The 56,472-nt window shown below is 66.3% G+C and carries 49 protein-coding genes, 3 tRNA genes and 10 pseudogenes (2 of these 62 running past the window's edge); 26 read left to right on the top strand and 36 right to left on the bottom strand.

The window, feature by feature from the left end:
• A protein-coding gene (gene dusB / locus V8F63_RS12330) for a tRNA dihydrouridine synthase DusB (RefSeq protein ID WP_134580722.1) crosses the window boundary here: on the bottom strand, positions 1–18 show its beginning. The gene continues 1,032 nt to the left of window position 1, outside the view; 18 of the gene's 1,050 nt are visible here — the first part of the coding sequence; the start codon lies at positions 16–18; its stop codon lies beyond the left edge, outside the window.
• Between the two features lie 65 nt (positions 19–83).
• Between dusB and V8F63_RS12325 the strand changes: the two are divergent.
• Positions 84–1,225 (top strand): annotated as a pseudogene (locus V8F63_RS12325) (bifunctional 2-C-methyl-D-erythritol 4-phosphate cytidylyltransferase/2-C-methyl-D-erythritol 2,4-cyclodiphosphate synthase).
• Here V8F63_RS12325 and V8F63_RS12320 read toward each other — a convergent pair.
• Positions 1,222–2,379, bottom strand: coding sequence for a diguanylate cyclase (locus V8F63_RS12320; RefSeq protein WP_392353419.1), 1,158 nt, complete (start codon positions 2,377–2,379; stop codon positions 1,222–1,224). The pseudogene V8F63_RS12325 and the gene V8F63_RS12320 overlap by 4 nt on opposite strands.
• A gap of 337 nt (positions 2,380–2,716) precedes the next feature.
• Between V8F63_RS12320 and V8F63_RS12315 the strand changes: the two genes are divergently transcribed.
• Positions 2,717–3,646 carry a YihY/virulence factor BrkB family protein gene (locus V8F63_RS12315; RefSeq protein ID WP_253121604.1) on the top strand — a complete coding sequence of 310 codons (930 nt, stop codon included), beginning with the start codon at positions 2,717–2,719 and terminating at the stop codon, positions 3,644–3,646.
• Here the strand turns inward: V8F63_RS12315 and V8F63_RS12310 are convergent.
• From V8F63_RS12310 to V8F63_RS12300, 3 genes are read right to left on the bottom strand one after another with little or no spacing between them, the layout of a single operon-like run.
• Positions 3,612–3,854 carry a sulfurtransferase TusA family protein gene (locus V8F63_RS12310; RefSeq protein ID WP_392353416.1) on the bottom strand — a complete coding sequence of 81 codons (243 nt, stop codon included), beginning with the start codon at positions 3,852–3,854 and terminating at the stop codon, positions 3,612–3,614. The two genes, V8F63_RS12315 and V8F63_RS12310, sit on opposite strands and share 35 nt — an antisense overlap.
• Positions 3,851–4,345, bottom strand: coding sequence for a CinA family protein (locus V8F63_RS12305; RefSeq protein ID WP_392353414.1), 495 nt, complete (start codon positions 4,343–4,345; stop codon positions 3,851–3,853). The genes V8F63_RS12310 and V8F63_RS12305 overlap by 4 nt, the downstream gene beginning before the upstream one ends.
• 46 nt (positions 4,346–4,391) lie before the next feature.
• Positions 4,392–4,817 (bottom strand): hypothetical protein, encoded by a 426-nt coding sequence (locus V8F63_RS12300; protein WP_392353413.1) that lies wholly within the window; start codon positions 4,815–4,817, stop codon positions 4,392–4,394.
• Here V8F63_RS12300 and V8F63_RS12295 point away from each other — a divergent pair.
• Both V8F63_RS12295 and V8F63_RS12290 read left to right on the top strand, forming a co-directional pair.
• A complete protein-coding gene (locus V8F63_RS12295) occupies positions 4,789–6,147 on the top strand; it encodes a hypothetical protein (protein WP_392353412.1) in 1,359 nt (452 codons plus the stop codon). The genes V8F63_RS12300 and V8F63_RS12295 overlap by 29 nt on opposite strands.
• Positions 6,114–6,365, top strand: a pseudogene (locus V8F63_RS12290) (fused MFS/spermidine synthase); the annotation flags it as partial. The gene V8F63_RS12295 and the pseudogene V8F63_RS12290, both read left to right, overlap by 34 nt.
• On the opposite strand, the gene V8F63_RS12285 reads toward V8F63_RS12290, so the two are convergent.
• The 4 genes from V8F63_RS12285 to V8F63_RS12270 form a co-directional block, all read right to left on the bottom strand.
• Positions 6,318–6,503: a hypothetical protein gene (locus V8F63_RS12285; protein ID WP_392353410.1), complete on the bottom strand. Its 186-nt coding sequence runs from the start codon at positions 6,501–6,503 to the stop codon at positions 6,318–6,320. The pseudogene V8F63_RS12290 and the gene V8F63_RS12285 sit on opposite strands and share 48 nt — an antisense overlap.
• A 186-nt stretch (positions 6,504–6,689) precedes the next feature.
• Entirely contained in the window at positions 6,690–8,834 is a 2,145-nt protein-coding gene (mfd, locus tag V8F63_RS12280) for a transcription-repair coupling factor (RefSeq protein ID WP_392355090.1), read from the bottom strand.
• A complete protein-coding gene (locus V8F63_RS12275; protein WP_392353409.1) occupies positions 8,746–10,137 on the bottom strand; it encodes a hypothetical protein in 1,392 nt (463 codons plus the stop codon). Before V8F63_RS12275 ends, mfd begins: the two co-directional genes overlap by 89 nt.
• Positions 10,137–10,466 (bottom strand): succinate dehydrogenase assembly factor 2, encoded by a 330-nt coding sequence (locus tag V8F63_RS12270; protein WP_392353407.1) that lies wholly within the window; start codon positions 10,464–10,466, stop codon positions 10,137–10,139. The genes V8F63_RS12275 and V8F63_RS12270 overlap by 1 nt, the downstream gene beginning before the upstream one ends.
• A gap of 74 nt (positions 10,467–10,540) precedes the next feature.
• Here V8F63_RS12270 and recG point away from each other — a divergent pair.
• A pseudogene (gene recG / locus V8F63_RS12265) lies at positions 10,541–12,641 on the top strand (ATP-dependent DNA helicase RecG).
• A gap of 33 nt (positions 12,642–12,674) precedes the next feature.
• On the opposite strand, the gene V8F63_RS12260 reads toward recG, so the two are convergent.
• The 3 genes from V8F63_RS12260 to V8F63_RS12250 form a co-directional block, all read right to left on the bottom strand.
• Complete coding sequence (locus tag V8F63_RS12260; protein WP_392353405.1) at positions 12,675–13,238, bottom strand: DUF2497 domain-containing protein; 564 nt, start codon at positions 13,236–13,238, stop codon at positions 12,675–12,677.
• 169 nt (positions 13,239–13,407) lie between these two features.
• Entirely contained in the window at positions 13,408–14,982 is a 1,575-nt protein-coding gene (locus V8F63_RS12255; RefSeq protein ID WP_392353403.1) for a TolC family outer membrane protein, read from the bottom strand.
• 135 nt (positions 14,983–15,117) lie between these two features.
• Complete coding sequence (locus V8F63_RS12250) at positions 15,118–15,747, bottom strand: protein-L-isoaspartate O-methyltransferase (RefSeq protein WP_278068905.1); 630 nt, start codon at positions 15,745–15,747, stop codon at positions 15,118–15,120.
• A 131-nt stretch (positions 15,748–15,878) separates the two neighbouring features.
• Here V8F63_RS12250 and V8F63_RS12245 point away from each other — a divergent pair.
• Positions 15,879–15,952, top strand: a tRNA-Cys gene (locus V8F63_RS12245).
• A 49-nt stretch (positions 15,953–16,001) separates the two neighbouring features.
• Here the strand turns inward: V8F63_RS12245 and V8F63_RS12240 are convergent.
• A pseudogene (locus V8F63_RS12240) lies at positions 16,002–16,815 on the bottom strand (RNA methyltransferase).
• A 110-nt stretch (positions 16,816–16,925) separates the two neighbouring features.
• Between V8F63_RS12240 and V8F63_RS12235 the strand changes: the two are divergent.
• Positions 16,926–17,000, top strand: a tRNA-Asn gene (locus tag V8F63_RS12235).
• 451 nt (positions 17,001–17,451) lie between these two features.
• On the opposite strand, the gene V8F63_RS12230 is transcribed toward V8F63_RS12235, so the two are convergent.
• From V8F63_RS12230 to V8F63_RS12185, 10 genes and pseudogenes are all read right to left on the bottom strand, one after another.
• Positions 17,452–18,138 carry a DUF1698 domain-containing protein gene (locus tag V8F63_RS12230; protein WP_392353401.1) on the bottom strand — a complete coding sequence of 229 codons (687 nt, stop codon included), beginning with the start codon at positions 18,136–18,138 and terminating at the stop codon, positions 17,452–17,454.
• Between the two features lie 790 nt (positions 18,139–18,928).
• On the bottom strand, positions 18,929–20,101 hold the full coding sequence (locus V8F63_RS12225) for an acetyl-CoA C-acyltransferase (RefSeq protein ID WP_392353400.1): 1,173 nt from the start codon (positions 20,099–20,101) through the stop codon (positions 18,929–18,931).
• Positions 20,102–20,110: 9 nt separating this feature from the next.
• Positions 20,111–20,635 (bottom strand): carboxylesterase family protein, encoded by a 525-nt coding sequence (locus V8F63_RS12220; RefSeq protein ID WP_392353399.1) that lies wholly within the window; start codon positions 20,633–20,635, stop codon positions 20,111–20,113.
• A gap of 13 nt (positions 20,636–20,648) precedes the next feature.
• Positions 20,649–21,722 carry a carboxylesterase family protein gene (locus V8F63_RS12215; RefSeq protein ID WP_392353397.1) on the bottom strand — a complete coding sequence of 358 codons (1,074 nt, stop codon included), beginning with the start codon at positions 21,720–21,722 and terminating at the stop codon, positions 20,649–20,651.
• A gap of 44 nt (positions 21,723–21,766) precedes the next feature.
• Complete coding sequence (locus V8F63_RS12210; protein ID WP_392355089.1) at positions 21,767–22,645, bottom strand: SDR family NAD(P)-dependent oxidoreductase; 879 nt, start codon at positions 22,643–22,645, stop codon at positions 21,767–21,769.
• A 61-nt stretch (positions 22,646–22,706) separates the two neighbouring features.
• The gene (locus V8F63_RS12205) at positions 22,707–24,167 is read right to left on the bottom strand and encodes an MFS transporter (protein ID WP_392353396.1); all 1,461 of its coding nucleotides are present in this window, start codon (positions 24,165–24,167) and stop codon (positions 22,707–22,709) included.
• A gap of 41 nt (positions 24,168–24,208) precedes the next feature.
• Positions 24,209–25,165, bottom strand: a complete 957-nt coding sequence (locus V8F63_RS12200) for a serine hydrolase (protein WP_392355088.1) — start codon at positions 25,163–25,165, stop codon at positions 24,209–24,211.
• A complete protein-coding gene (locus V8F63_RS12195) occupies positions 25,075–25,476 on the bottom strand; it encodes a serine hydrolase domain-containing protein (protein ID WP_392353394.1) in 402 nt (133 codons plus the stop codon). Before V8F63_RS12195 ends, V8F63_RS12200 begins: the two co-directional genes overlap by 91 nt.
• Before the next feature lie 21 nt (positions 25,477–25,497).
• Positions 25,498–26,646 (bottom strand): annotated as a pseudogene (locus tag V8F63_RS12190) (TonB-dependent receptor); the annotation flags it as partial.
• Positions 26,646–28,088 (bottom strand): TonB-dependent receptor plug domain-containing protein, encoded by a 1,443-nt coding sequence (locus tag V8F63_RS12185; protein ID WP_392353392.1) that lies wholly within the window; start codon positions 28,086–28,088, stop codon positions 26,646–26,648. The pseudogene V8F63_RS12190 and the gene V8F63_RS12185, both read right to left, overlap by 1 nt.
• Positions 28,089–28,415: 327 nt before the next feature.
• On the opposite strand from V8F63_RS12185, the gene V8F63_RS12180 reads away from it, so the two are divergent.
• The gene (locus tag V8F63_RS12180) at positions 28,416–29,054 is read left to right on the top strand and encodes a TetR/AcrR family transcriptional regulator (RefSeq protein ID WP_392355087.1); all 639 of its coding nucleotides are present in this window, start codon (positions 28,416–28,418) and stop codon (positions 29,052–29,054) included.
• A gap of 25 nt (positions 29,055–29,079) precedes the next feature.
• Here the strand turns inward: V8F63_RS12180 and V8F63_RS12175 are convergent, their stop codons facing one another.
• The gene (locus V8F63_RS12175) at positions 29,080–30,069 is read right to left on the bottom strand and encodes an AMP-binding protein (RefSeq protein WP_392353391.1); all 990 of its coding nucleotides are present in this window, start codon (positions 30,067–30,069) and stop codon (positions 29,080–29,082) included.
• Positions 30,066–30,533, bottom strand: coding sequence for an AMP-binding protein (locus tag V8F63_RS12170; protein WP_392353389.1), 468 nt, complete (start codon positions 30,531–30,533; stop codon positions 30,066–30,068). The genes V8F63_RS12175 and V8F63_RS12170 overlap by 4 nt, the downstream gene beginning before the upstream one ends.
• 493 nt (positions 30,534–31,026) lie before the next feature.
• Here V8F63_RS12170 and V8F63_RS12165 point away from each other — a divergent pair, with 493 nt between their 5' ends.
• The 4 genes and pseudogenes from V8F63_RS12165 to metC all read left to right on the top strand — a co-directional run bounded on the left by V8F63_RS12165 (position 31,027) and on the right by metC (position 37,844).
• Positions 31,027–31,674: a hypothetical protein gene (locus V8F63_RS12165; protein ID WP_392353387.1), complete on the top strand. Its 648-nt coding sequence runs from the start codon at positions 31,027–31,029 to the stop codon at positions 31,672–31,674.
• Positions 31,565–33,121 carry a DNA polymerase Y family protein gene (locus V8F63_RS12160; RefSeq protein ID WP_392353385.1) on the top strand — a complete coding sequence of 519 codons (1,557 nt, stop codon included), beginning with the start codon at positions 31,565–31,567 and terminating at the stop codon, positions 33,119–33,121. The genes V8F63_RS12165 and V8F63_RS12160 overlap by 110 nt, the downstream gene beginning before the upstream one ends.
• Complete coding sequence (locus tag V8F63_RS12155) at positions 33,118–36,507, top strand: error-prone DNA polymerase (protein ID WP_392353383.1); 3,390 nt, start codon at positions 33,118–33,120, stop codon at positions 36,505–36,507. The genes V8F63_RS12160 and V8F63_RS12155 overlap by 4 nt, the downstream gene beginning before the upstream one ends.
• A gap of 147 nt (positions 36,508–36,654) precedes the next feature.
• A pseudogene (metC, locus tag V8F63_RS12150) lies at positions 36,655–37,844 on the top strand (cystathionine beta-lyase).
• On the opposite strand, the gene V8F63_RS12145 reads toward metC, so the two are convergent.
• The 4 genes from V8F63_RS12145 to V8F63_RS12130 all read right to left on the bottom strand — a co-directional run bounded on the left by V8F63_RS12145 (position 37,803) and on the right by V8F63_RS12130 (position 40,359).
• Positions 37,803–37,879: transfer RNA gene (locus V8F63_RS12145), tRNA-Arg, on the bottom strand. The pseudogene metC and the gene V8F63_RS12145 overlap by 42 nt on opposite strands.
• Positions 37,880–38,349: 470 nt before the next feature.
• Entirely contained in the window at positions 38,350–39,117 is a 768-nt protein-coding gene (locus V8F63_RS12140; protein WP_303706141.1) for a DUF4214 domain-containing protein, read from the bottom strand.
• Positions 39,118–39,658: 541 nt separating this feature from the next.
• On the bottom strand, positions 39,659–39,964 hold the full coding sequence (locus tag V8F63_RS12135; RefSeq protein WP_024352890.1) for an ETC complex I subunit: 306 nt from the start codon (positions 39,962–39,964) through the stop codon (positions 39,659–39,661).
• 92 nt (positions 39,965–40,056) lie between these two features.
• Entirely contained in the window at positions 40,057–40,359 is a 303-nt protein-coding gene (locus V8F63_RS12130) for a sel1 repeat family protein (protein ID WP_278070933.1), read from the bottom strand.
• A 192-nt stretch (positions 40,360–40,551) separates the two neighbouring features.
• Between V8F63_RS12130 and V8F63_RS12125 the strand changes: the two genes are divergently transcribed.
• The 3 genes from V8F63_RS12125 (at position 40,552) to V8F63_RS12115 (ending at position 42,587) form a co-directional block, all read left to right on the top strand.
• Positions 40,552–41,097, top strand: a complete 546-nt coding sequence (locus tag V8F63_RS12125) for an RcnB family protein (RefSeq protein WP_392353381.1) — start codon at positions 40,552–40,554, stop codon at positions 41,095–41,097.
• A 317-nt stretch (positions 41,098–41,414) separates the two neighbouring features.
• Complete coding sequence (locus tag V8F63_RS12120) at positions 41,415–42,230, top strand: RcnB family protein (RefSeq protein ID WP_392353380.1); 816 nt, start codon at positions 41,415–41,417, stop codon at positions 42,228–42,230.
• 66 nt (positions 42,231–42,296) lie between these two features.
• Complete coding sequence (locus tag V8F63_RS12115; protein WP_392353378.1) at positions 42,297–42,587, top strand: hypothetical protein; 291 nt, start codon at positions 42,297–42,299, stop codon at positions 42,585–42,587.
• 4 nt (positions 42,588–42,591) lie between these two features.
• Here V8F63_RS12115 and queE read toward each other — a convergent pair.
• Both queE and queC read right to left on the bottom strand, forming a co-directional pair.
• Positions 42,592–43,224, bottom strand: a pseudogene (gene queE, locus V8F63_RS12110) (7-carboxy-7-deazaguanine synthase).
• Entirely contained in the window at positions 43,221–43,937 is a 717-nt protein-coding gene (queC, locus tag V8F63_RS12105; RefSeq protein WP_392353377.1) for a 7-cyano-7-deazaguanine synthase QueC, read from the bottom strand. The pseudogene queE and the gene queC overlap by 4 nt, the downstream one beginning before the upstream one ends.
• Positions 43,938–44,135: 198 nt before the next feature.
• Between queC and V8F63_RS12100 the strand changes: the two genes are divergently transcribed.
• Positions 44,136–45,722, top strand: a complete 1,587-nt coding sequence (locus tag V8F63_RS12100; protein WP_134580677.1) for a response regulator — start codon at positions 44,136–44,138, stop codon at positions 45,720–45,722.
• A gap of 7 nt (positions 45,723–45,729) precedes the next feature.
• Here V8F63_RS12100 and V8F63_RS12095 read toward each other — a convergent pair.
• A pseudogene (locus V8F63_RS12095) lies at positions 45,730–46,765 on the bottom strand (ligase-associated DNA damage response exonuclease).
• Between the two features lie 72 nt (positions 46,766–46,837).
• Between V8F63_RS12095 and V8F63_RS12090 the strand changes: the two are divergent.
• From V8F63_RS12090 to V8F63_RS12070, 5 genes are all read left to right on the top strand, one after another.
• Positions 46,838–47,317 carry a PaaI family thioesterase gene (locus V8F63_RS12090; RefSeq protein WP_134580673.1) on the top strand — a complete coding sequence of 160 codons (480 nt, stop codon included), beginning with the start codon at positions 46,838–46,840 and terminating at the stop codon, positions 47,315–47,317.
• A 55-nt stretch (positions 47,318–47,372) separates the two neighbouring features.
• A complete protein-coding gene (locus V8F63_RS12085) occupies positions 47,373–47,717 on the top strand; it encodes a PaaI family thioesterase (RefSeq protein ID WP_392353375.1) in 345 nt (114 codons plus the stop codon).
• 116 nt (positions 47,718–47,833) lie between these two features.
• Positions 47,834–48,169 (top strand): hypothetical protein, encoded by a 336-nt coding sequence (locus tag V8F63_RS12080; protein WP_003168195.1) that lies wholly within the window; start codon positions 47,834–47,836, stop codon positions 48,167–48,169.
• A 28-nt stretch (positions 48,170–48,197) separates the two neighbouring features.
• Complete coding sequence (locus tag V8F63_RS12075; protein ID WP_392353374.1) at positions 48,198–48,692, top strand: hypothetical protein; 495 nt, start codon at positions 48,198–48,200, stop codon at positions 48,690–48,692.
• Between the two features lie 468 nt (positions 48,693–49,160).
• Entirely contained in the window at positions 49,161–49,367 is a 207-nt protein-coding gene (locus tag V8F63_RS12070; RefSeq protein ID WP_392353372.1) for a S24 family peptidase, read from the top strand.
• A gap of 61 nt (positions 49,368–49,428) precedes the next feature.
• Here the strand turns inward: V8F63_RS12070 and V8F63_RS12065 are convergent, their stop codons facing one another.
• From V8F63_RS12065 to V8F63_RS12055, 3 genes are all read right to left on the bottom strand, one after another.
• The gene (locus V8F63_RS12065; RefSeq protein WP_025976833.1) at positions 49,429–49,908 is read right to left on the bottom strand and encodes an SH3 domain-containing protein; all 480 of its coding nucleotides are present in this window, start codon (positions 49,906–49,908) and stop codon (positions 49,429–49,431) included.
• 329 nt (positions 49,909–50,237) lie between these two features.
• Entirely contained in the window at positions 50,238–51,908 is a 1,671-nt protein-coding gene (locus V8F63_RS12060; RefSeq protein WP_253121681.1) for a lysine--tRNA ligase, read from the bottom strand.
• A gap of 49 nt (positions 51,909–51,957) precedes the next feature.
• On the bottom strand, positions 51,958–52,416 hold the full coding sequence (locus tag V8F63_RS12055) for a MaoC family dehydratase (RefSeq protein ID WP_134580667.1): 459 nt from the start codon (positions 52,414–52,416) through the stop codon (positions 51,958–51,960).
• Between the two features lie 115 nt (positions 52,417–52,531).
• On the opposite strand from V8F63_RS12055, the pseudogene queA reads away from it, so the two are divergent.
• The 4 genes and pseudogenes from queA (at position 52,532) to tgt (ending at position 55,566) form a co-directional block, all read left to right on the top strand.
• A pseudogene (gene queA, locus V8F63_RS12050) lies at positions 52,532–53,616 on the top strand (tRNA preQ1(34) S-adenosylmethionine ribosyltransferase-isomerase QueA).
• 18 nt (positions 53,617–53,634) lie between these two features.
• The gene (locus V8F63_RS12045) at positions 53,635–53,919 is read left to right on the top strand and encodes a hypothetical protein (protein ID WP_392353370.1); all 285 of its coding nucleotides are present in this window, start codon (positions 53,635–53,637) and stop codon (positions 53,917–53,919) included.
• Positions 53,920–53,928: 9 nt separating this feature from the next.
• The gene (locus V8F63_RS12040; protein WP_278070924.1) at positions 53,929–54,399 is read left to right on the top strand and encodes a hypothetical protein; all 471 of its coding nucleotides are present in this window, start codon (positions 53,929–53,931) and stop codon (positions 54,397–54,399) included.
• A gap of 55 nt (positions 54,400–54,454) precedes the next feature.
• A pseudogene (gene tgt, locus V8F63_RS12035) lies at positions 54,455–55,566 on the top strand (tRNA guanosine(34) transglycosylase Tgt).
• On the opposite strand, the gene V8F63_RS12030 reads toward tgt, so the two are convergent.
• Positions 55,563–56,111: a hypothetical protein gene (locus V8F63_RS12030; protein ID WP_025976827.1), complete on the bottom strand. Its 549-nt coding sequence runs from the start codon at positions 56,109–56,111 to the stop codon at positions 55,563–55,565. The pseudogene tgt and the gene V8F63_RS12030 sit on opposite strands and share 4 nt — an antisense overlap.
• 228 nt (positions 56,112–56,339) lie before the next feature.
• Between V8F63_RS12030 and V8F63_RS12025 the strand changes: the two genes are divergently transcribed.
• On the top strand, positions 56,340–56,472 hold the beginning of the coding sequence (locus V8F63_RS12025; RefSeq protein ID WP_392353368.1) for a CHASE3 domain-containing protein. The gene runs 1,052 nt beyond the window's last position; the window shows 133 of its 1,185 coding nt (coding positions 1–133); the start codon lies at positions 56,340–56,342; its stop codon lies beyond the right edge, outside the window.

The raw sequence follows: 56,472 nt of genomic DNA, 5'->3' as shown, positions 1-56,472 counted from the left end.
TTGCAGGCCAGTCTTCATACGGCTCCCTTAGCACCGAAGGCGCCCCTCTCGTCAAGCGGAACCGGGACGCCTAGAAGGCCGTCATGGGATTCTCAGCGATTGTCGTCGCCGCCGGTTCGGGTTCGCGGGCCGGAGGCGCCAAGCAGTGGCGCGTCGTCGCCGGACGCCCGGTCGTGGCCTGGTCGGTCGAGGCTTTGCTGAAGGCCGGCGCGCGTGAGGTCGTGGTGGTGATCGCCGCCGACGCCGCGCCGATGGCCCAGACGGCTCTGGCAGCGCTATCCGGCTGGCGCGCCGTGCCCGGCGGCGCGACCCGTGCCGCCTCGGTTCAGGCCGGCCTGGCGGCGCTGACGGCGGACGACGCCGAGCCCGTGCTGATCCACGACGCCGCCAGGCCGTTCCTGAGCGCCGACATCATAAAGGCGCTGCTGCAGGGCCTTAAGGACGCCGACGGCGTCCTGCCCGCCCTTGCCGTCGCCGACAGCCTGCGTCGCGCCGAGGATGATTTCATTGTCGGCGGCGTCGATCGCGACAACCTCTGGCGCGCCCAGACGCCTCAGGCCTTCCGCCTGAAGACCATCCGCGACGCCTATGCCGCATGGCCGAACAATGAGACGGCGACCGACGAAGCCGCCGTGGTCGAGCGCGCCGGCGGCCGCGTCCGCTTGATCCCCGGCGATCCCCGCCTTTTGAAACTGACCTACCCTGAGGATTTCGCCATGGCCGAGGCGCTCGCCGCCCCCGCACCGTCGTTCGCATCGGACAGGGGTTCGATGTCCATCGCTGGGGACCGGGATCATCGGTCTGGCTGTGCGGGGTCGAGATACCACACGACCAGACCCTGATCGGCCATTCGGACGCCGATGCGGGCCTGCACGCCCTGACCGACGCTATTCTGGGCTCCATCGCCGACGGCGACATCGGCGACCATTTCCCGCCCAGCGACCCGCAATGGAAGGGCGCCGCCTCGGACCGTTTCCTGGTCTATGCGGCCGAGCGGGTGGCGGCGCGCGGAGGGCGCATCGTCAACGTGGACATCACCCTGATCTGCGAGCAGCCCAAGGTGAAGCCTCATCGACAGGCGATGCGCGAGCGCCTGGCGGATCTGCTGAACTTGCCGCTGGACGCCGTCAGCGTGAAAGCGACCACCAGCGAGGGCCTTGGTTTCACAGGACGCGGCGAAGGTCTGGCGGCCCAGGCCGCCGTCTCGGTCGAACTGCCCGGCTAAGGCTTGACGCGCGCCAGTCCGGCGGCGGCTCGCTCAAGCAGGGTCAGCGCCGTGTCGTCGGACCTCAACTGGGCCACCCCTACGTCCAGTTCCACGACGAATGGAGGGCGATCCTTGCCGGCGTCGAAGGCGGTGCAGGCGATGACGGCCGCGATCCGCTCAGCCGTGACGCGGGCCGAGGCTTCGTCGGCGGCGGGCAAGGCCAGTGCGAACGTCTCGCTCGACAGGCGCGCAGCGGTGTCCTCGACCCTCACCAGGCGCGACACCATGGCGCCGACCTGGGGCATGGCCTTCTCCAGCCAGCCGCCCGTCCGTAATTCGCCCAACTGCTGACTTCCCGCCACGCGCAGAACGCCCACAGACAAATGCCGCGAGCGCAGTCGGGCGCCGTCCGCCAATCGGCCCAGATGCGAGGCGAAGAGGTCGCGGCTGAACAGCCCCGTCGCCGCGTCCATAAGTTCGCTGCTACGCACCGCATCCAGCGCCCGGCGCAGTCCCTGCTGGCGGCGATGGTTGCGCGCCAGGGCGACAATGCGGGCTGCGGCGTCCTCTTCCGGCGTGGTCGGATCGGCGACGTCGGCGAACCCTCGCCGGTAAAGGTCGCCCAAGGCCTCGCCCGCCTCCTCGTCCCGCAGGTAGAGGGTCAGCGGGATATGATAGAGACGCGTGTTGCGGCGCATTCCCGCAGCGATCGCCAAGGCCGGCGCGTGAGAGCGATCGCCCCACAGCACGGCGCCGTCGAACTCGCGCTCATGCAGATAGTCAAACGCAGTATATGGCGTCGGCGCCGCCACCACCTCAGCCCCCAACGCCACCAGGGCGTTAGAAAGCGCCAGGAAGCGACGATCTGCAGCGCCGGCCGTCAGGATGTTCAGCGGCGCCGATTCCATGTCGGGCGCCGCCAGGTTGACGCCGTGCTGGCTGAACGTGGCCTGGCGCAGAACGAATTCTTCCTCCGCCACCGCCGCACGGGTCATCTGCTCCAGACGCATGGCCGCCTGAGCGGGGTGCGGAGCCTTGGACAGCGTCAGATCGCAGCCATTGAGACCGGCCCCGCTCGGCGCGCCCACGCCTAGAATGGTCAGATAGCGCGCGTCGGTCGCGGATCGCAGCCGCGCGATCGCCGAGGCGTCCAGCAGCGACGTATCCACCACGGCGGCGTCAATCGTCAGGTCGTCCAGCGCCAGGACAGCCGCATCGAGATCGCGCGCGGTGAGGGTTCGCCAACCCAGTTGATCCAGGCTTTCGCACAGAGGATCCAGGAGTCGTCAGCGCCGGCGACGACCAGCACGCGCGGATTGGGATGCAAGCAAGGATCTCCTGGCTTCGACCGGCCGCCCCCGCCGCCGTATCCGAGCCTTGGGGCATGATACCGGCGCAGCGGCCGCCCGCAATGGGCAAGGCGACATATCGCCGGGCGACGGATCAGGGGTTCCAACTTCATGCCGAATGGGGTTAATCCCCCCGCTTGTTCGACGACGAGGCCTTGGATTGACCCAGCCCTTACCGCTCGCGGACCTGCCCATGCACATGGCGCGCCTTGCAGGCCGCGCCTTCGCCAGAAGCTGGGGCCGGGACGTCATGCTCTATACCGGCGGGGTTTCCTTTTTCGCCCTGCTGGCCCTGTTCCCGGCCATCGCCATCCTGATCGGCTTCTACAAGGCCGTTCTGACGATAGGACAGGTGAGCGAGCAGGCGGCGGCGCTGGCGGATGTCATCCCCTCGGCCGCGCGCACCCTGTTCCTGAACGAGATCGACCGCCTGGCCAATACTTCGGCGCGGACCGTGTCGCTGCAGAGCGCGATCGCCCTGGTGATCGGCGCCTACGCCGCGCATCGGGGCTTCAAGGCCTTGCTGGCGGGGCTGAACCTGATCCACGACGAGACCAAGCCGCTGGGCTTTTTCAAGTTCAACCTGCTGGCCTTCCTGGTCGCGCTTGCGGCCTTCGTGCTGTTCACCGTGGTGTCGGGCGCCGTCGTCACCTCGCGCCTGATGGAGCACGCCTATGTCGACCAACCAGGCGGCTGGATGACCCTGCCGCTCGATGGCTTGTGGCCCGCTCTCGGGCTGTGGCTGGGGCTGACCATGCTCTATCGATACGCCATGGCGCACGCCAAGCGCGTCGCCTGGAAGGCCGCCGTCATCGGCGGCCTGGTCGCCACGGTCATGTCCAGCTTCTTCTCGTGGCTGTGCACCATCTACGTCGAGCAGATCGTGCATCTGGGCGCGACCTACGGCTCGGTCGGCGCCGTGGTGGTGCTGCTGATCTGGCTATCGTGGAACGTGAACGCCGTCTTCTATGGCGGCGCCTTCGCCACGGAACTGGAGATCGACTGGGAAAAACGCACCGCCCTGCCCCCGTCCGAGACCTATCCCGATACGGTTGTCAGCCTGTCCGAGCGTCGCCGCTCTCGACAGTGATCTGAAGCACGCCATCCGAATCTTCGATCCCAATGACCTGACCGCCCATTTCCTGCATCAGGAAGGGCACGTCGATCCGCGCCATAGGATCGGTCGCCAGCAACGTCCATTGCGCGCCCGCGCGGCCGCCTTCCATCGCCTTGCGTAGCCTCAGGCTGGGCACGGGACACTTGTGACCCCGCGCGTCGATGACGACCGGGTCGCTCATCGCGTCACGGCGTCCTGCAACAGGCCCAATGCCACGCGCACGCTTTCCAACCGCACCTGGTCGCGCCCAATGGCGCCGAAGCGCTTTTCAACATGGGCGACCGACCCGTCCGCCCGCGCTACGGCGAAGTGAACCAGACCGACCGGCTTGTCGTCCGAGCCCCCGCCTGGCCCGGCGATGCCAGTGACCGACACCGCGACCTGGGCCCGCGAGCGCGCCTTGGCTCCCTCGGCCATGGCCCGCGCCGTCGGTTCCGACACCGCCCCGAAACGCGCCAGCACGTCCTGCGGCACGCCCAGCATCTCCGTCTTGGCCTCGTTGCTGTAGGTGATGAAGCCCCGATCCACGACGGCCGAAGACCCAGCGATCGCCGTCAGGGCGCCCGTCACCAGCCCGCCGGTGCAGCTTTCGGCCGTAGAGATCATCAGACCGGCCTTGATCGCATGGCGGATCACGCCTTCAGCGGTCGCCTCGATATCCTGCGGCAACATGGGAATTCGCTCCATCCTCGAGTCGTCCTAGCCTCGACCTGCGGAATCACCCGCCCAAGGTCGAAAGCAGCGCATGACCGAACACGTCCTGTCCCCGGCGCATCGCAGGATCGACGCGATAACACCTGCCGCCTTCGCCGTCGCCATCTTCACCTCGGCCAGCCTGGTTTTCCTGGTTCAGCCGATGGCGACAAAGCTGGTGCTGCCGTTGCTGGGCGGATCGCCGTCGGTGTGGAACACCGCCATGGTCTTCTTCCAGGCGGCGCTGCTGGCGGGCTATCTCTACGCCCACCTGCTGCAACGGATACCGTCGGTCCGGTGGCAGGCCGTGACGCATCTGGCGCTGTTGACGGCGGCGGCCGTTTTCCTGCCGCTGAGCATTACTGAGGCGTTGGGGGATCCTGATCCAGCCGCCCCGATCGGCTGGCTGCTGGGAGGCTCTGTTGCTATCGGTCGGCGCGCCCTTCGCCATACTGTCAGCCACCGCGCCGCTGCTGCAGGCCTGGTATGCGCGCGCTCGCGTCAGTCGCCCCGACGGAGCCAACCCCTATGTGCTGTACGCCGCCTCCAACCTCGGCAGCTTTCTGGCGCTTCTGGCCTATCCGGTCCTGATCGAGCCGCTGGCGTCCCTGTCCGGGCAAAGGATCGGCTGGACGGTGGGATACGGCGTCTTCGCCGCCATGATCGTGGTGCTGGCGGTCCTCCTGCCGCGCGGTCTGGGCGCCGCGCGCACCGCCGCCTCGGACGAGCGTAGCCCGCCAATCCCCTGGACGCGCAAGATTATCCTGATCCTGCTGGCCGCTGCGCCCTCCAGCCTGATGCTGGGGGTGACTGCGCACCTTTCGACAGACGTGGCTTCGGCCCCCTTCCTGTGGGTCGCGCCGCTGGCGCTCTACCTGCTGACCTTCGTCATCGCCTTCCAGACGCGGCCGTGGATTCCTCTGTCCGTCAGCCTGATCCTGCAGGCGACCTTCACCGTGATGATCGGCGCCATGGTCGGCATGACGACAGGGCATTGGCTGATGCTGCTGGGGGCGCACCTGGCCGCCTTCTTCTTCACGACCCTGATGTGCCACCAGCAGTTGGCCGCCCGACGCCCGGCGCCGGACCGGCTGACCGAGTTCTACCTGTTGATGTCGCTGGGCGGGGTGCTGGGCGGGGCATTCACAGCCTTGCTGGCGCCGACGCTGTTCGAGACCGTGCTCGAATATCCGCTGGTCATGGTGCTGGTCTGTCTGGCGCGGCCGTGGCTGGGAGGACGTCCCGCCAAACATGAAGTCTGGCTGATGACGGCGGGCCTGACGATCGCCGTATCTGTACCGCTGCTGTTCGAGATGATGCGCTATGATGCATCGTTGCGCACAGTGTTCAGCGACTTCGGCCTGACTGCAACGGCGCAGATCATCCTCGGCGGCGCCGCCATCTGCGCCTTCCTGATCCGCGATCGCGTGCTGATGTTCACGGCTGTCGTCGCCGCCATGACGCTGTCGGCCCACTACATCGGCCGCGGTTACGACTGGAGCCTGTCCGAGCGCAGCTTCTTCGGCGTCATGCGTGTGGCGGTCACGCCGGACCCCAAGATGGGCGGCGACGTTCATGTGCTGATGCACGGCACGACCCTGCACGGAGCCCAGGCGCGCAACCCCGACTTCGCCTGCGCCCCGACCATGTACTATGCCGAGACCACGCCTCTCGGGCAGGCGGCCGAACTGATCCAGGCCCGCGGCCCGGCGCCGTTATCGGCGTGGTGGGTCAGGGCTCTGGCGCAATGGCGGCCTATAAGCGCGCCTCGGATCAGATGACCTTCTTCGAGATCGATCCGATGGTCGACCGGCTGTCGCGCGATCCGAAGTGGTTCACCTTCATCTCGAACTGCGCTCAAGGCCCGGTCCGCACCGTCCTGGGCGATGCGCGGTTGACGCTGAACAAGGAAGCTCGCCGCTCCTACGACCTGCTGGTCATCGACGCCTTCTCATCCGACGCGGTGCCGACCCATCTGCTGACGCGCGAGGCGATCGAGGGCTATCTCAAGCTGCTGAAGCCGACGGGCGTCGTGGTGCTGCACCTGTCCAATCGCAACCTGGAGATCACCCTGCCCGCCGTCGCCGCCGCGCGCGAACTCGGCGCCGCCGAACTGCACCAGATCTACATCGAGCACCCCGACGCCGCCCTGATGGCCGAAGCCTCGACCGAGGCCCTGGTCATCTCGCCTACGCCCGAAGGTCTGGCCGACTTCAAGGCCGACGGCCGCTGGCGCAAGCTGGAGCCGACCGAAGTGCGCCCCTGGACCGACGACTACGTCAATCTGTTCGGCGCCCTTGTGCGCAGCATGAGGGCGCGCCGGCTAGGCCGCGCCCGCCACCCGCGCCAGATCGGCGGTGATGCGCTCGGCGACCTTCAGACGGTCGTCGGGCGTGGGCCATTCGCCCTTCACCACGATCTTCTGGTCCGGCCGGATCTTCCAGAAGGCGTGGTTCTTCTGGATCAGACCCACCAAGCCCATCGGATTGGGGAAGGTGTTGTTGCGCAGCGTCAGCACCGCGCCCTTGGGCCCGATGTCGATCTTCTCGATGCAGGCCGTCCGGCAGTTGGCCTTGACGCCGACGATCCGCAGGAGTTGCTGCGCCTCGTCCGGCAGCGGGCCGAACCGGTCGATCAGCTCGGCCGCGAGCGCCTCGCGATCCTCCATATTCTCGGCGTCCGACAGGCGACGATAAAGGCTGAGGCGAAGGTTCAGGTCCGGGACGTAATCCTCTGGAATCAATACAGCCGCGCCGACATTGATCGAGGGCGACCAGCCGCGATCCGGCGCCGCCTCGCCCTGCTCGCGCAGTTCGGCGACGGCGTCTTCCAACATCTGCTGATACAGTTCGACGCCCACCTCGCGGATGTGGCCCGACTGTTCGTCGCCCAGCAGATTGCCGCCGCCGCGCTGGTCCAGATCGTGGCTGGCCAGTTGGAAGCCCGCGCCTAGGTTGTCCAGAGACTGCAGCACCTGCAGCCGCCGCTCGGCCGACAGGCTCAGCGGCTTGGTCGGATCGGTCGTCAGATAGGCGAAGGCCCGCGCCTTGGAACGGCCGATGCGGCCCCGGATCTGATGCAGTTGGGCCAGACCGAACATGTCAGCACGGTGCACGATCAGGGTGTTGGCCGTCGGAATGTCGATGCCGCTCTCGACGATGGTGGTCGAGACCAGCACGTCATACTCCCCGTCATAGAAGGCGCTCATCACCTCCTCCAGTTGGGTCGGGCTCATCTGGCCGTGGCCGACGACGAACTTCACCTCTGGCACCTGTTCGCGCAGGAATCGCTCGATGTCCGGCAGGTCCTTCAGGCGCGGCGCGACGTAATAGGCCTGGCCGCCGCGATACTTCTCGCGCAGCAGGGCCTCGCGCACCAGCACCGGATCCCATGGCGTGACATAGGTCCGCACCGCCAGACGGTCGACCGGCGGGGTGGCGATGATCGACATCTCGCGGATGCCCGACAGCGCCATCTGCAGGGTGCGTGGGATAGGTGTCGCCGTCAGGGTCAGCAGGTGAACATCGGCCCGCAAGGACTTCAGCTTCTCCTTGTGCTTCACGCCGAAGTGCTGCTCCTCGTCGACGATGACGAGGCCCAGATCCTTGAAGCCGACCTGATCGGCCAGCACCGCGTGGGTGCCGACGACGATCTCGAAGCTGCCGTCCTTCAGGCCCGCGCGCGTCTCATTCGCGTCCTTGGCCGTGACCATGCGCGACAGGTGGCGCACCTTGATCGGCCAACCGGCGAAGCGTTCGCTGAAGGTCTTGAAGTGCTGACGCGCCAGCAGCGTCGTCGGGCAGACGATAGCGACCTGTTGGCCCGTCATGGCCACGACGAAGGCGGCGCGAAGGGCGACCTCCGTCTTGCCGAAGCCGACGTCGCCGCAGATCAGACGATCCATCGGCGTGCCCTTGCCCAGGTCTTCCAGCACGTCGCCGATGGCGTTCAACTGGTCGTCCGTCTCTTCATAGGGGAAGCGGGCGCAGAACTCGTCGAACAAGCCGGCCGGCGGCGTGATGGCGTCGGATACGCGCAGCGCCCGCTTGGCGGCCAGGGCGATCAGCCCCTCGGCCATGGCGCGCAGGCGCTCCTTGGCCTTGGCCTTGCGCGCCTGCCAGCCCGCGCCGCCCAGACGGTCCAGCTGAACCCCTTCGGCGTCTGTGCCGTAGCGCGTCAGAAGGTCAATGTTTTCAACCGGCAGATAGAGCTTGCTCTCACCGGCGTAGAGGAGTTCCAGGCAATCGCGCGGCGCCTCTTGGATCTCCAGCGTGCGAAGGCCCTCGTAGCGGCCGATGCCGTGATCCAGGTGAACCACCAGATCGCCCGCCGTCAGGGCCGAGGCCTCGGCCAGGAAGTTCGACGCCCGCCGCTTGCGCTTAGGCCGCGCCAGGCGGTCGCCCAGAATGTCGGTCTCGGAGATGACGGCCAGGTCGTCGGTGACGAAGCCGTGCTCGACCGGCAGCACCGCGCGCAGATAGACGCCATCGGGCCACTTGCACATCGTCCCAGTCGCGCACCGCCACGACGTGCGTCAGGCCGTGATCGCCCAGCATGGCGGCCAGACGCTCGGCCGAGCCTTCGGACCACGAGGCGAACAGCACGCGCTTGCCCTGCCCCTTCAGCACCTCGGCGTGCTGGGCCACGGCGGCGAACAGGTTGACGCTGTCCTGCGACCGTTCGGCGGCGAAGCTGCGGCCCAGACGGCCGCCGGCGTCCTCGCCCGAACCGGCGGCCAGCGGCGACAGACGGCGCACGGCGCGACCGGCCAAGGCGCTGTTCCAGTCGCCTTCATCCAGATAAAGCCGCGCGGGCGGCAGGGCGCGATAGGCGGCCCCGCCCTTGCCGCGCGCCGCCTCCTTGCGCGCCTCATAGGCGTCGACGGTCAGGTTCCAGCGCTCTGCGCGCGCCTGTTCCGTCTGGCTGTCGAGGAAGACCGGCGCCGTGTCCGGCAGATAGTCGAACAGGGTATCCAGTCGGTCGTAGAACAGCGGCAACCAGTGCTCGACGCCCTGACGGCGCGCGCCCTCGCTGACGGCGGCGTACATCGGCTCGTCGCCCGGCGCGCCGAACAGGTTCAGATAGCCGCTGCGGAAACGCGAGATGGCGTCCGCGTCCAGCAGCACCTCGGACACCGGCGAGAGAGAAACCGCCTTCAACTGGCGCGTCGAGCGTTGGGTTTCGGGATCGAAGGCGCGGATCGATTCCAGCTCCGAGCCGAACATGTCGAGGCGCACCGGCTCCTCGAATCCCGGCGGGAAGACGTCGATCACCCCGCCGCGCACGGCATATTCGCCGCGCTCTGACACCGTGGAGGCGCGCACATAGCCGTTGGCCGAAACGTAGCGCTCCAGGGCGTCCGTATCGAGGTCGGCGCCGACCCTGGCCGCGAACCCGGCGCCGGTCACGGCGCTGCGCGGCGGCGTGCGCTGGGCGGCGGCGGCGACAGTGGCGACCACCAGCAGCGGCGTCCTGTCCGCCGGATCGCGCGTGGCCAGCCGGGTCAGCGTCGCCATCCGCTGAGCGGCGACCGAAGCCGTTGGGCTCAGCCGGTCGTACGGCAGGCAGTCCCACGACGGATATTCAAGAACTTCAACATCCTTGGCGAAAAAACGAAACGCCTGAATGAAGTTTCCCGTACGTTGATAATCGCGCGCCACGAACAAGGCGGTCCCGCCCTGCGCCTTGATGCGATCAGCGACGATCAGGGCGTCCAGTCCCTCAGGCGCGCCGCCCAGCTCCATATCGGCCCGCGCCGGCGCGCCGTCCATCAGCCGATGCCCTTGGCGACTTCGGCCGCGACGTGCTCGCGCATGAAGGCGCGGATGCGGGTGATCATCGGCCCGTCGAACTCAGGCGGGGTCGGTTCGCGCTCGATGATCCAGGCGTAGAGGTATTGATCCTCTTCATCCAGCAGGGTCTCGAGTTCGGTCAATTCGTCGTCGTTCAGCGTCGGCGCGACCTGATCGGTGAACGGCCCCAGCACCATGTCGGCCTCACGAAAGCCCCGGCGCCAGGCGCGGAAGGACAGGCGCCCCAGGCGCGTCTTGCGGTCGTCGGTGTTCTGGGCGTCCTCGGGACGTGCGTCGATATCGGCCACGCTGTTTCCTTGCCTGTCCGTTCACTTCGGTAAGAGGCGGATCAGATAGCGTTCCAGACGCCGCTGCGCCAGCTATGCTGCATCATCATGAGGCCCGAGATCTCTTTCCCCTGTTCGCGGACGTCACCACGCTGAAAGGCGTGGGCCGCGCAGCGCGCCCCTGGTGCAGAAGGTGGCGGGTCCGCTGGTGCGCGACGTGCTGTTCCTGTCGCCCAGCGGCGTGATCCAGCGGCGCCCCACCACGGCGATGGAGGCCGTCGACGGCGAGATCGGCGTCTTCGAGGTCGTGATCGATCGCCTGATTCCACCGCACAAGCCCGGCGCGCCGATAAGGGTGCGCGCCATCGACGAGACGGGCTTCATCCACCTGATCTGGTTCGCCGGGTCGCCGCGCCATATTGAGAGCCTCGCTCCGCGCGGGTCCCGGCGTCTCGTGACGGGCAAGGTCGAGCGCTTCAACAGCGAAGTTCAAATCGCCCACCCCGACTACATCCTGCCGGTCGAGAAGGCGGACGAGATTCCGCTGTCCGAACCCGTCTATCCGGCGACGCAAGGCCTGACCTCGCGCCAGATCGCAAGCTGGCGCAGGGCGCGCTCGCGCTCGCTCCTGAGTTGCCGGAATGGCAGGAGCCGAACTGGCTTGCGGCGCGGCGTTGGGTCGGCTGGCGCGCGGCGCTGGAGACCCTGCACGCCCCGACGAACGAGGCCGATCTGGCACCGGACGCCCCGGTGCGTCAGCGCCTGGCCTATGACGAACTGTTCGCGCACCAGTTGGCCTTGGCGCGCCGTCGTCGCGCCCGCCAGATCACGCCCGCCGCCCGCATCACGCCGGGCGAAGTCTCCGCCCGCCTGCTGGCCGCCCTGCCCTTCGCCCTGACCAGCGCACAGGAACAGGCCGTCACGGAAATTCGCGCCGATCTGGCTTCCGGCGAGCAGATGGGGCGGCTGCTGCAGGGCGATGTGGGTTCCGGCAAGACAGCCGTCGCTGCCCTGGCCCTGGCCGATGCGGCCTCCAGCGGCTTTCAGGCCGCCCTGATGGCGCCGACCGAGATTCTAGCGCGCCAGCACTACGACAAGCTGTCGCCGATGCTGGATCAGGCGGGCGTGTCCAGCCTGTTGCTGACCGGGCGCGACACCCCGGCCGAACGGCGCGGCAAGCTGGCCGCGCTCGCCTCCGGCGAGGCTCAGGTCGCCATCGGCACCCACGCCCTGTTCCAGGATGCGGTGCAGTTCCACCGGCTGGCGCTGGCCGTCATCGATGAACAGCACCGCTTCGGCGTGCGCGAGCGTCAGCGTTTGCAGGCCAAGGGCGACCCGCGCCTGGGCGGCGTCCACCTGCTGACCATGTCGGCGACGCCCATTCCCCGCACGCTGGAGCTGACGCAGTACGGCGAGCTGGAGGTAAGCCGCCTGATGGAGAAGCCGCCCGGCCGCACGCCTGTCACCACGGCCGTCCTGCCGCTCGCGCGTATCGGCGAGGTGGCCAAACGGCTGAAGTCGGCGGTCAAAGCCGGCGCTCAGGCCTACTGGATCTGTCCTCTGGTGGCCGAATCCGAAGCCATCGACCTAGCCGCCGCCGAGGATCGGGCCGAAGACCTGCGCAAACTGCTGGGAACGGAGGTCGGCCTGGCCCACGGCCAGATGCCGGGTGCCGAGCGCGAGGCGGTGATGGCGCAGTTCGCGGCGGGCCGCCTGCCCGTCCTCGTCGCCACGACCGTGGTCGAGGTCGGCGTCGACGTGCCCAACGCCTCCATCATGGTGATCGAACACGCCGACCGCTTCGGCTTGGCCCAGCTTCACCAGTTGCGCGGGCGCGTGGGGCGCGGCGCCAAGGCCAGTTCCTGCATCCTGCTCTATGGCGGCGAGGACGGCGCGCTGGGCGAAACGGCGAAGGAACGGCTGGAGACCCTGCGCCGCACCGAGGACGGCTTCGTCATCGCCGAGGAGGACTTCCGTCTGCGCGGCGGCGGCGACCCGCTGGGCCTGAAGCAGAGCGGCTTCCCGGCCTATCGCTTCGCCGATCCGATCCGGCACCGCTCCCTGCTGCTGGCGGCGGCCGATGACGCGCGCCTGCTGCTAGGCCGCGACCCCGAGCTGGCAAGCGAGCGCGGCCAGGCCGTGCGCCTGCTGGAAGCCCTGTTCGACTGGAAAAACGAACGCCCCTCAGCGGACTGAGGGGCGTCGAAAAACTCGGCGAAGCTCGAGCGATCAGCCCGCGCTGCGGGCGATGCGCTCGACTTCCTTGCGCACCTGGGCCTCGACGATGGCCGGCAAGTTGGCGTCCAGCCAGTCCTTCAACATCGGGCGCAACATCTCGCGGACCATGGCCTCGACCGTGTTGCCGCTCATGAAGGGCATGTCGCCCGTGGCGGCGACAGGCGCCGGTTCCGGCTTCTGGAAGCTGGCGGCCAGGCCGGCGAAGGCCGAGGCGGCGCTGGCGGCGGCGCTTTCGCCGACCAGGGCGTCCGTCTCAGGCGCGACGGCGGGCGCAGGCTCAGGTGCCACGACAGGGGCCTCGACCGGGAAAGGTGCTGCGTCCGCGACTACCAGATCGCCGATGGCCTCGGCGGCCGGTGCCTCATAAGGCTCCGTCAGCTCAAGAACGTCTTCCTCGGCGGCCGCGATCGGAGCGGGCTCGGGTTCGGGCGCAGGGGCAGGTTCCGGCTCGGGCGCAGCGGCGGTTTCCGCCGGGGCGTCGTCTTCAGAGATAATCCGGCGAATCGACGCCAGGATTTCTTCCATCGTGGGTTCCTGAGCGGAGTGGTCGGTCATGTCGGAGCCTTAAACCTCGGTGCTCGATCTCGGTGATCACCCGCTGAGCCGGAAAGGGCGCAGGGCGAACGGGCGCGGCCGATACAGACTCGCCTCGCCCCTGCCCTGTCGTCGCATCAACCTCGGCCGGAATCAACGGACGTTTTCGTCCGTCCGCGCGGGCGAGGCCTCAGCCTTGCGGCGCCGTGCGAACGACCTCGCCCTTCAACTGGCGGTCGACTGGCGCGTCTTCGGCGTCAGCAGCGGGCGTCACAGCCGGCGCAGCGACCCGGTCCAGCGTCTCCAGCAGGCCGTCCCACGGCAGAGCGCCGCGATTGCGGATGGCGTTGTAGTTGTCAGCCGGATCATAGGCGTCGATGGCCGGATCCAGATTGGGGCCGCCCAACCGCCCCATCGCCGCCAGCAACTGAGCCTGAGCCACATATTCATTGCGGCGCGCGCTGGCCAGGGCGACCTCGGCGCTACGCAGTTCCAGTTCGGCGTTCAGCACGTCCAGAGTGGTGCGCAGGCCGACCTGCGCTTCCTGGCGCACGCCCTCAGCGGCGACCGACGCGGCGCGGACGGCCTCCTGACCGGCGGCGACGCTGGACCTCGCCGAGGCGCTTTGAGCATAGGCCGAGCTGACCGCTTGCAGCACGGTGCGGCGCTGGCCCTCGACGTTGATCTGGGCGGCGTTGGCGCGCTCAAGAGCCTGCGCGACGCGCGACCGGTTCAGCCCGCCCGTGAACAGCGGCACCGAGACCGAAGCCCCGGCGGTGAAGCTGGTGCGGTCCGTCAGGTCAAAGCCGGACAGGTCGTTGGCCGCACCGCCGTAGGAGGCCGTCAGGCGCGCCGAAGGCAGATATTCCGATCGCGCGGCGGCCACGTTCGCCTCAGCCGCCTGCTGGGCGTAGAGGGCGGCCAGAACGCCGGGGTTTTCAGCCAGGCCCACATCCATCGCCGCATCGAAATCCGACGGCAGACCCGGCAGGATCGGCAAGGCCTGAAGGTTGGACGGCGCTTGCCCCACCACAGCGGCGTAGGCCGCGCGCGAGACGGATAACTGCGCCTGAGCGCCGGCCAGGTCGGATTCGGATTGCGCCAGACGGGCTTCTGACTGAGCCACGTCGGTGCGGGTGATCTCGCCCACTTCAAAACGGGCGTTCGATTCGTCTAGCTGGCGACGCAGGACCTGCAGGTTCTCCTGGCGGATACGCAGGATCTCCAGATCGCGCACGACATCGGCATAGGCCTGGACGACCGAAGTCATCACCTGCTGCTCGACCTGACGCAGGTTTTCGCGGCCCGCCATGACGTTGGCCTCCGCAGCCGAAATGCCGTGCGACACCCGGCCCGCCGTCCAGATGTTCTGGCTCAGACTGACGCTGGCGCTGGCGCCGTCGCTTTCGATCGTGCCGCCGCTGGTGGTGGTGCTGCCCGGCAGCGTGCCCGTGGCGTCCGGCACGCCGTCGCCGTTAGTATCGATCGGGATGGTCTGGCCGGGAATGGTCGTCGTCACGCGATCCGTGCGGGTGCGGCTGTAATCCACGCCCGCAGAGGCGTTGATGGTCGGCCGCAGCCCGGCGCGCGCCTGAACAATGGATTCGTCCAGGGCGCGTTGATTGGCGCGTTGGGCCAGCAGGGACGGATTGGTCCGATAGGCCAGACCGATCGCTTCCTGAAGCGACTCGGCCAGAACCGGCGTCGCCCCCATCGTCAATGCGACCAGAGCGACCGAAGCGAGCGCGCGCGAGCGTTTCAACATGAACCTGTCCCTGCCTGACGCCCCCCGTTCGGCGCGCCTGTAGTGCCTTCTAACGGCGTAGTTGGCGGCTAGCCTCGCCCGACGCCAGTTAAGTTTTTCACGCAGCGCGATGCCTGTTCCGTCGCGAAGCAGGCGTTAAAGCGCAAACGCCGGCGCCGGCGTCATTTCCGGCAGCAGGTCAGGCGCCGCATCGAACAGTTCGCGGCGTGACACGCCTTCACGGCCGCGCACATAAAGAACCGCCGCGCCGCTGGCGCCGTCGCGCTCCACCACGGCCAGACGGCCGCCAGGACGCAGGGCCGCGATCCAGGAATCGGGACGCTCGATCACCGCGCCTTCGCTGACGATCAGGTCATAACCTTCACCCTGCGGCTGGCTCAGCGGCGCGACCGCCGTCTCGACGCCGGCCTCGGCCAGGGCCGCGCCGACCACGTCGAACACGGCCGCATCTGATTCCTGAGCCGTCACCTGCAGGCCCATCTGCGCCAGCACGGCGGCGGCATAGGGGGCGGCGATGGCCAGCGCCTTCTCGCCCGAACGGGCGTCCAGCCCCTGCAGCAGCTTGGCCACATCGCGGGGCAGCATCAGGCGGCGACCGTTCACGATCTCCGGCTCGACGTCGGCATAGGCCGAGAAGGCGCGGTCAGGGGCGCAGAATCGCTCGCGCTGCACAGCGCCGATGGCGGCGTGCAGTTGGCGGTCGGTGACGTCGTTCACGCGGACTTGCGAGTCCAGCATCACCTTGCGGGCGGCGGCGAAATCCATAATCCGAAGTCCTTCAGGTCGGCTTAGGCGAAGAAATGTGACGCGCTTATAGGTCCGTGCGTTGCAGCGGACAATCCGATCTGATAGCTGACGGCCCTCGCGATGGCGGGGCCTCTGGAAACGGGGGCCACGGCCTGATGGCGGAGTGGTGACGCAGAGGACTGCAAATCCTTGCACCCGGGTTCGATTCCCGGTCAGGCCTCCATCGCGATGAAACATCGAGAAAGCCGTCCCTCGGGGCGGCTTTCTTGTTTTCAGCCTTCAGCCAACTTCGCCGTCGTGATGTGATGCAAGGCCACGGCGCTGGTGGCCGCCACGTTCAGCGAATCGAATCCTCCCGCCATGCGGATGCCGACGGGGCGGCAGCGCGCGATGATCTCCCCGGCAAGCCCGGCCCCTCGCTGCCCAACAGAATCGCAGTGCGTGGCGCGGGCGCCAGCTCGGCCAGCGCCTGATCCGCCGACGGCGTCAGAGCCAGAACCTCAAATCCTCTACCCTGCAGCAGATCGACCATGGCCTCAGCGTCCAGTCCCGTCGCCATGGGCGTGCGCAGGACCGCGCCGACCGAAACCCGGATCGCCTTGCGGTAAAACGGATCGCAACAGGTCGGGTCCAGCAGCACCGCCCCGGCTCCGAAGGCGGCGGCGTTACGAAACAGCCCGCCCATATTGTCGTGATTGCCGATTCCGCACGCCATCACGACCACGGCCCGCTCCGGCAGTCGATCCAGTAGAGCGCCCGGCTCGACCGGGTCCGGCTTGCGGCCTAGGGCGAGGACGCCCCGGTGCAGATCAAACCCCGCCACCGCGTTCAGAACCGCTTGAGGCGCCACATGGACGGGCACGTCGGACGGAAGACGCTCCAGCACCTCTCTCAGCCCCCCAGCCGCTTCTCGGCGATCAGCACTGACACAGGCGCGCACAGCGACGCCCTGGACGCCAGGACGCGCAGAACCACCTCTCCCTCGGCGACGAACAGCCCCTGCCGCCCGGTCAGGTCGCGCTCTTTCACATCGCGAAAGGCGGCGACGCGGGGATCATCAGGATCGAAAACAGTGATCGGAGTCATGCCGTCCCTTGTAGCGCAGGGCTCTGCGAAAAATTTGGCGATTTCTGCGTTTTACCCGTTGCATGAATCGAAAAGGCGCTGCTATACGCCGGCCTCCCCCGAGGGGATGTTCCGCGGTAGCTCAGTGGTAGAGCAGCCGACTGTTAATCGGCTGGTCGTAGGTTCGAATCCTACCCGCGGAGCCACTCGGGGATTGAAATCCCTAGAGAAACTACCCTAGTGCCGTTGATCCGTCGGACTCTCAATCGGCTAGCCGTCAGACGTTCGCACACGATGCAGTCCGCTGCATGCGCCCTCGGTTCTCTTGAGCGTCCTGGCCACGGTGCTGTCGCACGGCAGATACTTCGACAAAATTTGCCCCACTCTGGCGATCTTGTGCCCCCTTTATGCTCGCGATTAAACCGGCACTACGGCTGGGGGCGCACTCGCCGTCGAGTTCCGCTAGAATAGCGGCGCCCTTGACGCCTACCGCTGGCAGACCTTCGAGCAGGGGCACGCCGGGATCGTCCTGAACGGGATTTCTAGGACGATCGGCCTGGCCGCTGGCGACGCCCTTTCCTTCTATGCTTACACCGATGCTGGGGGCAGGGTTGCGAGCGGAAGAGCGGGCCTGCGCATCAGGCCCGCCTGATCTCGTCAGCGCGTAGCGAAGAAATAGGCCCGCGCGTTCTCGCGAGGAACGAGGTGGTTGTCGGGGTGATCGGCCGTCATGACGGTCTTGAAGCCGCAATATTTCAGCATGGCTACGACCGCCGCTCGGTTCGGGATGTAGTAGTTCGTCGGATCCTTATTGAACGCCATGCCATTCACAAACAGCATCGCCGGATCAGGCTCGTCGAACAGTGCCAGACAGGTCTCGATAATGAGGCATTCCTTGGCCACTCGCCCGGCGTTCTCGATGACCGTCAGCGGATCACGGACGTGATAGATGACGCCCGAGAGCAGCACGACATCGAACTCACCCACCGTTTCGGGTGAGATTTGCGTGGGGTCGATGTCCATGTCTTCGACTTTGGACCCGGTAACGTCGCGCACCCAGTTGAAGCCGTCCTGGGTGCCCCAGCCCGGTCCGCTCCAGCAGTAGTGGTCGGTGGCCAGGACGCGCGCCGCACCTCGCCGCTCAGCCTCGAAAGAGAAGAAGCCGTCCCAGGCGCCGATGTCCAGAAACGTCTTTCCCTTCACCGGATAGCCGAAGATCGTGTTGGCTTCGTCGTTGCACATCTGGTTCGACTTGAAGCCAGGAGTGACGACGCCCCCGCCTAGGTCGATCGAATGAAACCAGGTGATGTTAGCGGGAACTTCGCGGTGTGCGGCGTGCTGCATAATGAACCTTGTTAGAAGAACTTTGTTCATTTCTGACGCTCGATCGGGCGAAAAACAAGGGGCGGCTTCTCCACGAAAGCCGGTGCAGTCTTGAGCAACCTTCCCTGCTGAATGGTGCGGCATCTTCGAAGCCCATCCGCAGAGGCTGGATCTGATCGCTGACGCCGCCGCCGCGATTGAGCACTCGCCCTGCGCGAACCGACTGGACTACCTCGCTGCCCTGACCGTTCTGGTCGTGATCCTTGGGCTGGCGATCTGCTTCGGCCAGCCGGTTTTCGTCGTCTCGACGCTGGCCTGGATAATCGTGTTTGCAGCGACGCTCATAGTTGTCACGCCATCGGGCAAACAGATGACGAAGGTGCTGGCCCAGGTCGCGGCGATCCGCGCAGGACCAAGGCGGATGCGGCATGACCAAGGCGCTGTTCGACATCATTCGCGACCTCAAGGCCACGGGTCGCCCAGGGAGCCAATACAAGCGTCATCGACGATTTCTTGATTCCGCGCGATAGGACTGGCGAGCGCGCGTCGGTCGACCCTGCCTCCACCTGCCTCCAATTGCCGTGAACCGCTTATCGATATCAGCGCTTCTTGGATCATGATGAGATCATGATCGGCGCGCCGAGGCGGCCTCGATCATGGAGGCCGCCGCTATCGATACGCTCGACGCCGAAAGAAGCCGCTAAAAGGCTCAAGGACGCGCGCTGTAGTCCGCGCGCGCGTCATGACGCTCAGTCCGCCTGGCTGACTTCGACCATGTGGCGCTTTATTTTATCCACGCGGGAGCCGAAGCTCAGAGAACTTCGAACAATCCCGCCGCGCCCATGCCGCCGCCGACGCACATGGTGACGACGGCATAACGTTCGCCCCGCCGCTTGGCTTCGATCAGGGCGTGGCCGACCATGCGGGCGCCCGACATGCCGTAGGGATGGCCGATCGAAATGGCGCCGCCGTTGACGTTCAGCCTATCATCCGGAATGCCCAAACGGTCGCGGCAATACAGCACCTGGACCGCAAAAGCTTCGTTCAGTTCCCATAGGCCGATGTCGGAGACCTTGAGGCCGAAGCGTTCCAGAAGACGCGGCACGGCGAAGACGGGGCCTATGCCCATTTCGTCCGGTTCGGTGCCCGCCACGGCCATGCCGACATAGCGACCCAGCGGTTGCAGGCCGCGACGCGCCGCCTCCCCTGCCTCCATAAGAACACAGGCCGAGGCGCCGTCTGACAGCTGGCTGGCGTTGCCCGCCGTGATGATGCCGCCCTCGATCACTGTGCGCAGGCCCTGCAGGCCCTCCAGCGTGGTGTCAGCGCGATTGCCCTCGTCCTTCTCGAGCGTGACGTCGCGATAGGAGACCTCGCCCGTGGCCTTGTCCACGACCTTCATGCGGCTGGTCAGGGGCACGATCTCGTCGTCGAACTTGCCCGCGGCCTGGGCCGCCGCCGTGCGCTGCTGGGATTGCAGGCCATAAGCGTCGCACGCCTCGCGCCCGATGCCATAGCGCTGACCCACCACCTCGGCGGTTTGCAGCATCGGCATATAGGCATCCGGCGCATGGGTCAGAACCGACGGGTCAGTGCTGACCCGCAGGGCCGCATCCTGAACCATGGAAATGCTTTCCACCCCGCCCGCCACGACGATGGGCATCTGGTCGATGATGATCTGCTTGGCCGCCGTGGCTATGGCCATGAGACCGGACGCGCACTGCCGATCGATGGTCATGCCGGCCACGCCGACGGAGAATCCCGCCGCCAGCGCCGCAGTGCGGCCGATGGTGTGCTGCACGCCCTGGGGCAGCGCCGAGCCGATGATGCAGTCGTCAATCTCGGACGGATCGATGCCGGCGCGGGTGACGGCGGCCTTCAGCGCATGGGCCATCAGGGTCGGCGACGGGGTGTCGTTGAAGGCCCCACGATAGGCCCGGCCGATCGGGGTGCGGGCGGTCGAGACGATTACGGCTTCACGCATGGCGGGTCCTTAATGGGCAGTGGTGTTGAAGGCGGGCGAACAGGTTTCAGTCTGCGGCACGGATGGAGCAATCAACCCGATATTCCAGAACCACGCCAGATCTCCGGCGGCCCGGAGGCGACAGACCACCTCCTCATGAAGGTCGTAACCGTTCCGGGTTTTGACGCGAGCCAATGGCCTGTCTTCGAGGGCCAGATAGGCGCGTGTGTCGCCATAGGCGGGCCAGTCGCTCTCTCCCTCAGCCAGAGGGCGGCCCGTCTTGACGAAGCTGGCCCAGTAGCGGGTCATGGCCCGGGACAGTCCCTCTTCTTCGGGGGTCGCGGGCGGCCGCGGCCAATAGGCGGGCAGGCGATCAGCTGTGCCGAAGATGTAGGGTATTTCTGAAGCGTGGAAGGCCCGCAGATTATGCGCCTCCTGAGCCGGGTAGCCGTGATCCCAATAGTAGAGATAGCTGTTCAGCCCGGCCTTCTGCTGGTCCTCGACCAGCCGCTCGGCGCTCCAGCCATACAGACCGTCGCGCGTGGCCGCCAACATGGAGGCGTCGAGGTTATCCCCCGAATAGAGGCTCAAGGAAGGGACCGGCCAGATCGCCATAGCGGGTCCGGATCTCGCGGACCCAGTCGCCCTGGGTCTCGGGCTTGGGCGGCAGGAGAATCCGCAAGGAGCGGATTTCACCCTCATTGAAGCCCGCCAGAACCGGCGTCTTGGCCTGTTCGCCCGCGTCGATGGCGTCGATCACCTGCTTAGGCAGGATGTGGCCGTCCACGGTCCCCATGGGGAAATAGCCGGTTGCCGGCAGCTTGGCCAAAATCTCGTCGGCAGAGAGGGCGCGAAGCTCGTCAGCTGTCTGGGCCCCAAGCGCCGTGGCCACGGTCGTCCCCGCCAGTTCCGAGTCCGGCCAGCCGACATAGGGCGTGTCGCGCAACACAGGCGAGGTGATCATATAGGGGCTCTGAGCGATGGCGCCGTGGAACAGGCCCGCCGCCCTGGGCGAGGTCATAAGGTACATGACGCTGAGCGCGCCCGCGCTCTCGCCCGCGATGGTGACGCGACCGGCGTCCCCGCCAAAGGCGGCGATGTTGTCCCTCACCCACTCCAGGGCCGCGATCTGGTCCAACAGGCCATAGTTGCCCGAGATGTTCTCAGGCGTCTCGGCGCTCAGAGCCGGATGGGCCAGCCAGCCGAACAGGCCGAGGCGATAGTTGATGGTAACGACGACCAGCCCCTCGCGAGCCAAGGCGGCGCCGTCGTAAAAGGGCTCGTGCCCCGCCCCCATGCTCAGCGACCCGCCATGGATCCAGACCATGACCGGCAGGTCCTTGGCGCCCTCGGGCGCCCACACATTGAGGTAAAGGCAGTCCTCGCTGATGGCTTCATAGTCCGCGACCGGCGTCTTGGCCTGCATGCACGCCGCGCCGAAGCGCGTGGCGTCCTGCACCCCGCTCCACGCCTCCACCGGCTGAGGCGCGCGCCATCGCAAGTCGCCGACGGGCGGCTTTGCGAAGGGAACGCCCTTGAACACGGCTAGGCCGCCTTCGACCTGACCCCTGACCTGACCGGCCATGGTCATCGCCACGGGCGCACCGGCCAGGGCCGTCGTCGGCAGCAGCGCCAGGGACATCACGCCCGCGACAAGGAAAGATCGAAGACTGCTCATCTGCACCCTCAGATACCGGGGCCGAAACCGGCCTTGCCCAGTTCCAGCTTCGATTGGTCAAAGGCCTGATGCGGGACGATATCGTCGGTCGGGTCGATCAACTCATCAAACCGTTCGACCAGGATCTCGGCGATATCCTCGGCATCGGCCGGCACGTGGATGCCACGCGTCATGGAGATACGTGCGGCCTCAAAGCTCTTGGCTCCGGCGCAGATGATGGTGCGGTTGGGCGCATCGGCATGCACAAGCGCCAGCACGGCCGGCGAAACGAACTCTGGCCGGATCAGGTCCACCGTCTCCTGAGGCATCAGGCCTTCCATCATCTGCGTAGCGGCGGTCGGCGCCAGCGCATTGACGCGGATGTTGTAGCGCTCGCCCTCCAGGCCCAGCGTCTGCATGAGTCCGACCACGGCCATCTTGGCGGCGCTGTAGTTGGCCTGGCCGAAATTGCCGAAAATGCCGGATGACGAGCTGGTCATGACGATCCGGCCATAGTTCTGGGCCCGCATGATCTCCCAGACCGCCTTGGTCGGAATAACCGAACCCATGACATGGACGTCCAGGATCAGGCGGAAGGCGTCGAGGTCCATCTTGCCGAAGCTCTTGTCGCGCAGGATGCCGGCGTTGTTCACCAGAATATCGATCCGCCCCCACTGCTCATGGGCCGACTTGACCATGGCGTTGATGAAGGCCTCGTCCGTGACGGAGCCGATGGCGGCCATCGCCTCGCCGCCCGCAGCCTTGATCTCGGCCACGACCGCGTCTGCGCCGGCGCCCATGTCGTTGACGACCACCTTGGCCCCGCGCTTGGCCAACAGCAGGGCGTGGGAGCGACCCAGGCCGCCGCCGGCGCCGGTCACAATGGCTACCTGGCCGTCAAGTCTGATCATGAGCGTTCTCCATTGTCGTAAAGCGGCCAGCCAGCCCCCGTCCCGGCTGGGCGCGCCGTCACTCGGCGCCGGCCTTGCGGGCGTCCAGAGCGCCGATGATTTCCCCGTGGCGCTTGCGTGTCAGGCGATAGCCAAACAGGAACAGCGGCGCGAGGAAGGCGATCAGGGCAGGCAGCGGGCCGGACGCCAGCGCCAGCTTGGTTAGGACCTCGCTGGGGATCACCAGATCCGGACGCGAAGCGACGTCCGTGGGGAAGCGGATCAAGTCCAGCGCCACGCCGGCGATCAGGCCCCCGACGCCCGACGCCGCCTTGAACGCCAGCGTCAGACCCGAGAAGAACAGCCCTTCGCGGCGCACGCCGAACAGATACTCATGCTCGTCCGCGGTGTCGGCCATCATCGACTGGAAGCCGACGCCGCCGACCATGATGGCCGTGCCCATGAGCATGCCGTTGATCAGCAGCACGATAGCCGCCGCGTCCGGCGTCAGTTTCACCGGCGACAGGACTTGGTAAAGCGGCGGCCAGAACAGCAGCACCGCAATGGCGAAATAGGCGATCAGCGACAGGGTGCGCTTTTCCATGCGGCGCAGGATCAGCGTGCTGAGCGGCGCCCCCAGCACCGGCCCCAGACAGGCGCTCAGCAGGATGATCTGGATAGCCGTCGTATCCAGCCCCCAGAAGTAGCGGCTTGAATGCAGGGCCAGCGACGAATGGGTCGAATAGGCCAGAAAATACAGCAGCACCGTTCCGAACAGCAGCATGAAGGAGCGGTTGCGCTTCAACTCCTTCATCTCGCGGAAGAAGCCCAGCAGCAGGTTTTCCTTGCTCTCCTCCGGCCCATGCAGGCGGGGCTGAACTGACCAGACCGAACGAATGGCGATCATGCCCGCCAGGAACATGGCGAAGGCGCATGTCCAGCCGAACGGAACATAGTTTTCGCGCTCCAACATCCCCGTGGCGCCGGACATGAAGACGCCCAGACCCAGGACCACGCCGAGCAGGATGCCGGCGTTCTGGAACGACAGGCGATAGGCCACGATGCTGGCCCGCTCTGTATGGTTGTCGGTCACCTCGGCGCCGACAGCCGTATAGGGCAGCACGAAACCGGACAGCGAGACCCGCAGCACCACCAGACAGACGGTGGCGTAGATGAACTGCGCTGCTCCGGTCAGGCTTTCGGGCATGGAGAACAGCAGGCCGAACGACAGGACGAAGGGGATCAGGCCCAGCGCCATGAAGGGGACCCGGCGGCCATGGCGGGATTTCAGCCGGTCGCTGGCCAGGCCGATGGCCGGATCGGCGACCCCGTCCACCAGCAGGGCGATCATCTTGGCCAGCCCGGCCATGGTGCCGCTCATGCCGCAGACGGCCGTGAGGAAGAACAGCAGGAAGAAGCCGAAACCGGCGACGACAATGCCGTCGGCCAGGGCTCCCGAGCCGTAGGTGAGTTTGAAAATGCGCGAGAGGGGCTGGCTACGCAGGGCCGCCCCCGTCGCTGGATTACTGGTGTGACTCATGCCGCTCCCCACATGCTTTCGCCCCGAACTCCACGGCCAGATCACGCCGAGCGCCCGGCCCCGTTGAGTGCGCCATAGATGCCTTGCTGGAACACCGGCAGGGCCTTGCGCCCGGCGGCGCCGCGCCCCGTGGCGATCGTCGAGCCGCTGTTGGCGGAAACCGGCACCTGGTGCTGGATCAGGAAGATCATCACCATGTCGTTGGCCGGATCGGCCTGCCACCACGTGCCGAACACGCCCGGCCAGGTGAAGCTGCCGACTTCGCCGTAGCCATAGGGGTTGTCGGTCAGGTCCTCGGTGATCGCCAGACCCAGGCCGAAGCCGGACTTGGTCCACAGGTCCATGCCCGCGAACGGATACGCCCGCTGTTCCGGCGTCAGGCGGTTGGTCAGCATCAGCTTGACCGTCTCAGGCTTGAGCAGACGAACGCCGTCCAGCTCGCCGCTGTTCAGCAGCATGCGAGCGAAGCGGTGATAATCCGGTGCGGTCGTCACCAGTCCGCCGCCCGCAGGCGTATATTCGGGCGGGGCGTCGAAGACCGGGATGTCCACCCGGCCTAGCCCACCCACGCCCTCCCGATAGGCATAGAGGCTGGCCAGACGATCCAACTTGTCTTTCGGCAGCCAGAAATCGGTGTCCATCATCCCCAGCGGATGCAGCACCTTCTCCAGCATGGCCTCGCGCACCGAGACGCCGAGGACGCGGCCGATCAGGAAGCCGAGAACCTCGGTCGAATGCCCATAGTGGAAATGATGCCCCGGCTGGCACGACAGCGGCAACGTCCCCAGCCCCGCCAGCCATTCATCGACCGACTTTTCATTGATGCCGGGATCCCCCAGCGCCGCGTTGTAGGCCGCCTGGATGGGCCCTTCAGAGAAGGGCGCATAGGCCAGTCCCGACTGGTGGGTCAGAAGGTCCTCGACCGTGATGTCGCGATGAGCCGGCTCGGTCTGGTCCAGCGGCCCGGCGGGGTCGAGCAGAACCTGACGATTGGCCAGCTCGGGGATCCAGCGCGTGACCGGATCCTCGAGCGCCATCCCCCTTCCTCGACCAGCATCATGGCCAGGACCGAGGTCACCGGCTTGCTCATCGAGGCGATGCGGAACTGGCTGTCCGGACGCATCGGCTTCTCAGCCTCGCGGTCCTGCCAGCCGATCTGCTCCTCATAGAAGACCTGCCCGTTACGCGAGGCCAGCGCCACCATCCCGGCCAGTTCGTCGCGATCGACGAAGGCCTGCAGTTTCGGGCGAATGGCCTTCAGGGCTTCCGGATCAAAGCCCAGCGAACGGGCCAGTGCTTCATGACTCATCACGCCACCACAGGTCGCTGCTTAGAACTTCTTGCGCAGGTTCAGCGCAACGAAACGGCCAATAGGGTTGTAAGCCCCGCCGATGCCGTCGGTGGCCGGGAAGTAAGGCGGGGTCTCGTCCAGCAGGTCATTGACCTGGAGCGAAGCCGTCATGCCTTGCGACCAGCCGGCGTCGGGCAGGGTCCAGGACACGCGCAGGTCGACAGTCACGTACGGCGAGGACGTGTACTGGGCCACGCCGGTCGGGGTGGCGTAGTTGTTGGTGTATTCGCCGCGGAAGTTGACGAAGCTCGCCACGCTCCAGGCGCCCACGTCGGCGCCGAGGGTGAAGCGGGCCGTCGTTTGCGGAATGCCAAGGTCCAGGCTGTCGGCCACCGCTGAGTTCGGCGTCTGTTTGACGTCGTAGTTCAGGATGTAGTTGGCCGACAGGTCCGCATAGACCAGACCGAAATCGGTCGGCCAGTTGTAGCGGAAGAACATGTCCAGACCGTCGGTGCTGCGCATCCCGAAGTTGTTGAGGCGCAGGTCGAGGAAGTTCACGGCCGCCGGGATCGCCGACGGAACGTTGACATTCACATGGCCGGCCAGCAGGGCCTGAAGCTCGCTCGGGGTCGGGTCGCGATGGATGACCTTGGAGAAGGTCGGGTCGGTGAAGACCATGGCGGCCGAGGGCACGCCGATCGTGTTGATATATTCAATGTTGTAGTAGGTAAGGCTGGCCTTGAAGTTGGGTGCGAACGAAGGCGTCCAATCCGCGCCCAGCGACCAGGTTTCGGCCTCTTCCGGCTGCAGGTTCTTGTTCCCGCCCAGCAGATAGATGGTGGCGACCTGATTGGGTCCGCGGGTCGGGTCATTGGCGCCGACCACTGAAGTCGCCGCATCCAGATAATAGGCCCCGACCGTCGCGCCGATCTGGCGCATGCCCGGCGCACGGAACGACTGGCCGTAAGAGGCGCGCAGGTCCAGACCGTTTGCCGGGGTCCAGTTTACGCCGATCTTCGGGTTCGAGGTTTCGCCGAAGTCGCTGTATTTGTCGTAGCGGCCCGACAGCGACAGCGACAGCTTCTGCACCAGCGGCAGCGCATTGGCTTCGCTGACGAGCGGGGCGAAGATTTCGCCGTAGAATGAACCGATATCGCGGTCGAGCTTCTCGGGCACCGGAGAGGCCCCTACGACCCCGCGCTGCTCAAAGGTTTCCTTGCGGTATTCGGCGCCCCTTGAGCGATTTTCATCGTGCCGCCGGGCAGCTCGAACAGCGGACCGCTCAAACGGGCCGAAGCCATGTCCATGGTCTGAGTGATGCCCACAGCCGTAGCCGCATTGGAGAGGATGGCCTGTTTGACCGCTTCCGAAGTGCCATCGCCGAACGGATCCAGCGCCGTCGCCGCCGTGGTTCCGAAACCCGCCGCCGTGATCGCCGCAGTGTTGATGGCCGGAATATAGGCGTCGTTGTCCGTCCGGCCGAACGTGCCGCCCAGCGTCAGTTCAAACTCGCGCGGCAGCTGGAAATCAACCCCCGCCGAGCCGTTGAAGACCTGCTTGTCGTCCCGGTTGATGAAGTGGTCGGCGCCGACGATGTTGTCCGGGCGGAACAGCACATAGGCCACATTGGCCGCGCCACCCGCCGGGCCTCTGAAGAAGGGATTGGCGGCGCTCATCGCCACCGATTGAACCGGCAGCCCCACGCGCATTTCGTCATGGCGATCAGCATAGAGGGCCTCGCCCCACAGTCGGATCTTGTCCGACACGAGATACTCGCCCGACGCGAACAGGCTGTGCAGCTCGGTCGAGGGGTAGAGATCGACCACGGCGCCGTTGTCGCAATAGTTCTTGGTGCCGGCGACCAGACCCGGCGCCGCATGATACACGGCGTAGAAGCTCGTATCGTACAGCACGTTCGGCGTCGGGCAGTTGACCGCCCGCGCATCTAGACCGCCCTGCTTGGTGAAGTCCTGCGTACGATAGTCGCGGTCGCCGCCGGTGATGCTGTCGTTCTGCGTGTACTGATAAGCGATCAGCGCCGAGCCGCGCTCGAACGTCTTGCCGGCCAGCACGCCGAAGTGACCCTGATAATAGGCGTCGCCCACGCCGTAGTTGGCGCTCGCCTCGACACCGTCCACGCGGCGGCGGGTGATGAAGTTGACCACGCCCGTCACAGCGTCGGAGCCATAGATCGAAGAGGCGCCGTCGGCCACGACCTCCACACGCTCGATGGCCAGAGCCGGGATCAACGGATAGTCGGGCGCGGTGTCATTGGCCGCGGCCGCCACCAGGCGGTGACCGTTCATCAGCGGCAGGGTGGCGCTGGACGGCAGGCCGCGCATGCCCGGCGCAAAGGTGCCGAAACCGCCGCTGGCGGCCACAGGCGCGGTGTTGAAGCTGTTCAGCTGGGGCACGGACGCCAGAATGTCCGGCGTATTGGCCGCACCGAGACGCTCGACATCCGCGCGGCTCACGCCGATGAGGTTGGAGCCCACGGGGGGCACGCCGCGGATGCTCGTACCCGTGACGATGATCTCGTCGACGGCGACAGCCTCTTCGTCCGGCCCGGCCTCTTGGGCCTGAACCTGGCCGGCCGCCAGCATGAGGGTGAGCAGAGAAGCGCCGCACACGGCTGCGCGCTTCGTCGAATGACGAACGACTTTCAAATTGACCTCCCGATGGCGACTTTGGCCGCTCTAGTTCGTGGCCGCCGCCTCGGCCAGCCACCCATTCATTCACTTAGCACTAAATGAAACTTTCCCGTCAAGTTCATTTTGTCGCAGCTAAATGAAATGCGTGTTATTCATGACGGAGCATCGCGCCAGCCGCTCGGATGGGTACCATTTCATCCAGATCGTCACGTCAGAGCGCCTACTGGAGAGTCCCGCCCCAATGGCCACCACGCCTGAGAAAAAGTCCGCCGCTCGCGCGCTGAACAACGCGCAGCGACCGAAAAACTGATTCTCGACACGGCGGAGGATCTATTCTCTCAACGCGGCTACTTCGGCGTCACGATCAAGGATGTCGCAGACGCCATGGGCATCCACCCCGCCCTGATCTACTACTACCACGACGGCAAGCAGTCATTGTTCGAGGCTGTGTGGGAGCGGCGGGTTGAACTGGCCGTATCGGCGCGTATCGCCGGGCTGGACGACTACGCCAATGCCGTCGGCGACAACGTGACCATCGAGGGGGCCCTGCGCGCTTTCTACGACAACGCCTTTGACGCCTATATCCATGGCGAAGAAGGCTGGCGCAGCTTTGGCCGCATCTTCGCCCAGGTCAACAATGCGCCCGGCTACGGCACGGAGCTGATGGACGAGTATTTCGATCCCCTGGTGCTGCGCCTGATCGAACTGCTGAAGAAGGCCGTCCCTGATGCGAGCGACGAAGACCTCTTTTGGTGTTTCCAACTGACGTCCGGCGCCTACACCCTCATCCTGTCGCGCACGGGCCGGATTGACCGTCTATCGAACGGCGCTTGCAGTTCTGACGACTTTCAAGCCGTGCGGGAGCGTTTCGTCACCTTCATGGCCGCGGGCTTCGCCGCCGTCTTCGCCGCCAGCAAGAAAAAGGACGCGCCCCAGTCTAGCTGACGCGCGTCCCGACCGGCCGCAGTCCTTATTGAGGCAGGCGCGCCTGCCTCAAAGCGGCGCGCCGGACCTTGCCGGCTTCGTCACGTAAGGCCTCGTTGGTGAACTCAATGCGTTTCGGCATCTTGTAACGGCTCAGCGTCGCGCTGATGAACTTCAGCAAAACCTCTTCGCTGAGGGTCGAGCCGTCCATCGGCTGCACGATGGCATGCACCACTGAACCCCATTCATCGTGCGGCAACCCGATCACGGCGCTGCCGCGCACGTCCGGATGAGCTTCCAGCGCCGCCTCGACTTCGGCCGGATAGATATTGGCGCCGCCCGAGATGATCAGGTCGTTGCGACGGTCCGACAGATACAGATAGCCATCCGCATCCACGCTGCCGAGGTCGCCCATGGTCTCGTATTCGCCGACCAGGCGCGAGTCGCTGCCCAGATAATGGTAGGTCGACGACGGTCCGGTTTCTGGTCGGAAAAAGACCTCGCCCACCTCGCCCACCGCGCATTCACGGCCATCGGCGTCGAGGATTTTGAGGTCATAACCCGGCCGGACCTTGCCCACCGAACCCTTGCGTTTCAACCAGTCGGTTCCGGAAATAATGGTCGAGCCTGTCGCCTCTGTGGTGCCGTAATATTCCCAGACGCGATCGCTACCCAACCAGTCGATCCAGGCTTCCTTGAGCCAGGGCGCGCAGGGCGCCGCCATGTGCAGCATCATGCGCAGGGTCGGAAGCTTGTAGCGGCCCAGGACCTCCGGCCCCAGCTGCAAGATCCGATGCATCATGGTTGGGACCATCGTCACCCAGTTTACGCCATGCTCTTCGATCAGATCGAGGGCCCGCTGGGCGTCGAACTTCTGCATCTCAACAATGGTGTTGCCGGTGAACATGGCCATGGTGATGCAGTGGAACGGCGCGTTGTGATACAGCGGCCCTGGGTTCAGGACGACCTCGCCGGGTTGCTGGTGCAGGAAACCCTCGGTGGTGTTCCACTGCGCCGGCATGGCGTCGACGATCACCTTGGGCCGCCCTGTGGACCCCCGCTCGTCATGGCCTTCCAGTTTTTGGCGATAGCCGGCGGCAGAGGTTCGGCCGAAAGCGCCTGATAGCCCTCAAAAGCGCCATCTACCGTGGGGATGTCCTCACGCGGGCATTGGCCGACGAACAGGCGCGGCCCAACCAGGCCGAGGATGTGCTCCAACTCGACCGGCGCCAGGCGAGCGGACACCACGTTCGGGGTCGCCCCCAGCTTCCAGATACCAAAGATCGTTTCGTAGAAGTCCAGCCCGTTCGGCAGCGCCACGGTGACGTAGTCGTCCTGCCCCACCCCACGGGCCTGCATGAAGCGCGCGCGCTTCGTCGAGCGCGCGTCCAACTCCGCATAGGTCAGACGCAGGTCGTCCATGATGAGCGCAAGGCGTCCAGGCCTCCTCGCCGCGTGATGAGCGAGGATCGAGCACAGCGGCACAGTGTTATCAGTCACGTTTTTGAAGCCTCCCATACGCCGGGCTGGCCTCTAGAACCCTCTCCGGCCCTCATTCATTAACTTAGCACTAAATGAATGAAAAGCGGCATGACCCATCCGAGCACCAAAATACCTTAGGGCCGCCGCCCCGTTGCGTTGCACCAGCACGACCAAGCGCGCTCCGTCTTAGGCCCAGGAGTCGTAAGCGTGTGGCGACATGCCGCCCGTCACCCAAACATCATCTCAAAGCGGCGCCGCCGTCTTATCATTGCAGGGCGCTAAACGGAGATCGCCGGGCCCTAAGCTCACGGCTGGATAATCTTTCTGCCTCGCTTGACTCCTCCCATGGGCAGGAGCGCATATAGAACAAATGAGGAACATTTGTTCACAACCAGAAGCGCTGACTGCGCTGAAGGCGCGGCTGGAGGCGCTTGAGCGATGTGGCGCACGACGCGTCGCTACACCTGAACGTCATGCGGGTGAGGATGTCTTCGCCCCTCTGGCGACCGGCGTGGTTCACGATCTCTACGCCGCTGCGCCCGCCGACGCGGTGGCGGTCAACGCCTTCGGACTGGGCATGGCGCTGCGGGCGGCGGCGGAGCGGCCCATCGTCTGGGGCCTGCATGAGATGATGGCCCAGGAGGCGGGGCGGCCGCACGGTCCGGGCCTGCATGAGATGGGGCTGTCGCCGCGCGACTTGCTGCTGGTGCGGGTGCGCGACGTGCAGACCCTGCTGACCGTGGGCGAAGAGGCCCTCCGCAGTCCCGCCGTGGGCGCCGTGCTGTTGAGCGCCTGGGGCGAGGCCAAGGCCTTCAGCCTGACGGCCAGCCGGCGACTGGCTCTGGCGGCCGAGGCAGGCGGCGCGACCCTGTTCCTGGCGCGGGCGGGCGCCCTGCCCTGCCCCAGCGCGGCCGAGACCCGCTGGTCAGTGGCGTCCTGCGCTTCAGAACCCTTGGAAGGCGAGGCGCCGGGGCGGCCGTCTTTTTCGGCGACCCTGCTGCGGCGGCGCGGCGGCGGGGCGACCGGAACCTGGATCATGGAGTGGGATCGTGAACAGCGAACCTTCCGCCCGCCCGCGCCGCTATATGGCGGTCTGGTTCCCCTGGCTGCCCAGCGACCGGCTGCGGCGTCAGGAGCAGCGCGAAGACGCGCCGCCTGAGGATACGCCCGTCGTCCTGTCCGAGAAGATCAAGGGCGCCCTGCGGCTAGCGGCGGTCGATCCGACGGCCGCGCGAGCGGGACTGACCCCCGGCATCGCCCTGGCCGATGCGCGGGCGCGGACCCCAGCCTTGCGCGTCGTCGCCCATCGACCGGACCTGGACGACGCCCTGCTGGGACGGGTGTTGGAGGACTTCGGCCGCTTCACCCCCATGATCGCGCTCGACCCGCCGCACGGCCTGATGTTGGACGTGACCGGCTGCGCCCACCTGTTCGGCGGCGAAGCGGACCTGATGCGGACGGTTCAGACGCGTGCCGAACGCGCCGGGCTTCAAACGCGATGCGCCCTGGCCGCAACGCCTCAGGTCGCTCGCGCCCTGGCGCGTTTCGGATCCGGCGGGCGGTTCGAGCCCGGGGAGGAGCGCGCCGCCGCACGCCGCCTGCCCGTCGCCGCTCTGGAGTTGCCGCAAAAGGAGGAGCAGGCCCTGCGCCGCGCAGGGCTGAAACGTCTGGCTGACCTGGACGACCGGCCCCGCGCGCCTTTGGCCGCCCGTTTCGGCGCCGATTTTCCCGCCCGGCTAGCGCGGGTTCTGGGCGACGAGGACGTGCGCATCACCCCGCATCGTGCGGCCGCACCCGTCGTGGTCGACCGCGTCTTCTTCGAGCCGATCTCGGCGCCTGAAGACATCGAGCGGGTTCTGTCCGACCTGCTGATCGAGACCATGGACCGACTGGATCAGACGGGCCTGGGCGGCCGCGCCTTCGAGGCCGGCTTCTATCGCGTGGACGGCGAGACGCGTCGGATCGCCGTCCGCACCGGCCGTCCGACCCGCGACGCGCCCGCGACCCTGCGGCTGTTCCGCGAGCGGATGGCGGCCCTGGCCGTCCCGCTGGACCCCGGCTTCGGCTTCGACCAGATGCGGATGTCCGTGCCCTGGACCCAGATCCTGGCGCCGACCCAGCAAGGCCTGGAGCGCGAAACGCCCGGCGAGGAAGCCTTCAGTCGTCTGGTCGACCGGCTGACCGCGCGCCTGGGGCCAGAGGCGGTGCTGCGTTTCGAGCCCTTCGCCTCGCACATTCCCGAACGGGCGGCGCGGCTGGTTCCGGCCTCGGCCCGCCATGGCGCCGAGACCTGGCCCGACCTCGATCCCGACGATCCGCCCTTGCGGCCCTTGCAGATGTTCGATCCGCCCCAGCCGGTCGAGACCCTGGCCGAAGTCCCTGACGGCTATCCTCTGAAGTTCCGCTGGCGCCGCGTCCTGCACGAGGTGACGCGCGCCGAAGGGCCTGAGCGGATCAGCGGCGAATGGTGGCGCGCCCCGAACCAGCGCACCCGCGACTATTACCGGGTCGAGGACCGGGACGGCCGTCGCTTTTGGCTGTTCCGCCAGGGTTTCTATGGCGAGACGCCCGAGCCGCGCTGGTTCATCCACGGCCTGTTCGCATGAGCAGGCTCGACCCTGGCGGCGCCTATGCGGAACTGGCGACGGCCAGCAACTTTTCCTTCCTGCGCGGCGCCTCGCATCCCAAGGATCTGGTGCTGACGGCGATCCTGCGCGGCCATGCCGGACTGGGGCTGGCTGATCGCAACACCGTAGCGGGCGTGGTGCGGGCCTGGAGCGCGCTGAAGGAACTGCGGGCCGAAGGCCTGGCCCCGCCGGACAAGGTGCGCGAGGGCGGCAGTCCGGGCGAGATCGCCTTCATCGAGAATCCGCTGAACGATCCGGCCCTGTCCGAAGAGGTAAAGCGGCGTGCGGCGGACTTCCGCCTGCTGACAGGCGCGCGGCTGGTCTTCAACGACGGGACGCCGGACGTCATCGCCTATCCCGAAACGCGCGCGGGCTGGGGCCGCCTGACGCGCCTGCTGACCCTGGGCAATCGCCGGGCGAAAAAGGGCGAGTGCGAGATCGGCCTGCGCGACCTGCTGGCCGATCCTGAAGACCTGCTGCTGATCCTCGTCCCGCCCGATCGGCTGACAGGGCTGGAAGAGGTGCTGGCTCGCATGACCGAGGCGGCGCCGGGCGCGGTCTGGCTGGGCGCCGCTCTGCACAGGCGCGGCGACGACCGGCGCCGGTTGGCCCGACTGAAGGCCATGGCGGCGCGGACGGACGTTCCGCTGCTGGCGCTGAACGATGTCCTCTACGCCGCGCCCGATGACCGCGACCTGCAGGACGTCCTGACCTGCATCCGCGAAGGCGTGAGCATCGAGACTGCCGGCCGCCGGCTGGAAGCCAATGCCGAACGCTGGCTGAAGCCCGTGGACGAAATGGTCCGCCTGTTCAAAGACGCGCCCGAGGCGGCAGCCGAGACGACGGCCTTCCTGTCGCGCGCGACCTTCGATCTGTCCGAACTCAGCTATCAATACCCGGAAGAGCCGGTCCCGCCCGATTGGACCCCACAGGCCTGGCTGGAAGAGCTTACGGGGCGTCACGCCGCAATGCGCTATCCCGACGGCGTTCCCGACAAGGTCCAGGCCCTGCTGGACAAGGAACTGGCCTTTATCGCCCGCAAGGACATCGCCCCCTATTTCCTGACCATCTTCGACATCGTCCGCGTGGCGCGTGACAAACGCATCCTGTGTCAGGGGCGCGGCTCGGCCGCCAACTCGGCGGTCTGCTACGTCCTGGGCATCACCTCGGTGGATCCGATGGACTCCGATCTGCTGTTCGAGCGCTTCTTGTCCGAAGACCGTAACGAACCGCCCGACATCGATGTCGATTTCGAGCATGAGCGGCGCGAAGAGATCATCCAGCACATCTACGAACGCTATGGCCGCCACCGCGCCGGCATTGCCGCCACCGTCATCCACTTCCGCCCCCGCAGCGCCATCCGCGAAGTGGGCAAGGTCCTGGGTCTGACCGAAGACATCACCGCCCGTCTGGCCGCCAGCCACTGGGGCAGTTGGGGAACCGAGATCGACGATCGCCACGTCGTTCAGGCGGGACTGGACGCCGCCAACCCCACGATCGCCCGCGCGGTCGAGATGGCGTCTCGCCTGCTGAACTTTCCCCGTCATCTCAGCCAGCACGTGGGAGGCTTCGTCCTGACCCAGGACCGGCTGGACGAGATGGTCCCCATCGGCAACGCCGCCATGCCGAACCGGACTTTCATCGAATGGGACAAGGACGACATCGACGCCCTGCGCCTGATGAAGGTCGATGTTCTGGCGCTCGGCATGCTGACCTGCATCCGCAAGGCCTTCGACCTGATCCGCACGCATGAGCATGAGGACTGGGAATTGCACACCGTCCCGCGCGAGGACCCAGCCGTTTACGACATGCTGTGTCGGGGCCAGTCCATCGGGGTCTTCCAGGTCGAAAGCCGGGCCCAGATCAACATGCTGCCCCGCCTAAGGCCACGCTGCCTCTACGATCTCGTCATCCAGGTCGCCATTGTCCGCCCTGGCCCGATTCAGGGCGACATGGTCCACCCCTATCTGCGTCGCCGCAACAAGGAGGAGGAGGTCGTCTATTCCTCGCCCTCCCCCGATCACGGCCCGCCCGACGAACTGGAACAGGTGTTGCGCAAGACCCTCGGCGTGCCCTTGTTTCAGGAGCAGGCGATGAAACTGGCCATCGTCGCCGCCGAATTCAGCGACCGCGAGGCCAATGGCCTGCGCAAGGCCATGGGCACGTTCCGCGGCGACGGAAAACTGCACGCCTATGAAACTCGCATGGTCAGTCGGATGGTCGCGCGCGGCTATGATCCAGCCTTCGCCCAGCGCTGCTTCGACCAGATCAAGGGCTTCGGCTCCTACGGCTTCCCCGAAAGCCACGCCGCCAGCTTCGCCCGGCTGGTCTACGTCTCGTCGTGGATCAAGCATCGCCACCCGGCGGCCTTCGCCTGCGGCCTGCTGAACAGCCAGCCCATGGGCTTCTATGCCCCCGCCCAGATCGTGCGCGAGGCGCAGGAGGTCGGAAAGGTCGAGGTGCGCCCCATCGACGTCTCATACAGCCACTGGGACAACAGTCTGGAGGGCCCTGCCGACGCGCCCATTCTGCGCCTGGGTCTTCGCCAGATCGACGGCTTCAGAGAGGACTGGGCCAACGCCTTGTCGACAGCGCGGGCCGAAAGGCCCTTCGTCGATATCGAAACCCTGGCCCGACGCGCCGAATTGCCCGGCGCCGCCATGCGCAAGCTGGCCGACGCGGACGCCTTCCGGTCCCTGGGCCAGGACCGTCGCGAGGCCTTGTGGGCGGTGCGTCGCCTGCCCGACGACGATCCCCTGCCCCTGTTCGCCGCCGCCGAGGCGCGCGAACGCGGCGCCCGCGAACTGGGGGCTGAACCCGACGCTCATCTGCCCCTGATGCCGCTGGGCGAGCACGTCGCCGCCGACTATCAGACCGCGCGCCTGTCGCTGAAGGCCCACCCCATGGCCATCTTGCGCCCCGTCTTCGCCGCTGACCGCGTGCTGACCTGCGCGGCGACCGAGGCCAAGCGCGGCGGTTCCGTCGTACAGGTCGCAGGCGTGGTCCTGGTGCGTCAGCGGCCGGGCAAGGGCGCCGCCGTCTTCGTGACCCTGGAGGACGAGACCGGCATCACCAACGTGGTCCTGTGGGCGCGGATGCTGGACCAGTTCCGGCGCGAGGTCATGGGCGCCCGCCTGATGCAGGTCGAAGGCGTGGTCGAGAAAAGCCCTGAAGGCGTCGTCCACGTGGTCGCTCGTCGCATCCTCGACCGCAGCGCCGAACTGTCCCGCCTGTCGGAGGACCACGAGGCCCACATTCAACTGTCTCGCGCTGACGTCGTCGCTCACCCGCAGCCGTCGCGCCACCCGTCCCACAGGCACCCGCGCGACGTGCGCATCCTGCCGGGGTCGCGGGATTTTCATTGATCTGAGGTCTTGGCGGCTGCTCCAATGATTGCTGCGCCCGCCCGCCGCAGGTCGGCAGCCCCCGCCACGCTGAGCCATCGCGCGCCTTGTCGGCCTCGCCATCGAACGCCAACATGGCCTTGAACGCCCCCACTACTCGGAGCCCCTATGCCGAAGCTGTCGGACCGCACGCGACTGATCGCCGGCGCCACGCGACGCGGCCTGGGTCGCCGGCCTGTCAATCCGCCGATCGAACGCGCCTCCACCATGCTGAGCGACGATCCGGCGGCGATGCAGGACCCGAGCGACGGGCCTGTCTATGGGCTGGACGGGACCAGCGCGGCGCGTGAGCTGCGGGCGGCTCTCGCGGACCTCGAGGGGGCAAGCGAGGCCTTTCTGGTTCCGTCCGGTCTGGCGGCGGTCACCGTGCCCCTCACCGCCCTTCTGCGGCCGGGCGACGAAGTGCTGACGACCGAAGCCGTCTATGGCCCCACGCGGCGTTTTCTGACACGCCACATGGCCGACAGAGGCGTCACCGCGCGCTTTCACCCGGCCGGGGCCTCTGTCGAAGCGGTGATGGATCAGGTCCATGACCGGACGCGGGTGCTGCTGATCGAAGCGCCCGGCTCCCTCACCTTTGAAATGATGGATGTGCCTGCTCTCGCATCGGCCTGCAGGGCGCGTGGCGTGCTGACGGTGATGGACAACACCTGGGCGGCCGGTCTGGCCTTTCGCCCGCTCGCCCACGGCGTGGATGTCAGCGTTCAGGCCCTGACGAAATACGCAGGGGGCATTCGGACCTTCTGATGGGCGGCGTCGCGGCGCAGGCCGAGATCATCCGGGCCATCAGCAACGTCATCGAGGACATGGGCTGGCATGTCTCGCCAGACGACGCCTGGCTGGCGCTGCGCGGGCTGCGCACCCTGCCGCTGCGCTATGAGGCCCAGGCGCGCGCCGCCCTGCAGGTCGCTGAATGGCTTCAGGACCAGCCCGAGGTCTCCCGCGTGCTGTACCCGCCCCTGCCCGGCTCGCTCGGGCACGCGCTTTGGCGCAGGGATTTCGACGGCGCGGCATCCTTGATGGGCGTGGTGATGAAGGGCGGCGACAAGGCGGCGGCCCACGCCTTCATGCGCGCGCTCAGCCTGTTCGGCATGGGTTATTCTTGGGGAGGCTTCGAGAGCCTAATCACTTACGAGACGCCGCAACTGGCCTATCGGCAGCACGCGCCCGACCTGCCCGGCCAACTGCTGCGCCTGCATATCGGGTTGGAGGATCCGGCCGATCTGCTCGCCGATCTGACGCGTGGATTAGAGGCGTGGCGCGCCCAGCAGGACTCGAACCTGCAACCGTCCGCTTAGAAGGCGGGTGCTCTATCCGGTTGAGCTATGGGCGCCTAGGGCCGGAAAGTGTTGCTCCGTAAGAGGTTTCGGCGACGGCGGCAAGAGAACGAACCGCGACTGTCAGACTCCCGTCCGACCCGACCGTCGGACTCGTGCGTCCTGGATGTTCATGCCACCAGCCCCCTTCCGCTGCTCGTTCCTCGCCATGCGGCTGTTGCGCGACATAGAGACCTTCAGGATATCGTTCGCGCTGGCCATTGTCGCGGTCGCGTCTGATGTCGGCCTACAGACCCGCGCCATGGGCGCCAGATCAGCACGGCGATCGACGGCGCGACCGACGAGCCGTTTCGTGCGCGACGCCTTCACGGCCAAGGTCGAGCCAGCGGGGGCCCCGATGCAGCAAGCATCGTCAGGAGGGGTGGCGCCCACAACGCCGGAAAGGCGGGGAGTTTCGGCGCAAAGCCCCGCCACGCTTGGCGTTGACCCCGGCGATCTTATATCTATTCACCATATGGACTGACGCCTAAATCCCCAGCGTCAGCGGCCCAGGTTCAAATGCGTCCATCGCCCGCATGTCGATCTCTTGCCGTTCGGTAGAGCCGATGAACTGAAGCAGGACACCCTTACGATCGAACTCGCCTGCTGAAAGGCGGTGCATCCAGCTTTCCGTGCCTTCGGCGTCAGGTTCTCGCCCGAGGATGTCGCGATACATACGGTGCACGAACTCACCATCGTCGCCGGTGGTAATATCGGGGTTCGAGCGCTCCTCCTCCTTCACCATCGTCATGCGGATAAGCCATCCGCCATCCAGCTCAACATGTTCGACGCCGAAGCCCGCGTTGTGCGCGTGAAAACGCAACTGCCGCTCGGTAAAGGCGGTGTAGTGCGTATCGCCCGGATACCCTTGGCTCGAGAAGAGGTTGACCAGAGTGATGTGCTGGGTCCGCAGATCGGTCATGTAGCCTGGGGAGAAAATACGCTGCGCCAGACCGGGCAGGTAGGTCGTGGTGAGCACCAGCTTCCCACCGACGCGCAGCACGCGGTTCCAGGACCGGAGCGCCAAGGGCGTCATGCGCCACAGGAAATGCTCCAGCACGTCCTTTGCGAAAACCTCGTCGAACTGGCCGTCGGGGAAGCCGTCCAGGTCCACGATGTCAGCCACCACGTCTGGGCTGTGGAAGTCGTTCATATCAACGTTGATGTAGTCGGGGCGAATGTCAAAGCCGCAGCCGACGTTGAGGCGGCGCAGGTTAGTTTCAACGCCGCCAGGCAGTCTGATAATGTCGCTCATCAAGTTCTCCGTTCGGTGAACTATGGGCGAGGTAACGCGCGAAAAACAAGGGCGGCTTGCCCACGAAAGTCGGCGCGCTTTGTTGAACACCCTTCCCTGCCGGATGGTGCGGCATCTCCGAAGCCCATCCGGAGAAGCTGGATCTGATCGCTGGCGTCGTCCCGCGATTGGGCAAGTCGCAAAGGGCAGAACCGATGCCGACCGCGCCGTTCGTCAAGCCGACGCTGCGTGCGTCGATGCTGCTGTTAGAAAGGCCGACCCTGAGCGCCTACGGGCATCTGACGGGTTTCGGCGGGACTTAGCCGGTGCGGGGGCGACAGCCATGAGCGCGAGACGGAGGCCATCAAGACGGCCATCCGAACGGCCTTGGGATGCTAGCCGCCATCGTCAGTCTAATCGCGTGGCTGGGCTCTCAGCTCTATGGATATGTGCAGCGAGACATCGCGGCGGCGCGTATTGCCGCGGTCACACACAGCGCTGGAGCCGTCAGACTCGCGCAGTCCGCCCCTTGAGCTATGGGCGCCAGGGGCCGCGGCGGGCCTTAGTGGGTCCAGGACTGCTTGCGATCGGTCGCGAAGTTGTCGGCGTAGGCCTTGATGATGACCGGCGCTTCGTTCGGCTCATGCAGGCGGAAGGCGATGCCGTGGCGTTCGGCGTATTCGATCGCCTCTTCCTTGGTGTCGAAGCTCAGGCGGACCTGGCCGTTCATGTCGGTCGAGCTGGTCCAGCCCATCAGCGGGTCGATCGTGCGAGCCGAGGCGGGCTCGAACTCCAGGCGCCAGTCGCGCGTCTTGGCCTTGCCGGACTGCATCGCGGTCTTGGCCGGGCGATAGATGCGAGCGAGCATGGACGGAATCCTTCGGACGGAGAACTTGCCCGGTGCATACCCCGCCGTCGCCGCCCGGTCCAGACGCCGAAGCCGTCTCGGTCAGCTCGAAATCAGGCCGCCAGAGACGATGAACCGGCGTCGATCCAACGACGCGCGGCGCGCTGGGCCTCGGCGATCTCGTCGTGTTCCATCTCCTGGCTGAGATCGCGGCGATACCCTTTCGCCTCGAGCGACCCCTTCATGGCCGCCAGGTTGAAGATCATATGGGCCGACACCCGGTCGATCGGGCATCCGTCCAGGCCGGACGAATAGGCCAGGCCCAACCGGAACAGCGCATCGCCGTCCATATCCGGCGTGGGCAGGGGCAAGGGCGCGTAGTCGGTCTGTTGGCGCGCCGTATCATGGGCGTTCATCGCTAGGTTCCTCCTGAGAAGCACGTTCTGCGCCGCTCTCGGACCCGCATTCAAATACCGGCGGTTTAAAATTAGAGTTAACGCGCCAGACGCCTGCGGACGCGAGGCTGACAGACCGGTTCAGCCGCGGTTCATTCGCCGCCGCCGAAGCTGGCTCCTGACAGGGTTTCGCCGCTTTGCATGGAGTTTAACATGAACCGCCTGACCAAGGCCGCCGTCATCGCCCTGGCGCTGGCGACCACGGCCGCTCCCATGATGGCGCAGGCCCAGGATCGCCACGACCGCCGCGAATGGCGCCAGGATCGCCGGGATGATCGCCGCGAGTGGCGTCAGGATCGACGAGACGACCGTCGCGAATGGCGCCAAGATCGTCGCGAGTGGCGTCACGACCGCCGCTCTGACCAGCGCGAGTGGCGCCGTCACGACCGCTGGAGCCGCGACAACCGCGACTGGTGGCGCGGACGCCCCGAATTCCGCGATTATCGCGGCGCGCGCAACGGCTATTGGTATGCGCCGGGCCATGGCTACTATCGGGTCGAGCCGCGTTATTACGGTTATCGCTGGCGCACGGGCGGATACCTGCCGCCAGCGTATCGCAGCTACTATGTCAGCGACCCCTATTTCTATGGCCTGCGCCCTGCGCCGCGCGGTTACCGCTACGTCCACGCCGGCAATGACATCTTGATGATCGCGGTCGCCACGGGCCTGATCGCCAGTGTGATGAACAACGTCTACTAAACCCGCACCTGCGCAGTCTGTCAGCCCCGCAAGCATTTGTCTTGCGGGGCTTTTTCATGACGGCGCTCTGTGACCGCCGTTCAGCCGCAGTTCATGCTCAGCCGTCTATTTTCCGTTCAAGCCGCCCAATCTGGGCGTGCGAGGACTTTGACCATGAAACGTTCTCTTCTCATGTTCGCGGCGGTTTCCGCCTTCCTCGTGCCCGCCGCAGCCCCCTGTCGGCCCTGGCCCAGGAGCGCCCTGAACGCGCCCAGATCCGCGAGGACGGTCCCCGCCGCTCTGAACGCCGCGCCGCGCCGCAGCGCGATCGCGGCGATATGGCCATGCGGCCGCGCGAGCGTCACGAAACCCCGCGCCAGAGCGTGCAACCTCGTCCCGATCAGCCTCGTCCCCAAACGCCGGACGGCCCGCGTCCGCAGCGGCCTGAAGGCGAACGTCCCTCGGGCCAACGCCCTGATCATCAACGGCCCAACCGCCCGGATCGCCCAGAAGGACAGCGGCCCGAGCGTCCCAACCGTCCCGACTGGAATCAGCCGAACCAGCCTGACCGCCCGGATCGTCCTGACCGTCCGCAACGGCCGGAGAGACCGGACCGTCCTGATCGACCGGGGGCGACGCGTCCCGACCGTCCCGATCGGCCCGACTGGAACCGTCCGAATCGTCCAGACGCCAACCGCCCGAACCGTCCTGACTGGAACCGCCCCGGCCGCCCTGACGTCAATCGTCCGCACCGGCCGGATCGTCCCGGTTGGAACCGGGATCGGGACTATCGCGAGTTCCACAATCGCTGGAACCGCGACCAGTGGCGCCGTGACTGGGACCGTCGTCATCGCAGCGATTGGTGGCGTTACGACAGCCGCTTCCGGGGCTGGAGCGGCGTGCGCGTCGGCTTCTATTTCGCACCCGGCTACGGCTACTACAGCGTGCCGCGAACCTATTGGAACCGGCAGTACTCCGTCGGTCAGTACCTGCCGGACGTCTTCTGGCGCTATCAGGTGAATGACTGGCGCACCTATGGCCTGGGCTATCCGCCTCCGGGCACGCGGTGGGTCTATGTCGACAATGCGATCTATCTGATCGACGACTACGACGGCTACATCATCGAAGTCGTCCGCGACGCCTGGAGCTGGTAAGCGGACGGACCCTAGCAAGAGACCCCGGAGAGCGATCTCCGGGGTCTTTCTTTTCCACGCTGACAGATGCAGCCGGCGCAGGCAGACTATCCGCATGATCGCGCGCTTACCTACCCTCGCCCTCTGCCTGACCACCGCCCTGATGCTTCAGGGCTGCGTCGCGGCGCCGTCGTCGGCGCCGGGGCCGCTGTGGTCGGCGGCGCGGCCAAGGTGACCGGCGCAGCCGTAGGTGCAGGCTTCGACGCCGTCACCACCTCGGATGAGGAAACCAAGGCCAAACGCGAACGCGAACAGCGCGCTTGGGAGCGTGAGCAACGCCGCTGCGAACAGAGACAGAAGCGCGGCAAGGACTGCTAAAGGCCTACCGCACCCCGATATATTTGTGCGTCTGGACGCTGAGCCGCCATTTCGGATGGGTCAGGCAGTAGTCGATGGCGGCGGCCGTGTTGGCGGCCTGGTCTGGTCCATCCATCGGCTGAAGCCAGAAATGCTCGAAATCGAGGTGCTCGAACCGGTCGGGCATGGCTAGCGGCTGAGGAAAGACCAGCTTCAGCTCCTGACCCGAGGTCTGAACCACAGGGGCGGCGGCCTTGGGACTGATGCAGATCCAGTCGATCCCTTCGGCGCCGCCATGGTGCCGTTGCTTTCGATGGCGATCTGGAAACCGCGCGCATGCAGGGCGTCGATCAGCGGCGCGTCCAACTGCATCAAGGGCTCGCCGCCGGTGCAGACCACCAGCTTGGGGTCGCCCTGGCGACCCCGCCACATCCCGGCGACGTGATCGGCCATCAGATCGGCGGTTTTGAACTTGCCGCCGCCATCGCCGTCCACGCCGACGAAATCGGTGTCGCAGAAGGTGCAGACGGCGGCAGCGCGATCCCGCTCCAGCCCGCTCCACAGATTGCATCCGGCGAAGCGCAGGAACACCGCCGGGCGGCCCGCCTGCCCCCTCGCCCTGCACCGTCAGAAAGACTTCCTTGGCCGAATAGGTCATGCGGCCGCCCATTCGGCATAGCCTGCCGCACGCAGTTCGCAGGCCGGGCAGGCCCCGCAGCCATACCCCCAGGCGTGACGCTGGGTCCGGTCGCCCAGATAGCAGGTGTGGCTGAACTCGATGATCGCTTCGACCAGGGCGGCGCCGCCGATCCGCTCGGCCAGTTCCCACGTCTGCGCCTTGGTCAGGAACATCAGCGGAGTCTCGACCGGCACGGGCTTGTCCAGGCCCAGCGACAGGGCGCGGGCCGTGGCCTGAATGGTGTCGTTGCGGCAGTCGGGATAGCCGGAATAGTCCGTCTCGCACATGCCGCCGATCAGGGCTTCCAGCCCCCGCCGGTCAGCCAACGCCGCCGCGGCGACCAGGAAGATCAGATTTCGCCCCGGAACAAAGGTGTTGGGCAGGCCGCGCGCGTCGGCCTCAATGGCGCGCTCGGTGGTCATGGCCGTCTCGCCGATGGCGCCGAAACCTGTCAGATCGACCACATGATCGTCGCCTAGCCTGTCCGCCCATTGCGGCAGGGCCTTAGTCACTTCGCGCCGGACCGCCTGGCGCGCCTCCATCTCGACCGCGTGGCGCTGGCCGTAATCAAAGCCGACAGTCTCCACCCGCTCAAACCTCTCCAGCGCCCAGGCCAGACAGGTGGCGCTGTCCTGTCCTCCGGAAAAGAGGATCAGGGCGGAGGCAGCGGGGTGAAGGTCGATTTCGCTCATGACAAATCTGCGGTCGGCCGGTCGGCCGCGCGCATCCAGAGGACGTTCCAGGATCAGGAAGATGGGTGGTCAAGACCCATAGACCAGACCTGTCCGCGTCGCAAAAGAAACCGGCCGCCGTCATTTGCGGGGCTGGCTTAACGGTTCAGCAAACAATCATAAGCGAATGTAAAATAGCCTCAGTAGGAGTCCGGCCGAATGCCGACCATCGAAGTGCTGACCGACAGGGCGGAGCCCGTACTCCCTTCTGCCAAGACAGGAGAGGTGTTTGCACGTTTCGAGCGGGAGCCGGACACCCTGGCGATTGCAGTCGTGGACGGAGATCGCCCGGTCGGCCTGATCGAACGCAGCGACTTCCTGATGAAGCTGGCCGGTCCGCTGGGCGTCAGCCTGTACGGCGGGCGCGAGGTCTCTCATCTGATGGACCCGGAACCGGCGGTGGTCGAAGCGGGCGTTCGCATCGACGCATTCGCCGACATCATCCTGAAAAGCGGTCCCGGCGCGCTGATGCGAGGCTTCATCGTCACCCGCAACGGGGCCTATCGCGGCGTCGGCACGGCCGTGGCCCTGCTTCGCGCCGTCAACGAACAGCAGAGGCATGAAAACCAGCGGCTGGCAGAGCAGGCCCGCGCCGCTGTTGACGCCGATCACGCCATGCAGACCGCCGCCCGTGAGAAGAGCCGTTTCATGGGCCTGCTCAATCGCGAGCTGAGCACCTCCATGAACGGCGTGCTGGCCGTCGCGGAGCTCCTGCATCGACAGCCGCTGAATGAAGCGGCCAAGGCGCACGCGCGCACCATCATGGAATCGGCCGAAGACCTCTTAGGCAATCTGCACGATGCCCTAGACCTGGCTCGGGCCGAGGCGGGCGAGTTGCAGCTGTCCCCGGCGCCTACGCCGCTACGCACCTTGATGGACCAGCTTCAGACGCACTGGTCTCCGCGCGCCGCCCAGGACGGCGTGACCCTGATGGTCGGCTATGAGGGCGACACCGAACTGGCGGCCATTCTGGACGCCGAGCGCCTGAAACAGGTGTTCAACAACCTGATCGGCGCCGCCTTGGGCAATGCGCGTCACGGCATGGTCGAAGCCAGCCTGAAGGCTCACGCTCGAGGCGATCAGGTGGTGATCGAGGCCCGCGTCCGCGACGACGGCGCGGCCGACCCGGCCCGGTTCGACGACGCGGCCGAACAGGGCGGCGACCTGGGACTGATGGTCAGCCGCCGTCTGGTTCAATACATGGCCGGCGAGTTGCGCGCGGAGCACAACGCCGGTCGGGGCGCGACCTTCGCCTTTGAAATCGAAGCCCCCATCGCCTTGATGGAGCAGGAAACGCCATCCAACGTCGCGGACCTTGAACATCTGCATCTTCAGGCCCAGCCGCACATCCTTATCGCCGACGACAATGCTACCAACCGCGTCGTGGCCCAGGCCCTGTGCGAAATGTTCGGCTGCACCTCGGAAACCGTCGAGGACGGCCAGGAAGCTGTCGAAGCCGTGCAGTCACGGCCGTTCGATCTGATCCTGATGGACATCAAGATGCCGCGCCTGGACGGCGTCGGCGCGACGCGCGCAATCCGCGCCCTGTCGGGACCCGCCGGCCAAATCCCCATCATCGCCCTCACCGCCAATGCTGATCCGGACGACGCCAAGGGCTATCTGGCCGCAGGCATGGCCGCCGTGGTCGAAAAGCCCATCAAGCCTGAACGGCTGCGCCTGGCGATGAACACGGCTCTGGATCCTGCAGAAGAGAGCGTTGCTCACAAGGATCGCGGGGCCGCCTGACCTCGGCTCAACCTGCGTCCTCCAGCACGTTCTGCTCGTCCTCGCCTTCTTCGTCATAGCCGACAAGACGCAAGGCGCGCGCCCGCATTCCCTTCAGTTCGCACCAACGCAGCAGGCCTTCCTCCCGGCCGTGGGTGATCCAAACTTCTTCCGGCGTGATCTCTTCGAACGTCTGCGTCAGTTCCGGCCAGTCGGCATGGTCGGAAATCACCAGCGGCAGTTCCACCCCGCGCTGACGCGCGCGCGCGCACGCCCATCCAGCCCGAGGCAAACGCCGCGATCGGCTCGGCGAACCTGCGCGCCCAGCGATCCTGAATGGCCGACGGCGGCGCAATGACCACCTCCCCACCCAAGGCTCCGGCCTTCAGCCCCGTCGCAGGCGCCAGCGGACCGAGCGGGACGCCTGACGCCTGATAGAGGTCGTTCAGCCGCTCCAGCGCGCCGTGGACATAGATGGGCCGTTCCCAACCCGCTTCACGCAACAGCCGTATGATCCGCTGCGCCTTGCCCAGCGCATAGGCGCCGACCAGGTGCGCCCGCTCGGGAAACTGCGCCAGAGACGACACAAGCCGCTGGATCTCTTCTGTGTCCGGCGGATGAACGAAGACCGGCAAGCCGAACGTCGCCTCCGAAATGAAGACGTGGCACGGCGCCGCCTCGAAAGCAGCGCAGGTCGGATCGCGGCGGCGTTTATAATCGCCTGACACCGTCATGATCAGGCCGCTCTGACTAACGACCGCCTGCGCCGAGCCCAGAACGTGTCCCGCCGGGATCAGCCGCACCTCGACGCCGCCGATGGATATGGTCTCGCCATAGCCCGCCGCCTGCGTGCGCCCTGCGAAATCCGCGCCGTAGCGAACCGCCATGATCGCCAGGGTCTCGGGCGTCGCCAGCACCGCCCCATGTCCGGCGCGCGCATGGTCCGAATGACCATGCGTGATCACCGCCCGGTCCACCGGCCGCACCGGATCGACATAGAAATCTCCCGGCGGGCAATAAAGGCCTGCGGGCGTAGGTCGCAAAAGATCCTGAGGACGCATCATCGGTTTACAGTGTGGCTGGACAAGACAACCTCGGGCAGGCGACCAAAGGCGACGCTTATAAAGGACGCCTTGATGACGGAATCGTTCCTCACCACCCTGCTGCCGCAACTGGCTTCGGGGGCCGCCCACACCCACGCCCTGGGCTTTGCCTATGAAGGGCTGGAGGGCGATCGGGTGCGGATGCGCGTGCCCTATCGCCACGATCTGGTCGGCGATCCCGAGACGGGCGTGCTGGCGGGCGGGCTGGTCACTACCCTGCTGGACCATGCGGGGGGTCTGGCGGTCTGGGTGGCGCTGGACGCCTTCCGGCCTATCGCGACGCTGGACCTGCGGGTCGACTACATGCGCGCCGCCCAGCCGGGGCGTGACCTGTTGGCCGAGGCCCGCTGTTATCGCCTGACGCGCAATCTGGCTTTCGTGCGGGCCTGGGCGTTCGAGGATGATCCTGCCGACCCCGTCGCTGCCGCCCAGTCCGCCTATATGGTCAGCGCCGAAGGCGACAGCCGCACCGGCGCCAATCTTAAGCCCCGCAGAGCCAAGGACGCCGCATGACCGCCGCCCTGCTGGACTCCTGCCCTACGCCCAATTTCTCGGCCTCCAGACACAGGTGAACGGCGATGAAGTCACCGTCACCATGCCGTTTGACGACAAGCTGATTGGCAACCCGCTCCTGCCTGCCCTGCATGGAGGGTCCACCGCCGCCCTGTTGGAGATGACGGCCATGGCCCAGGTCTCTCTGACCTATCCCGGCCTGCGCCTGCCGCGCCCGATCAACGTAACGGTGGCCTATCTGCGCTCGGGCAAGCCCGTCGACGTATTCGCCCGCGCCCGCATCAACCGCGCCGGACGCCGCGTCGCCTATGTCATCGCCGAGGCCTGGCAGGAGAACCACGCCCAGCCGATCGCCAGTTTGACGGCGCATTTCCTGCTGGATGAAGCGGCCTCAGCCTGAGGAGCCGCGTCGTCTGACAGCCGGTCGCAACGTAAAGAATGGTAAACAAAACACTACCGAAGATCGTTAATGCATGTTAACTATTGCCCATTCGTTCTTTAGATGAGGGGTAAGCTATGCAACGTAACGAAGTCATCGCCGCAGTCGCCGGCGATCTGCATTCTGCTGAAAAGGCGATCGACGACGCGATCGTGCAGGCGACCGCCCTCGTGCAGTCGATGATCGGCGCCCGCTCCGCGCTCAACGTGTCAGCCGTGGCCGGAACGGTGTCGCAGGCCAAGGCGATGGAAGCCATCGCCGCCCTGAGCGCCGCGCGCGAAGCCATCGTCGCCAGCCATAACGAAATGGCCAAGGATCACCGCCGCATGGGCTACGGCGTCTACGCCGCCGGCCCGGTGGCCAAGCCCGACGAGTGGGACGACCGCCCGATGGGCCACCTGCGGGTTGCGTGAATTTAATCTAATCCAGCCATAGTGTTGGATGCGTTTCCTGCGCTTTGGTGACATGATACCCCCTTCGCTCACGGCGGAGGGGTTTTTCATGTTCAGCTTCATGTCCGAGTACGTCGGCATGACGATCATGCTCGCGATAGGGCTGTTCGCACTCGCCAAGGGCGGGCGACCCGAGCGGATCGGCGCTGCGACCATGCTTTTCGCTTGGTTTTTATCGATCCTGACCCAGAACTACATCGGCTATGCGGGCGTCCAGTGGCCGATGTTCGTGATCGATCTGGTGGTTCTGGGCGTTTTCGTCGCCTTGGTGTGGAAGTCGCCTCGCTCCTGGCCCGTTTGGGCCAGTGCGCTTCAGTTGTTGACCGTGGCCAGCCACGTCATGGTTTTCATGAAGATGAAACCGACGGTTTCCGCCTTCTACACCGTGCTGAACATGACGGCCTATGGCATCATGATCGCAATCGCTGTCGGCGCCTTTTTGGCCTGGCAGGAGCGTCGAGCCGTCGGCCAAGATACCGAATAGGCTAATATTCCTATACATCGCCTGGCATGATAGGGTTGCATATGCCCCTGTCACACGCGCAGATTTGGAACGCGATCGATGCGCTGGCGCGCCGCGAGGGCCTGTCGGCCTCGGGACTGGCGCGCCGGGCGGGTCTGGATCCCACCAGCTTCAATCCTTCAAAGCGGTTTGGCGTCGGGACCCCAACGCGGCCCAGATGGCCCTCCAGCGAAAGCCTGATGCGCGTCTTGCAGGCGACAGGCCTCAGCCTGGGCGAGTTCGCGCATCTGGCAGACGACGCTGGACCTCGCGCCCTGCCTATTCCCTTGCTCGGCCTGGCGCGCGCTGGCGACGAAGGCTTCTTCGACGACGCGGGCCTGCCCTTGGCCGAAGGCTGGGAGCAGACGGCTCTGCCGACGCGCAAGGACAGCCTGTTCAGCCTGCGGATCGAGGGCGACTCGATGGCCCCTGTATCGCCCCGGCGACCGGGTGATTGTCGATCTGGACGCTACGGACGTTCGGCGAGGCGACCGCGTGGCGTTGCGGACGCGAAGCGGCGAAACGCTGGCGAAAGAAGCGGCTGTATTGGGCGCGCGAGAGATCGTGCTGGCCTCGATCAACCCCGAGTATCCGCCGCGCACCATTGCGCGTGATCAGCTCCTCTGGATGGCGCGTATCCTTTGGGTCAGCCAATAAAGCACAAAGGCCGCCCCTTTCGGGACGGCCTTCGCTCTGATCGATGCGGGGAGAAAATCGATCAGTTCGGCGCGACGTAGTGGGCGTTCACCCAACCGCCGCCGGCGATCTGGACCCACTCGCCCTGCGAGCCGATGGCGGTGAAGGGCTGACCAGCCGACAGGCTGCCGGTCTGGCGATAGTTGGCGCCCGGGCCCGTGCGAATGCGCAGATTGGAGGTCGCGCGGTAGGAGTTGGCGCCCGCCTGATTGGCCGACCGCGCACGTTGCTGGTTACAGCCGATATAGGAGCCCGCCGCAGCGCCGGCGCCAGCGCCGACCACCGCGCCAAGCGCGCGCTCATTCTTGGAAACCTGGCTGCCGGCCAGGCCGCCCAGAACAGCGCCGATCGCGGCGCCTGCCTGCTGGCGACCGCCGGGGGCGTCGCAGTTGGTGATGCCGTTGGCCTGAGGCATGGCGGCGGCGCTCATCGGCACGGCGGCGGAACCCAGGGCGGCGAACATTGCGGTGGCGGCCAGACCCGCCTTGAACATCTTCGACATATGTCTCTCCTGTCATCGAGTTGTCGATGGAGGGACAATGCACCGGCGAAGCTGAAGGCTCCCCCAGCCTCGCCGTTATGTTGTGTTCATGTTTAGTGGGCCTACCGCGCTTCGCGCTACTTGAGGCCATTGAGAGCGGGCCTACCGCCCTTCGGGCTACCGGAGGCCATGTTGAGTGGGCCTACCGCGCATAGCGCTGCTGGAGGCCACCCCAGCGTCATCCCGGAAACGGCGAAGCCGTTATCCGGGACGACGGGAAGCGCTGCTCGTCGAGCTTTGGGCGGTCCCGGCTCCACGCCTTGCGGCTTCTGCCGGGATGACGCTCAGGGTCAGGCGGCCAGTTCGCCGTTGGCGCCCGCCTCAAGCAGGGAGATCGTCTGCGGCAGGCCGTAAATGGCCGCAAACGACCCGAAGCGCGGCCCCTGCGAGGCGCCCAGAAGCACCTCGTACAGCGCCTGGAACCAGGCCCGCAGCGGCTCGAACTCATGCGCCTTGCCGACCGCATAGACCTCGCCCTGGATGACCTCTCCGTCGGTGGTGTCGGCCGGCAGAGCCTTCAGCCGTTCGGCCAGATCCAGCAGCGCCGCCTTCTCCTTGTCGTCGGGCAGACGATAGGTCTTCGAGGGCTTCACGAAGTCCTCGTAGTAGTTCAGCGCATAGCCCATCAGCCGGTCCAGCACGGGCTCGCTCTCAGGCGTGGCGTCCGGCAGATATTTGGCGAAATAGGCCCACAGTTGATCCTTGGTCGAGGCGTTGGCCACGCCCACCAGATTCAGCAGCAGGGCGAAGGAGACTGGCGAGGCGCTCTCAGGCGGCTGGCCCGAATGGATGTGCCACACGGCGTTGTCCATCCGCTTGGCCGGTTCCTGCGTCTTGTACTGCTCGATGAAGGACAGATAGTCGTCCGTCGCGCGCGGAATGACGTTGAAGTGCAGGCTCTTGGCCGACTTCGGCGACTGGAACATGTACCAGCTCAGGCTCTCGGGCGTGCCGTAGCGCAGCCAATCCTCCATCGTCAGGCCGTTGCCCTTTGATTTAGAAATCTTGCGGCCTTCGATGTCGAGGAAGAGCTCGTAGTTGAAGCCTTCCGGCGGGACGCCGCCGATGGCGCGGCACAGCTTGGACGACTCGCGCACGCTCTCGATCAGGTCCTTGCCCGACATCTCATAGTCGACGTCCAGCGCCGTCCAGCGCATGGCCCAGTCGGGCTTCCACTGCAGCTTCACATGGCCGCCGGTGACGGGAACCTCGGTGCGGCCGCCCGCAGGGTCGTCGAAGACGATCGTGCCCTTCTCGACGTTGCGTTCCAGCGTCGGCACCTGCAGCACATGGCCAGTGATCGGGCTGATCGGCAGGAACGGCGAATAGGTCGCCCGGCGCTCCTCGCCCAGGGTCGGCAGCATGATGCCCATGACCTTGTCGAAGCGCTCCAGCATGGTCAGCAGGGCCGCGTCGAACCGCCCCGACCGATAGGTCTCGGTCGAGGACATGAACTCATACTCGAAGCCGAAGCTGTCGAGGAAGGCGCGCAGGCGGGCGTTGTTGTGCGCGCCGAAGCTGTCGTGCGTGCCGAACGGATCGCGCACCTTGGTCAGCGGCAGATGCAGGTCTTCGCGCAGCATCTCCGGGTTGGGGATGCCCTCGGGCACCTTGCGCAGGCCGTCCATGTCATCGCTGAAGGCGATCAGACGCGTGGCCCAGTGATCGCCGGTCAGGGCGCGAAACGCGTTCCGCACCATGGTCGTGCGCGCCACCTCGCCGAAGGTGCCCATGTGCGGCAGCCCCGACGGGCCGTAACCTGTCTCCAGGATCACCGGCTTGTTCAGCGCCTCGAAGGCGGCCAGAGCCTCGTCCGTCTTGCCCGCATCGATCAGCAGCTTGGCCGCATCGCGCTCCGCGTCCGACAGCCGTTTTTTGAGCACGTGGGCCAGCAGGTTGCGCGCTTGCTCAAACGGCCACGAACGGGCCTCACGGGACAGGGTTTCGAGGTTCTGTAGCATGCACCGGGCTTTGACGCCTTGAAGGCCCGGGGTCAACAGCAGCCGCGTTTTACAGCTGCGCTTCGGCGTTCCGCGGCAGTTGCATCTGGTTCTCAAAGCTCATGGCCAGGTCGCCGTCCTGATTGGTCACCGTCGTCTTGGTGCGGACGACCCCGCGATCAGGCTGGCTCTTGGACGGACGGATCTCGATGATCTCGCGGCGCACCGTCAGGGTGTCGCCGGGCCGCACGGGCCGCACCCACCAGAGGGCGTCGACGTTCATGCCCAGCAGCGGAGTGTCGCCGAAATAGGCTTCATCCACGAACTGACGCATCACGCGCGAGCAGACGTGCCAGCCGCTGGCGATCAGGCCGCCGAACCGTCCCGCCTCGGCCGCCGCCTTGTCGATGTGCATGGGTTGGGGGTCGAACTCGGTCGCGAACGCGATGATCTCCGCCTCGGTCATGGTGAAGGGCTCGCTGGTCCAGCTTTCGCCGACGGTCAGGTCGTCCAGATAGCGATCGGTCATGCACTCAAACTCCCATTGGCTGCGCCTGACATAGCGGCTGGATAGGTTTTCGCCAGTCGACTTTCGGCTGCGCCTCGCTTGACCGCAAAGGCGCGGCGTGAGCATTCCCCGCCCCATGCGGACCTCCGATTTCGACTTCGACCTGCCCGAGGCGTGCATCGCCCTGCGCCCCGCCGACCCGCGCGACTCAGCGCGCCTGCTGGTGGTGAAGGGCGGCGAGCTTCAGGACCGGGTCATCCGCGACGTGCCCGGCTTTCTGCAGCCCGGCGACGCCCTGGTCTTCAACGACACCCGCGTGATCCCCGCCCGTCTGTCCGGCGTGCGCCACCGCACCGGACCGGAGGGCGAACGACTGTCGGTGCCGGTCGAGGCCACCCTTCACCACCGCGACGCGCCCGATGTCTGGAGCGCCTTCATGAAGCCCGGCAAGCGGCTGAAGGTCGGCGACCGGGTGCGTTTCGGGCGCGAGGAAGACAACGCCTGCTTCCTGGGCCAGGTCGACGCCGAGATCACCGCCAAGGGCGAGGACGGCCTCGTCACCCTGCGCTTCGACCTAGCCGGGCCGGCGCTGGACGACGCCATCCGCGAGGTCGGTGTCATGCCCCTGCCCCCTATATCGCGGCCAAGCGAGCCGAGGACGATCAGGACCTGAAGGACTATCAGACCGTCTTCGCCGAGCATGACGGCTCGGTCGCGGCGCCGACGGCGGGTCTGCATTTCACCCCCGCCCTGCTGGACGCCATCCGGGCGCGCGGCGTGACGACCCATGCCGTAACCCTGCACGTCGGGGCGGGCACCTTCCTGCCGGTCAAGGCGGACGACACCGCCGATCACAGGATGCACTCGGAGTGGGGCGAGGTCTCAGCCGAGACCGCCGCCGCCCTGAACGCCGTGCGCGCGGCCGGCGGGCGCATCGTCTGCGTCGGCACCACCTCCTTGCGCCTGCTGGAGAGCGCTGCCACCGAGGACGGCGTGATCCAACCCTTCCACGGCGACACGGCCATCTTCATCACGCCGGGCTATCGCTTCCGCGCCTGCGACGTGCTGATGACCAACTTCCACCTGCCGAAATCGACGCTGTTCATGCTGGTCAGCGCCTTTGCGGGTCTGGAGACGATGAAGGCCGCATACGCCCACGCCATCGACAATGGTTACCGCTTCTATTCTTATGGCGACGGAAGCCTGCTGTTCAGACAGTAGCGCAGCAGGGGGACGACCATGCACTATCTGAAGACGGCCTCGTTCGGGGGCCTGTTCACCGTGACGTTCGGCGTCGCCGGCGCCTTTCAGATCGCTTTCTCCATCCTTGGCGTCCTGCTGGCGTTTCTATCACCCGGCCTGTTTCACATGAACGGCGCTCCAGCGACGTCGGCGCTTGGCGCCATCGGCGTGCTCATCTTCCTCTTGGTCTTCGGCCTGTGCATAAATGCCGCCATGTCCGCGCTCGGCGCCTTGGTGGTCATGGGGATCAGACACTTCCTGCCGGAGACGAAATCAGCCTAAAAGACAGCCATGATCGACCAACTGCCCGAAAACCTGGCCGCCACCTTTGACATCCTGGCGTCTGCGGCGAGCGAGCTTCAGGACCCCTGGTGGGTGTTCGGGGGCGCAGGCATGGCGCTGTCGGGCCTGTCGGAATGGCATGTGCCGGACGTCGATGTCATGACCAGCCCGCGCGACGCCCGCCGCCTGATCGAGACCCTGCACGGCGAGGCCGTGGAAGACCCCGGCGAGGGCCTGTTCCGCTCTCAGGTCTTCGGCCAAATCCTGACCACGCCCGTCCCGGTCGAGGTGATGGCGCAGATGGATGTGCGCGCAGGCGCGGACTGGACGCCGGTCATTTTCACCACGCGCCAGCCGATCGCCCTGGACGGCGGGACGCTCTATGTTCCCACGGTCGCCGAACAGATCGAGAAATGCCGCCTGTTTGGCCGCCCCAAGGATCTGCAACGCGCAGAGCGGCTGGCGACGCTGCTGCGCTGACTGGCGGTTCAGAAACAGAGGGCCTAAGACGCGGCTCCGCTGCAAGGAACGCTTAATGCCTTTCCCGTTTGAAATTTCCGCTGCCGAAGGCCGCGCCCGCACCGGCGTGCTGAAAACGCCGCGCGGCGACATCCGCACCCCCGCCTTCATGCCCGTCGGCACCGCCGCCACGGTCAAGGCCATGACCTTGGATCAGGTCAAACAGACGGGCGCGGACATCATTCTGGGCAATACCTATCACCTGATGCTGCGGCCGGGCCCGGAGCGGATGGAGCGTCTGGGCGGCCTGCATAACTTCATGCGCTGGGACAAGCCGATCCTGACGGACTCAGGCGGCTTTCAGGTCATGAGCCTGTCGGGTATTTCCAAGCTGACCGAGGAAGCCGTCACCTTCTCCAGCCACATCGACGGCTCCAAGCACGTCCTGACGCCCGAACGCTCGATCCAGATTCAGGCCGACCGTCTCGGCTCCGACATCGTCATGCAGTTGGACGAATGCGTCGCCTGGCCCGCCGAGGAAAAGCGCGCCCGCGAGGGCATGGAGCTGTCGGCGCGCTGGGCCCAGCGATCCAAGAACGCCTTCGGCACGCGCGATGCGCAGGCCTTGTTCGGCATCCAGCAGGGTTCGACCTATGAAAACCTGCGCCGCGATCCTCGGAACGCCTGCAGGAGATCGGCTTCGACGGCTACGCCATCGGCGGTCTGGCCGTTGGCGAAGGCCATGAGGCCATGTGCGAGGTGCTGGACTATGCCCCCGAGTTCCTGCCCAAGGACCGGCCGCGCTATTTGATGGGCGTCGGCAAGCCCATCGACCTGGTCGAGGCGGTCTATCGTGGCGTCGACATGTTCGACTGCGTCCTGCCGACCCGCGCCGGGCGTCACGGCCAGGCCTGGACCTGGGACGGCCCGCTGAACCTCAAGAACGCCCGCTTCGCCGAGGATCAGGACCCGCTGGATCCTGAAGTTCCCTGCCCCGCGTCGCAGGACTATTCAAAGGCTTACCTGCATCACCTGATCCGCGCCGACGAGATCCTCGGCAAGATCCTGCTCAGCTGGCACAACATCGCCTTCTTCCAGGCGCTGACGGCCGCCATGCGCGCCGCCATAGCCGAGGGCCGGTTTGAACAGTTCCGCCGCGAATTCCGTGCGCGGCACCTGAAAGCCTAGCCTCGACGGGGGACGAAGCCGGCAGGCGCGGCCGGCGGCGCGCAGTTCCGCTGCATCCCCACGCCCTTCAGGAAAGAGCGGCGACGCAGGCCCGCCTGAATCGCCGACTGCACGTGCTTGCTATGCGCGTCGGCGCCGGTCAGGCGACGAACCCAGCTGCGCGCCGGGATAAAATCGGTGACTGTCCCGCGAACGGCGTCAAGCGTCGCCCCAGCCGCAGCATCGGCCGCCCGCTCGCTCATATAGGAGCCGTCCTGCGACGGCGGTCCATCCGTGTCAGGCCCCAGCGCCTCGTCCAGCCGGGCGATCTCGGCCCCGATGGTGCGGCAGCTATTCAAGTTGCGCAGGTCATAGGGATTGGCTTCAGCTTGCAGAAGAATGGTCGGGATTTCATCGCGGCGCAGGTTCAGGTCTTCCAGCGGCGCGGTGACGGCGTCGCCCAGCCCAGCTCCGACCTTCTGCGCGCCCCCGCGCGCAGAAGCGCCCGCGTTACAGCCGCAAAGAGCAAGGGAAACGGCGACGGCGGGCAAAATGAGAGATCGCATGGCCCACGTTAAATCACGACACCCTCCGGCACGCCAGACAGCTGCCTCTGATCATTTGGCGCCCTGCTTTTTGACAGCGCGCAGCCGCGCAAGTGCATCGAGTACTGTGCGTCGAATCCATCCTAGGATATGGCTGCGTCGGTGACGCGCCCGGATGGGGCTCGAGCACGGTCGTCACAGAGGCTCTTCGTAATGAAATCACCAAGCCGTCCGTCCGCAGGGTCGAAGATGGAAAAACTGGCGACGCTCGGAATGGCGCTCGTCCTGGCCTTTTTCCTCGCTACCGGCCTTGTCGCGTGGCGCAATGTGGATGTTCTGCGCGCAAACAACCGGCAGATCATTCACACCCACGAGGTGATCG

It is taken from the genome of Brevundimonas sp. LF-1 (genome assembly GCF_037055305.1).
Classification (GTDB): Bacteria; Pseudomonadota; Alphaproteobacteria; order Caulobacterales; family Caulobacteraceae; genus Brevundimonas; species Brevundimonas sanguinis.
The sequence above is the reverse complement of the archived record's forward strand: the minus strand, read 5'-3'. Positions and strand labels throughout refer to the sequence as shown.

Bases quoted from the DNA above. Each gene is read 5' to 3' on its own strand.
- V8F63_RS12310 (WP_392353416.1), bottom strand. From the start codon at position 3,854: ATGAGCGACCCGGTCGTCATCGACGCGCGGGGTCACAAGTGTCCCGTG.
- V8F63_RS12305 (WP_392353414.1), bottom strand. From the start codon at position 4,345: ATGTTGCCGCAGGATATCGAGGCGACCGCTGAAGGCGTGATCCGCCAT.
- V8F63_RS12300 (WP_392353413.1), bottom strand. From the start codon at position 4,817: ATGGCGAAGGGCGCGCCGACCGATAGCAACAGAGCCTCCCAGCAGCCA.
- V8F63_RS12275 (WP_392353409.1), bottom strand. From the start codon at position 10,137: ATGGACGGCGCGCCGGCGCGGGCCGATATGGAGCTGGGCGGCGCGCCT.
- V8F63_RS12260 (WP_392353405.1), bottom strand. From the start codon at position 13,238: ATGACCGACCACTCCGCTCAGGAACCCACGATGGAAGAAATCCTGGCG.
- V8F63_RS12255 (WP_392353403.1), bottom strand. From the start codon at position 14,982: ATGTTGAAACGCTCGCGCGCGCTCGCTTCGGTCGCTCTGGTCGCATTG.
- V8F63_RS12250 (WP_278068905.1), bottom strand. From the start codon at position 15,747: ATGGATTTCGCCGCCGCCCGCAAGGTGATGCTGGACTCGCAAGTCCGC.
- V8F63_RS12230 (WP_392353401.1), bottom strand. From the start codon at position 18,138: ATGCAGCACGCCGCACACCGCGAAGTTCCCGCTAACATCACCTGGTTT.
- V8F63_RS12225 (WP_392353400.1), bottom strand. From the start codon at position 20,101: ATGCGTGAAGCCGTAATCGTCTCGACCGCCCGCACCCCGATCGGCCGG.
- V8F63_RS12220 (WP_392353399.1), bottom strand. From the start codon at position 20,635: ATGTTGGCGGCCACGCGCGACGGTCTGTATGGCTGGAGCGCCGAGCGG.
- V8F63_RS12215 (WP_392353397.1), bottom strand. From the start codon at position 21,722: ATGTCCCTGGCGCTGCTGCCGACGACGGCCCTGGCCGGTGCGCCCGTG.
- V8F63_RS12205 (WP_392353396.1), bottom strand. From the start codon at position 24,167: ATGAGTCACACCAGTAATCCAGCGACGGGGGCGGCCCTGCGTAGCCAG.
- V8F63_RS12195 (WP_392353394.1), bottom strand. From the start codon at position 25,476: ATGAGTCATGAAGCACTGGCCCGTTCGCTGGGCTTTGATCCGGAAGCC.
- V8F63_RS12155 (WP_392353383.1), top strand. From the start codon at position 33,118: ATGAGCAGGCTCGACCCTGGCGGCGCCTATGCGGAACTGGCGACGGCC.
- V8F63_RS12140 (WP_303706141.1), bottom strand. From the start codon at position 39,117: ATGAGCGACATTATCAGACTGCCTGGCGGCGTTGAAACTAACCTGCGC.
- V8F63_RS12135 (WP_024352890.1), bottom strand. From the start codon at position 39,964: ATGCTCGCTCGCATCTATCGCCCGGCCAAGACCGCGATGCAGTCCGGC.
- V8F63_RS12130 (WP_278070933.1), bottom strand. From the start codon at position 40,359: ATGAACGCCCATGATACGGCGCGCCAACAGACCGACTACGCGCCCTTG.
- V8F63_RS12125 (WP_392353381.1), top strand. From the start codon at position 40,552: ATGAACCGCCTGACCAAGGCCGCCGTCATCGCCCTGGCGCTGGCGACC.
- V8F63_RS12120 (WP_392353380.1), top strand. From the start codon at position 41,415: ATGGCCATGCGGCCGCGCGAGCGTCACGAAACCCCGCGCCAGAGCGTG.
- V8F63_RS12115 (WP_392353378.1), top strand. From the start codon at position 42,297: ATGCAGCCGGCGCAGGCAGACTATCCGCATGATCGCGCGCTTACCTAC.
- queC (WP_392353377.1), bottom strand. From the start codon at position 43,937: ATGAGCGAAATCGACCTTCACCCCGCTGCCTCCGCCCTGATCCTCTTT.
- V8F63_RS12100 (WP_134580677.1), top strand. From the start codon at position 44,136: ATGCCGACCATCGAAGTGCTGACCGACAGGGCGGAGCCCGTACTCCCT.
- V8F63_RS12090 (WP_134580673.1), top strand. From the start codon at position 46,838: ATGACGGAATCGTTCCTCACCACCCTGCTGCCGCAACTGGCTTCGGGG.
- V8F63_RS12080 (WP_003168195.1), top strand. From the start codon at position 47,834: ATGCAACGTAACGAAGTCATCGCCGCAGTCGCCGGCGATCTGCATTCT.
- V8F63_RS12075 (WP_392353374.1), top strand. From the start codon at position 48,198: ATGCGTTTCCTGCGCTTTGGTGACATGATACCCCCTTCGCTCACGGCG.
- V8F63_RS12065 (WP_025976833.1), bottom strand. From the start codon at position 49,908: ATGTCGAAGATGTTCAAGGCGGGTCTGGCCGCCACCGCAATGTTCGCC.
- V8F63_RS12060 (WP_253121681.1), bottom strand. From the start codon at position 51,908: ATGCTACAGAACCTCGAAACCCTGTCCCGTGAGGCCCGTTCGTGGCCG.
- V8F63_RS12055 (WP_134580667.1), bottom strand. From the start codon at position 52,416: ATGACCGATCGCTATCTGGACGACCTGACCGTCGGCGAAAGCTGGACC.
- V8F63_RS12045 (WP_392353370.1), top strand. From the start codon at position 53,635: ATGCACTATCTGAAGACGGCCTCGTTCGGGGGCCTGTTCACCGTGACG.
- V8F63_RS12040 (WP_278070924.1), top strand. From the start codon at position 53,929: ATGATCGACCAACTGCCCGAAAACCTGGCCGCCACCTTTGACATCCTG.
- V8F63_RS12030 (WP_025976827.1), bottom strand. From the start codon at position 56,111: ATGCGATCTCTCATTTTGCCCGCCGTCGCCGTTTCCCTTGCTCTTTGC.